General features: G+C 66.0%; 56 protein-coding genes, 1 tRNA gene and 1 riboswitch (1 of these 58 running past the window's edge). Of the genes, 31 read left to right on the top strand and 26 right to left on the bottom strand.

What is annotated here, in order from left to right:
* Positions 1 to 913, bottom strand: the 5' portion of a protein-coding gene (locus tag ACY48M_RS00525) for an ABC transporter permease (protein ID WP_462818289.1). Its footprint begins 389 nt before the window's first position; 913 of the gene's 1302 nt are visible here — the first part of the coding sequence; the start codon lies at positions 911 to 913; its stop codon lies off the left edge, out of view.
* Positions 910 to 1608, bottom strand: coding sequence for an ABC transporter ATP-binding protein (locus tag ACY48M_RS00530; RefSeq protein WP_462818290.1), 699 nt, complete (start codon positions 1606 to 1608; stop codon positions 910 to 912). Before ACY48M_RS00530 ends, ACY48M_RS00525 begins: the two co-directional genes overlap by 4 nt.
* A 188-nt stretch (positions 1609 to 1796) precedes the next feature.
* On the opposite strand from ACY48M_RS00530, the gene ACY48M_RS00535 reads away from it, so the two are divergent.
* The 5 genes from ACY48M_RS00535 (at position 1797) to ACY48M_RS00555 (ending at position 4863) form a co-directional block, all read left to right on the top strand.
* Positions 1797 to 2996 (top strand): sensor histidine kinase, encoded by a 1200-nt coding sequence (locus ACY48M_RS00535; protein WP_462818291.1) that lies wholly within the window; start codon positions 1797 to 1799, stop codon positions 2994 to 2996.
* Positions 2993 to 3658, top strand: a complete 666-nt coding sequence (locus ACY48M_RS00540) for a response regulator (protein WP_462818292.1) — start codon at positions 2993 to 2995, stop codon at positions 3656 to 3658. Before ACY48M_RS00535 ends, ACY48M_RS00540 begins: the two co-directional genes overlap by 4 nt.
* A 175-nt stretch (positions 3659 to 3833) precedes the next feature.
* Positions 3834 to 4145 (top strand): DUF4244 domain-containing protein, encoded by a 312-nt coding sequence (locus ACY48M_RS00545; RefSeq protein ID WP_462818293.1) that lies wholly within the window; start codon positions 3834 to 3836, stop codon positions 4143 to 4145.
* Complete coding sequence (locus tag ACY48M_RS00550; protein WP_462818294.1) at positions 4142 to 4480, top strand: TadE family type IV pilus minor pilin; 339 nt, start codon at positions 4142 to 4144, stop codon at positions 4478 to 4480. Before ACY48M_RS00545 ends, ACY48M_RS00550 begins: the two co-directional genes overlap by 4 nt.
* Positions 4477 to 4863 carry an Rv3654c family TadE-like protein gene (locus ACY48M_RS00555; RefSeq protein WP_462818295.1) on the top strand — a complete coding sequence of 129 codons (387 nt, stop codon included), beginning with the start codon at positions 4477 to 4479 and terminating at the stop codon, positions 4861 to 4863. The genes ACY48M_RS00550 and ACY48M_RS00555 overlap by 4 nt, the downstream gene beginning before the upstream one ends.
* 39 nt (positions 4864 to 4902) lie before the next feature.
* Here ACY48M_RS00555 and ACY48M_RS00560 read toward each other — a convergent pair whose 3' ends face one another.
* Positions 4903 to 6087, bottom strand: a complete 1185-nt coding sequence (locus tag ACY48M_RS00560; RefSeq protein WP_462818296.1) for a diguanylate cyclase — start codon at positions 6085 to 6087, stop codon at positions 4903 to 4905.
* The gene (locus tag ACY48M_RS00565) at positions 6084 to 6923 is read right to left on the bottom strand and encodes an alpha/beta fold hydrolase (protein ID WP_462818297.1); all 840 of its coding nucleotides are present in this window, start codon (positions 6921 to 6923) and stop codon (positions 6084 to 6086) included. The genes ACY48M_RS00560 and ACY48M_RS00565 overlap by 4 nt, the downstream gene beginning before the upstream one ends.
* 204 nt (positions 6924 to 7127) lie before the next feature.
* On the opposite strand from ACY48M_RS00565, the gene topA reads away from it, so the two are divergent.
* From topA to ACY48M_RS00600, 7 genes are all read left to right on the top strand, one after another.
* Positions 7128 to 9971, top strand: a complete 2844-nt coding sequence (gene topA, locus ACY48M_RS00570; RefSeq protein ID WP_462818298.1) for a type I DNA topoisomerase — start codon at positions 7128 to 7130, stop codon at positions 9969 to 9971.
* On the top strand, positions 9968 to 10585 hold the full coding sequence (gene tmk, locus ACY48M_RS00575; protein WP_462818299.1) for a dTMP kinase: 618 nt from the start codon (positions 9968 to 9970) through the stop codon (positions 10583 to 10585). Before topA ends, tmk begins: the two co-directional genes overlap by 4 nt.
* 51 nt (positions 10586 to 10636) lie before the next feature.
* Positions 10637 to 11797 (top strand): DNA polymerase III subunit delta', encoded by a 1161-nt coding sequence (locus ACY48M_RS00580; protein WP_462818300.1) that lies wholly within the window; start codon positions 10637 to 10639, stop codon positions 11795 to 11797.
* A complete protein-coding gene (locus tag ACY48M_RS00585) occupies positions 11794 to 13323 on the top strand; it encodes an alpha/beta hydrolase (protein WP_462818301.1) in 1530 nt (509 codons plus the stop codon). The genes ACY48M_RS00580 and ACY48M_RS00585 overlap by 4 nt, the downstream gene beginning before the upstream one ends.
* Positions 13324 to 13393: 70 nt before the next feature.
* The gene (locus tag ACY48M_RS00590) at positions 13394 to 14032 is read left to right on the top strand and encodes a TetR family transcriptional regulator (protein ID WP_462818302.1); all 639 of its coding nucleotides are present in this window, start codon (positions 13394 to 13396) and stop codon (positions 14030 to 14032) included.
* 54 nt (positions 14033 to 14086) lie between these two features.
* Positions 14087 to 14162, top strand: a tRNA-Thr gene (locus tag ACY48M_RS00595).
* A gap of 282 nt (positions 14163 to 14444) precedes the next feature.
* On the top strand, positions 14445 to 15254 hold the full coding sequence (locus tag ACY48M_RS00600; RefSeq protein ID WP_462818303.1) for a hypothetical protein: 810 nt from the start codon (positions 14445 to 14447) through the stop codon (positions 15252 to 15254).
* Positions 15255 to 15362: 108 nt separating this feature from the next.
* Here the strand turns inward: ACY48M_RS00600 and ACY48M_RS00605 are convergent, their stop codons facing one another.
* Both ACY48M_RS00605 and ACY48M_RS00610 read right to left on the bottom strand, forming a co-directional pair.
* Positions 15363 to 15731 (bottom strand): hypothetical protein, encoded by a 369-nt coding sequence (locus ACY48M_RS00605; RefSeq protein WP_462818304.1) that lies wholly within the window; start codon positions 15729 to 15731, stop codon positions 15363 to 15365.
* Positions 15732 to 15941: 210 nt separating this feature from the next.
* Positions 15942 to 16100 (bottom strand): hypothetical protein, encoded by a 159-nt coding sequence (locus tag ACY48M_RS00610; RefSeq protein WP_462818305.1) that lies wholly within the window; start codon positions 16098 to 16100, stop codon positions 15942 to 15944.
* A 223-nt stretch (positions 16101 to 16323) separates the two neighbouring features.
* Here ACY48M_RS00610 and ACY48M_RS00615 point away from each other — a divergent pair, with 223 nt between their 5' ends.
* Together ACY48M_RS00615 and ACY48M_RS00620 are read left to right on the top strand one after the other, a co-directional pair.
* Positions 16324 to 16827 (top strand): hypothetical protein, encoded by a 504-nt coding sequence (locus ACY48M_RS00615; RefSeq protein ID WP_462818306.1) that lies wholly within the window; start codon positions 16324 to 16326, stop codon positions 16825 to 16827.
* Positions 16828 to 17180: 353 nt separating this feature from the next.
* Entirely contained in the window at positions 17181 to 17972 is a 792-nt protein-coding gene (locus tag ACY48M_RS00620) for an SDR family oxidoreductase (RefSeq protein WP_462818307.1), read from the top strand.
* 24 nt (positions 17973 to 17996) lie between these two features.
* On the opposite strand, the gene ACY48M_RS00625 is transcribed toward ACY48M_RS00620, so the two are convergent.
* Positions 17997 to 18662, bottom strand: coding sequence for an SAM-dependent methyltransferase (locus ACY48M_RS00625; RefSeq protein WP_462818308.1), 666 nt, complete (start codon positions 18660 to 18662; stop codon positions 17997 to 17999).
* Positions 18659 to 19666 (bottom strand): NAD(P)/FAD-dependent oxidoreductase, encoded by a 1008-nt coding sequence (locus ACY48M_RS00630; protein ID WP_462818309.1) that lies wholly within the window; start codon positions 19664 to 19666, stop codon positions 18659 to 18661. The genes ACY48M_RS00625 and ACY48M_RS00630 overlap by 4 nt, the downstream gene beginning before the upstream one ends.
* A gap of 41 nt (positions 19667 to 19707) precedes the next feature.
* On the opposite strand from ACY48M_RS00630, the gene ACY48M_RS00635 reads away from it, so the two are divergent.
* From ACY48M_RS00635 to ACY48M_RS00680, 10 genes are all read left to right on the top strand, one after another.
* Complete coding sequence (locus ACY48M_RS00635) at positions 19708 to 20316, top strand: helix-turn-helix domain-containing protein (RefSeq protein WP_462818310.1); 609 nt, start codon at positions 19708 to 19710, stop codon at positions 20314 to 20316.
* Between the two features lie 136 nt (positions 20317 to 20452).
* A complete protein-coding gene (locus tag ACY48M_RS00640) occupies positions 20453 to 24067 on the top strand; it encodes a beta strand repeat-containing protein (RefSeq protein WP_462818311.1) in 3615 nt (1204 codons plus the stop codon).
* A 252-nt stretch (positions 24068 to 24319) separates the two neighbouring features.
* On the top strand, positions 24320 to 25150 hold the full coding sequence (locus tag ACY48M_RS00645) for a hypothetical protein (RefSeq protein ID WP_462818312.1): 831 nt from the start codon (positions 24320 to 24322) through the stop codon (positions 25148 to 25150).
* 52 nt (positions 25151 to 25202) lie between these two features.
* Entirely contained in the window at positions 25203 to 26207 is a 1005-nt protein-coding gene (locus ACY48M_RS00650) for a Gfo/Idh/MocA family protein (protein WP_462818313.1), read from the top strand.
* Between the two features lie 43 nt (positions 26208 to 26250).
* Entirely contained in the window at positions 26251 to 27855 is a 1605-nt protein-coding gene (locus ACY48M_RS00655; protein WP_462818314.1) for a D-alanyl-D-alanine carboxypeptidase, read from the top strand.
* Positions 27856 to 27905: 50 nt separating this feature from the next.
* On the top strand, positions 27906 to 28487 hold the full coding sequence (locus ACY48M_RS00660; protein ID WP_462818315.1) for an isochorismatase family protein: 582 nt from the start codon (positions 27906 to 27908) through the stop codon (positions 28485 to 28487).
* Between the two features lie 50 nt (positions 28488 to 28537).
* Positions 28538 to 29320 carry a CoA transferase subunit A gene (locus ACY48M_RS00665; RefSeq protein ID WP_462818316.1) on the top strand — a complete coding sequence of 261 codons (783 nt, stop codon included), beginning with the start codon at positions 28538 to 28540 and terminating at the stop codon, positions 29318 to 29320.
* A 1-nt stretch (position 29321) separates the two neighbouring features.
* Positions 29322 to 29993 carry a CoA transferase subunit B gene (locus ACY48M_RS00670; protein WP_462818317.1) on the top strand — a complete coding sequence of 224 codons (672 nt, stop codon included), beginning with the start codon at positions 29322 to 29324 and terminating at the stop codon, positions 29991 to 29993.
* Between the two features lie 55 nt (positions 29994 to 30048).
* Positions 30049 to 30816 (top strand): VOC family protein, encoded by a 768-nt coding sequence (locus ACY48M_RS00675; RefSeq protein ID WP_462818318.1) that lies wholly within the window; start codon positions 30049 to 30051, stop codon positions 30814 to 30816.
* A 105-nt stretch (positions 30817 to 30921) separates the two neighbouring features.
* The gene (locus tag ACY48M_RS00680; RefSeq protein ID WP_462818319.1) at positions 30922 to 31755 is read left to right on the top strand and encodes a TrmH family RNA methyltransferase; all 834 of its coding nucleotides are present in this window, start codon (positions 30922 to 30924) and stop codon (positions 31753 to 31755) included.
* A gap of 124 nt (positions 31756 to 31879) precedes the next feature.
* Here ACY48M_RS00680 and ACY48M_RS00685 read toward each other — a convergent pair whose 3' ends face one another.
* The 14 genes from ACY48M_RS00685 to ACY48M_RS00750 form a co-directional block, all read right to left on the bottom strand.
* A complete protein-coding gene (locus tag ACY48M_RS00685; protein ID WP_462818320.1) occupies positions 31880 to 32473 on the bottom strand; it encodes a PadR family transcriptional regulator in 594 nt (197 codons plus the stop codon).
* Positions 32474 to 32718: 245 nt separating this feature from the next.
* Positions 32719 to 34614, bottom strand: coding sequence for an ABC transporter ATP-binding protein (locus tag ACY48M_RS00690; RefSeq protein ID WP_462818321.1), 1896 nt, complete (start codon positions 34612 to 34614; stop codon positions 32719 to 32721).
* Positions 34615 to 34631: 17 nt separating this feature from the next.
* Positions 34632 to 34841: a hypothetical protein gene (locus ACY48M_RS00695; RefSeq protein WP_462818322.1), complete on the bottom strand. Its 210-nt coding sequence runs from the start codon at positions 34839 to 34841 to the stop codon at positions 34632 to 34634.
* A 65-nt stretch (positions 34842 to 34906) separates the two neighbouring features.
* A complete protein-coding gene (locus ACY48M_RS00700) occupies positions 34907 to 35029 on the bottom strand; it encodes a hypothetical protein (RefSeq protein ID WP_462818323.1) in 123 nt (40 codons plus the stop codon).
* A 64-nt stretch (positions 35030 to 35093) separates the two neighbouring features.
* Positions 35094 to 35564 carry a 6,7-dimethyl-8-ribityllumazine synthase gene (ribH, locus tag ACY48M_RS00705; protein ID WP_462818324.1) on the bottom strand — a complete coding sequence of 157 codons (471 nt, stop codon included), beginning with the start codon at positions 35562 to 35564 and terminating at the stop codon, positions 35094 to 35096.
* On the bottom strand, positions 35561 to 36862 hold the full coding sequence (gene ribA / locus ACY48M_RS00710) for a GTP cyclohydrolase II (RefSeq protein ID WP_462818325.1): 1302 nt from the start codon (positions 36860 to 36862) through the stop codon (positions 35561 to 35563). Before ribA ends, ribH begins: the two co-directional genes overlap by 4 nt.
* Positions 36859 to 37482 carry a riboflavin synthase gene (locus ACY48M_RS00715; protein ID WP_462818326.1) on the bottom strand — a complete coding sequence of 208 codons (624 nt, stop codon included), beginning with the start codon at positions 37480 to 37482 and terminating at the stop codon, positions 36859 to 36861. The genes ribA and ACY48M_RS00715 overlap by 4 nt, the downstream gene beginning before the upstream one ends.
* Entirely contained in the window at positions 37482 to 38528 is a 1047-nt protein-coding gene (gene ribD / locus ACY48M_RS00720) for a bifunctional diaminohydroxyphosphoribosylaminopyrimidine deaminase/5-amino-6-(5-phosphoribosylamino)uracil reductase RibD (protein WP_462818327.1), read from the bottom strand. The genes ACY48M_RS00715 and ribD overlap by 1 nt, the downstream gene beginning before the upstream one ends.
* 72 nt (positions 38529 to 38600) lie before the next feature.
* A riboswitch (FMN riboswitch) is annotated at positions 38601 to 38760 on the bottom strand.
* A gap of 69 nt (positions 38761 to 38829) precedes the next feature.
* Entirely contained in the window at positions 38830 to 39399 is a 570-nt protein-coding gene (locus ACY48M_RS00725; protein WP_462818328.1) for a GNAT family N-acetyltransferase, read from the bottom strand.
* Between the two features lie 52 nt (positions 39400 to 39451).
* Positions 39452 to 40459 (bottom strand): tryptophan--tRNA ligase, encoded by a 1008-nt coding sequence (gene trpS, locus ACY48M_RS00730; RefSeq protein ID WP_462818329.1) that lies wholly within the window; start codon positions 40457 to 40459, stop codon positions 39452 to 39454.
* A 55-nt stretch (positions 40460 to 40514) separates the two neighbouring features.
* On the bottom strand, positions 40515 to 41378 hold the full coding sequence (locus ACY48M_RS00735) for an exodeoxyribonuclease III (RefSeq protein WP_462818330.1): 864 nt from the start codon (positions 41376 to 41378) through the stop codon (positions 40515 to 40517).
* A gap of 63 nt (positions 41379 to 41441) precedes the next feature.
* Entirely contained in the window at positions 41442 to 42470 is a 1029-nt protein-coding gene (locus ACY48M_RS00740) for a YihY/virulence factor BrkB family protein (protein ID WP_462818331.1), read from the bottom strand.
* Positions 42471 to 42543: 73 nt separating this feature from the next.
* Complete coding sequence (locus ACY48M_RS00745) at positions 42544 to 42819, bottom strand: HPr family phosphocarrier protein (RefSeq protein ID WP_462818332.1); 276 nt, start codon at positions 42817 to 42819, stop codon at positions 42544 to 42546.
* Between the two features lie 26 nt (positions 42820 to 42845).
* Positions 42846 to 43634, bottom strand: a complete 789-nt coding sequence (locus ACY48M_RS00750) for a DeoR/GlpR family DNA-binding transcription regulator (RefSeq protein WP_462818333.1) — start codon at positions 43632 to 43634, stop codon at positions 42846 to 42848.
* Positions 43635 to 43797: 163 nt separating this feature from the next.
* Here ACY48M_RS00750 and ptsP point away from each other — a divergent pair, with 163 nt between their 5' ends.
* From ptsP to ACY48M_RS00770, 4 genes are all read left to right on the top strand, one after another.
* The gene (ptsP, locus tag ACY48M_RS00755) at positions 43798 to 45456 is read left to right on the top strand and encodes a phosphoenolpyruvate--protein phosphotransferase (RefSeq protein WP_462818334.1); all 1659 of its coding nucleotides are present in this window, start codon (positions 43798 to 43800) and stop codon (positions 45454 to 45456) included.
* Between the two features lie 81 nt (positions 45457 to 45537).
* Positions 45538 to 47082 (top strand): PTS mannitol transporter subunit IICB, encoded by a 1545-nt coding sequence (locus ACY48M_RS00760; protein ID WP_462818335.1) that lies wholly within the window; start codon positions 45538 to 45540, stop codon positions 47080 to 47082.
* 44 nt (positions 47083 to 47126) lie between these two features.
* The gene (locus tag ACY48M_RS00765; RefSeq protein ID WP_462818336.1) at positions 47127 to 47564 is read left to right on the top strand and encodes a PTS sugar transporter subunit IIA; all 438 of its coding nucleotides are present in this window, start codon (positions 47127 to 47129) and stop codon (positions 47562 to 47564) included.
* Positions 47564 to 48718, top strand: coding sequence for a mannitol-1-phosphate 5-dehydrogenase (locus tag ACY48M_RS00770; RefSeq protein ID WP_462818337.1), 1155 nt, complete (start codon positions 47564 to 47566; stop codon positions 48716 to 48718). Before ACY48M_RS00765 ends, ACY48M_RS00770 begins: the two co-directional genes overlap by 1 nt.
* 118 nt (positions 48719 to 48836) lie before the next feature.
* Here the strand turns inward: ACY48M_RS00770 and ACY48M_RS00775 are convergent, their stop codons facing one another.
* The 4 genes from ACY48M_RS00775 to sdhC are packed head-to-tail and all read right to left on the bottom strand — an operon-like array spanning position 48837 to position 52298.
* Positions 48837 to 49598, bottom strand: coding sequence for a succinate dehydrogenase iron-sulfur subunit (locus ACY48M_RS00775; RefSeq protein ID WP_462818338.1), 762 nt, complete (start codon positions 49596 to 49598; stop codon positions 48837 to 48839).
* Complete coding sequence (gene sdhA / locus ACY48M_RS00780; RefSeq protein ID WP_462819225.1) at positions 49598 to 51424, bottom strand: succinate dehydrogenase flavoprotein subunit; 1827 nt, start codon at positions 51422 to 51424, stop codon at positions 49598 to 49600. The genes ACY48M_RS00775 and sdhA overlap by 1 nt, the downstream gene beginning before the upstream one ends.
* 11 nt (positions 51425 to 51435) lie before the next feature.
* Entirely contained in the window at positions 51436 to 51879 is a 444-nt protein-coding gene (locus ACY48M_RS00785) for a succinate dehydrogenase hydrophobic membrane anchor subunit (protein ID WP_462818339.1), read from the bottom strand.
* 2 nt (positions 51880 to 51881) lie between these two features.
* Entirely contained in the window at positions 51882 to 52298 is a 417-nt protein-coding gene (sdhC, locus tag ACY48M_RS00790; RefSeq protein WP_462819226.1) for a succinate dehydrogenase, cytochrome b556 subunit, read from the bottom strand.
* Positions 52299 to 52492: 194 nt separating this feature from the next.
* Between sdhC and ACY48M_RS00795 the strand changes: the two genes are divergently transcribed.
* The 3 genes from ACY48M_RS00795 to ACY48M_RS00805 all read left to right on the top strand — a co-directional run bounded on the left by ACY48M_RS00795 (position 52493) and on the right by ACY48M_RS00805 (position 56001).
* On the top strand, positions 52493 to 53611 hold the full coding sequence (locus ACY48M_RS00795) for a mannose-1-phosphate guanylyltransferase (protein ID WP_462818340.1): 1119 nt from the start codon (positions 52493 to 52495) through the stop codon (positions 53609 to 53611).
* A gap of 48 nt (positions 53612 to 53659) precedes the next feature.
* Complete coding sequence (locus ACY48M_RS00800; RefSeq protein WP_462818341.1) at positions 53660 to 54745, top strand: BMP family lipoprotein; 1086 nt, start codon at positions 53660 to 53662, stop codon at positions 54743 to 54745.
* A 161-nt stretch (positions 54746 to 54906) separates the two neighbouring features.
* The gene (locus ACY48M_RS00805) at positions 54907 to 56001 is read left to right on the top strand and encodes a BMP family lipoprotein (protein ID WP_462818342.1); all 1095 of its coding nucleotides are present in this window, start codon (positions 54907 to 54909) and stop codon (positions 55999 to 56001) included.
* Positions 56002 to 56130: the final 129 nt, after the last annotated feature.

Here is a 56130-nt window from a genome sequence, read left to right on the forward strand (position 1 = left end):
CGAAGGCATTGAGCACGAGCACGATTCCGTCGATCACTGAGGTGACCATGCCCAACTGATCGGCGGTCGTCGTGCCGGTGAACCCGGCATCTGCAAGCCGCTCCTTCAGCGCGCTGACCGCTTCGTCGTCTGCATCGGCAGCGAACCAGACGTTCGCTGAGGCATACCTGTCGGCCTCCTCGGCAGGGATCCCCGTGGATTGCGCATCGAACAGGGCGTCATTCAGCGCAGTGTTGACGAGCACGCTCGAGCCGGTCGTCGACGCGAGCGCCTCCTCCGTGACTCCCACGACAGTCGCCTCGACGAGATGCTCGGTGCGGAGTGCATCCGAGATGCCGATCGTGACCGTCTGTCCGATGGCATCGGCGTCGCTGTCGAACCCGAGGGGCTCGACGTAAGACTGCGGCAGGGCGACCTCGAACTCTGCAGCGTCGTTGTCAGGGTCGTCGCCCTCGGCGAGGACGGTGGTCTGGCCCTCTGCAAGGCTGTCGACGCTCGCCGTGTACTGCGTGCCATCGTCGAGCTGGATGAAGTCGGGGGTGATGGTGCGCTCCGGGTCGACCCGCTCCACCCCGTCGATGTCGCTGATGGTCTCGATGTCGTCGGGGGTGAGGGTCGTGACGCTCACGCCAGGAACGCCGGTCGAGACCGAGTCGGGGTCATATTCTGCCGGCCCGCTGTCGCCAGCGAACGCGTCGGCGGTAGTCTCACTCGCCTTCGTGACGGTCATGGTGTCGGAAGCACCGATGCCGGAGACGGTCGTGTCGATGTAGTTGTTGATGCCGGTGCCGAGGCCGCTGGTGATCGCCAGCGTGAAGGCGCCGATAAAGATCGACGCGATGGTCAGCGCGGTGCGCGTCTTCGAGCGGAACGTGTTGGCGATCGCCGACGAGACAAGATCGGTGGTTCTCATGCCGCCACCCCCCGTGTGTCCTCGATGAGGAGTCCGTCGCTGATGCGGAGTTGCCGGTCGCAGCGTGACGCGAGGTCTTCATCGTGCGTAACGATGATGAGCGTGATGCCGTGCTCGCGGTTGAGGGCGAAAAGGATGTCTTCGACCACGGCGCCGGTCTTCGAGTCGAGGTTTCCCGTGGGTTCGTCGGCGAAAATGATGCTCGGGTTGTTGACGAGGGCGCGGGCAATCACGGCACGCTGCTTCTGGCCACCCGAAAGGTTGACGGCTTTGTTTTTCGCCTTGTCGGCGAGTTCGAGCTGCTCCAGCGTCGCGAGCCCGCGGCGCCGACGTTCGGCGGCGCGGACACCGGCGATCTTCAGCGGCAACGTCACGTTGTCGAGCACGGAGGCGTTCGGGATGAGAAAGAACTGTTGAAACACGAACCCGAATGTCTTGTTTCTCGTGCGGTTCAGTCTCCGGCCCTTCAGCGTGCGGGTGTCGACATCTTCGAGCGTGATGCGACCGCTGGAGGGTGCGTCGAGGAGGGCGAGGATGTGCATAAGCGTGGACTTGCCAGAACCCGACTTGCCGAGAATCGCGATCGACTCGCCTTTCGTGATCGTGAAGCTCACCCCTCTGAGGGCGTCGAACTTGGTGTGGCCTCGGCCGTACGATTTCTGCACGTCCACCGCCGTGATGATCGGGGTGCTCATGTGGGTGCTCCTGGATGCTCGGGAGATGGATGCTCGGGACGGCGATCGTTCGGGGTGACTTCACTCTTCCCGTCACGCCCTTGCCCCGCGTCCCGCAGGCGCGGTCACTCGTGTACTGCGCCTGCGGTATCTCTTGATCCCGCGGGAAGGCGACTCGTGAACGGGCGGATGCGCGGCAGACTGTGAGGATGAGCCGCGACGGGAGCCGAGCAGACTCGGTCGTCGACGTGCCGTCGCCGCCGCATCAGGTCATGCCGCCGTGGATTGGCGACCTTCTCGCGGCGACGCTGATCGTGGCGTTCGCGTTGGCGCCGTTTCCGCTCGATGAGCTTCGTCCAGATGGGTGGGCGACAACGATTCTGGTGATTGCGCCAGCAGTGGCCCTTCCGCTGCGCCGGCGATGGCCCGTCGGGGTGCTCGCGGTGTGCCTGACGTTGTTCGGTGTGGGTGCGTGGCTCGGGCTGCTGTCACCAGGGATCGCGCTCGCGGTGACGATCGCCATGTTCGGGGTCGCGAACCGCACGACGCGCCGCCGCACACTGATCATCGGTGGGATCTCGGTCGTGGTTGTGTTCGTGGCGATCCTCCCTTCGGCAGTGCAGGGCGTCTCCGATCCCCGGGTTGTGCAGGTCGTCTTCGCGGTCGCCTTCGCGGCGGCCGCTGGGGATGGCGCGCGGTCACGCCGGGCATACATTGCGGCGATCACCGAGCGTGCCGAGCGTGCCGAGCAGACCCGCGACGCGGAGGCGCGTCGCCGGGTGACGGAGGAACGACTCCGACTTGCTCGCGACCTCCACGATGCGGTCGCGCACCAGATCGCGGTGATCAGCCTCAACGCCGGGGTGGCGTCATCGGCGCTCGACGACAATCCAGAGCGGGCAAAGGAGGCGCTCGGCACCATCCGGCAGGCCGCCCGCACCGTGCTTGGCGAGATTGGCAACCTGCTGTCGATGCTTCGCGCCGACGATGCCGATGGTGCGGTTATGCCTCCGCAGTACGGGCTCGATCAGCTCGACGAACTCGCTGACGGGTTCCGCGCGAGCGGGCTCGAGGTGACCGTCCGCATCGAGGGTGAGCTGGGCGAGGTTTCGGGGGCGGTCGGGCTCGTGGCGTATCGGGTTATTCAGGAGGCGCTGACGAACGCGCACAAGCATGGCGTCGAACACCGCGCACGTGTGCTCGTCACCGTCACGGCGGAGGCGGTGCAGATTGTCGTGACCAACCCGGTCGCCGAGTTCTCGGGCGGCGGTGCGCCAGTCTCAGGGGTCGGATTGATCGGGCTTCGTGAGCGCGTCAGCTCTGTTCGCGGGGTGGTGCAGGCGGGTCCGGCGCCAGGCGGATGGAAGACGAGCGCCACGCTGCCGCTGAACGAGGCGGATCCGCGATGACCCGAGTGTTAATCGTCGATGACCAGGCGCTGATCCGCCAAGCCGTGCACGACATCCTCAGCGGTCAGGATGGCGTCACGGTCGTCGGCGTCGCTGTCGATGGAGCGGATGCCGTCGCTCAGGCAGAGGCCGTGCATCCGGATGTGATCATCATGGACATCAGGATGCCCGGAGTCGACGGCATCGCAGCCACCGAGATCATCCGCGCAAACCCTGATCTCGCCGATTCGCGGGTGCTGATCTTGACCACGTTCGAAGAGGATGAGCATCTGCTGGCGGCGCTCCGTGCTGGGGCAAGCGGTTTCATCGGCAAGGGCGCGGAACCCGATGAGATTGTGCGGGCGGTGCGCGCGGTGCATGCTGGCGACGCGCTGCTCTCGCCGAACGCCACCCGCAGTCTCATTACGCGCTACCTCAACGTTCCGGCGCAGCCACCCCGTGAGGAGATTCCGGAGTTGGCCGAGCTGACCGAGCGGGAACGCGAAGTGCTGCTGCTTGTGGCGCGGGGCCGATCGAATCAGCAGATTGCTGACGAGCTGTTCATCTCGCCGCACACCGCGAAGACGCATGTGAATCGGGTGATGACGAAGCTGCACGCGCACGATCGCGCCCAGCTGGTGATCATCGCGTACGAAACAGGGCTGCTCGCGCCGGGAGGGTAGCCCGCGCCTCTCGTTTGTGGCCCGTGTTCGTGGCCGTCGGCTCGTCCACAGGCCGCACGGCTGAACCCTCTGCACCGTTCGGCGGTCGAGGCCGCCGCACCGGACCCGAACCGGCGAGGGTGGGAGTCGCGCAGCTCGCGCAACACGCGACGCCTTCGGGCCTGAGAGGAATGCCATGAACGAGATCATCAGCATCACCGGCCGCACGGCGGGGCTTCGGTCGGCGAAAGAGAATGCCGCCGGGCCCCCTCACGATGCGGATGCTGCGGCGCCACCCGCGCGCACCGCGCGCCGCCGACACCTGCGCCAACGCCTTCGCCGCCGCTGGTGGGCCGCACGCGAATGCGGCGCCGCGACGGCTGAGTATGCAATTGTGATTATGGCGGCGGTGGGGTTTGCCGGCCTGCTCGTCGTGATCATGCGGAGCGACGAGGTGAGGAGCATTCTCACGAACCTCGTGCAGAGCGCCCTCACCTCGGGCGGGTGATGCTCCGCGGGCGCGAACGGGGCAGCGTCACCGCTGAGCTCGTCGTGGCGTTGCCCGCCGTCATCGTCGTGCTCGCCGCGTGCCTTGGCGGCGTGCGGGTCGGCATGCAGGCAATGCTCGCGCACGATGCGGCGGCGGTCGCAGCGCGATCCGCTGCACGCGGGGATGGCGAAGCGGTCGCCGCGGCACGGGCCTCGGCGGTGGCGGCGGGGGTCAGCGTGAGCTTCAGCCGGCGCGATGGACTCGTCTGCGCGAGCGCGGTCATCGAGGGGAGTGTCGCAGCGATCCCGTTCACCGTGAGCGGTGCTGCCTGTGCGCTCGAGGGACCTGCATGAACGCGCAAGCGAGAGAGAGGACGCACGGCCGGGTGTCGAGCGCCGCGCAATCCGAGCGGGGTGCCGGTTCGATCCTCGTCGTCGGGATCATCGCCGCCGTCATGATGCTTGCGCTGCTCTCGGCACCGCTCGCAGCGGCCCACCTCGACCGCCGGCGTGCGGCATCCGCAGCGGATGCCGCGGCGCTCGCCGCAGCCGACACTGTGATCGGCATCATTCCCGGTGAGGCATGCGCCAATGCGGCACAGACCGCCGAGGCGAACGCGGCAGCGCTGACGGGCTGCACCATCGATGATCTCGTGGTGACCGTCAGCGTGAGCCGCCCGAGCGGGTTCTCCAGCGTCACGGCCGTCGCGACAGCTGGTCCGCCCGGTGCGCAATGAGTGGGGACCGAGTGAGTGGGATCGAGAGAGCGCCTCGCGCTATGCCTGGCGGGTGCGGATGCCGTGGCGCCCGCGCTTCGCCTCATACATCGCCGTGTCGGCGAGCTGCACGAGCTGCTCTGCCGTGAACGGTTCGGGAGCATCCGCTCGGGGCTGCCCGGTGACCACGCCGATGCTCGCCGAGATTGCCGAGTTCGCGAGTTCACCCGGCAGCGGGTCGGCCGCCGCCTCGCAAAGACGGGTCGCAACCGCCATCGCGGCGTCGGCATCCGTCTGCTCGCACAGCACCACGAACTCGTCGCCACCGAGTCGCCCGACGACGTCCTCTGTGCGCACCGCGGCGGTGAAGCGTTCGGCGACGACCTGCAGCGTGGTGTCGCCGGCCGGATGCCCCAGCGTGTCGTTGATCGCCTTGAACCCGTCGAGGTCGAGAAACAGCACCGACAGGGGAGTCCCGTGACGATGTGCCGACGAGACGGCCTCGGCGAGTCGCGTCATGAGATGCACCCGGTTCGGCAGCCCCGTGAGTTCGTCGTGCATCGCCTGATGCTCGATGCGCTCGAGCAGGCGCACGCGATCGAGCACGAGGGCCGCCTGCTGGCGAAGCGCCGTGAGCAGCGCATCGAGGTGCTCATCGATCTCGATGGCGCCCTCGAATTCCCAGGACACCAAATGTTCTGGGTCTGGGCCGAGATGCGCAGTCGCGGCAACCCCGGTGGCGCTCGATGCAGCGTGGGCGAGCGCCGATTCGATCGCATCCGTCGTCGTCGCCGAAGTGAGCGCCGACGCTGCGCGCTCAAGCACGGTCACCCGGCGGAGCGACTCCTCGGCTTCGCGGCGTGCATCGCGCAGGTCACGCTCATACTCGACGCGCGTTGTCGCATCGAAGACGGCGGTCCGGATGATCGGCACTTCGCCAGAACGATCCATCGCCGCGGTCACGAGCACTGGTTGCGGTTCGAGCCCCGGCCTGGCAAGATGCAGCACCGCTTCGTTGACCTCGCCGTTGAGTCGCAGCAGCGGCTCGAAGTGGGCCTCATAGTAGAGGCGCGAACCACGCGTGAGCAGTCGCACGAAATACTCGCCGACGACATCGGATTCTTCGCGGCCGGTGCGCTGCACGAACCTCGCATTCGCGGCGAGCACGATGCCGTCGTTCGTCATGGCGAGCAGGCCGCACGGCGCGGATCGAGCGAGATCATCCACGATCCAGTCGTCGGTCACTCGGTGAACTCCAGAAGGTGCGCCTCGATCTCGCTCGGATTTGCAAGATGCGCATAGTGGCCGGCCGTGTTGAGCCACACGCGACGGCTGCCGGGGATGTGCGCCGCGAGATAGTCGCCGACCTCCTGCGGTGCGACGGCATCATCGACCGAGTGGAGGATCAGGCTCGGCACTGTGACCTCGCCGAGCCGGTCACGGACATCCGAACGGAAGGTCACCTTCGCGAAATGCTTCGCGATCGCCGGGTCGGCCCGCGTGAAGCTCTCGGTGAGCTCCGTGACGATCTCCGGATGCTCAGGGTCGCCCACGAAGGTCGGCGCCATCGCCACGGCCCACCCCAAATAGTTCGCCTCGATCGCCTCGAGCAGGGCATCCACATCGGCGGCATCGAACCCGCCGACATAGTCGCCGTCATTGATGTATCGCGGCGATGCGCCGAGCAGCACAAGGCGCGAGATCGCTTCGGGGTCGCGCCCGGACGCAAGCACGCCGATCATGGCGCTCACCGAATGCCCGACATAGGTGACGTCGCGCAGGCCGAGCGCCCCGATGATCTCCAGCAGGTCGCTCGCGTAGCCATCGAGCGAGTCGTAGCGCTCGGTCGAATAGGAGGAGACGTCCGACTGGCCGGAGCCCACATGGTCGAAGAGCACGACGCGGTGGCGGTCGGCGAAGGCGGGGGCGACAAGGCGCCACATCTGCTGGCTCGTGCCGTAGCCGTGTGCGAATACGATCGCCGGGGCATCCGGGTCTCCATACTCGGTGATCGCGTGTCGCCGCGAGACTACGGATGCTGCCGGAGTGATGTCGTGCACAGTGGTGTTGACGTCGCTCATAATGCTGCGGGCCCGCCGCAAAGCAATGGCGGCCCGTGCCTCCTCCCCATTCATATCGACCCTATCGGTGCCACTGTTGCATGCTGCGGATAACGGATGCCAAGGATTCTCTGTGTATGGTGTCGGTTGTCGGCCCATGACTGTGGCCGGAGACCGGTGCGCAGCGACAGCTGCCCGGGTGTTGCGAATCGTGCGAGGAGTCCGGTGTCCGGAACCAAGAAGCTTGTCATCGTCGAGTCCCCGGCGAAGGCGAAGACCATTGCCCAGTATTTGGGTGATGGATATGAGGTCCAGGCCTCGGTTGGGCACATCCGTGACCTCGTCGAGCCCCGCAATCTTCCGCCCGAGCTGAAGAAGGGTTCCCTCGGCAAATTCTCCATCGACGTCGAGAATGACTTCCTCCCCTATTACGTCGTCTCCGACCAGAAGAAGAAGACGGTCGCCGACCTCAAGCGCGCACTGAAGAACGCCGACGAGCTCTACCTCGCAACTGATGAGGACCGCGAAGGGGAGGCTATCGCGTGGCACCTGCTCGAGGTGCTCAACCCCAAGGTGCCCGTCAAGCGCATGGTGTTCCACGAGATCACGAAGGAGGCGATCCAGCGTGCGCAGGAGAGCCCCCGTGACCTCGACACCGCGCTTGTTGACGCGCAGGAGACCCGCCGCATCCTCGACCGCCTCTACGGCTACGAAATCTCCCCGGTGCTCTGGCGCAAGGTCGGGCCGGGGCTCTCCGCCGGCCGCGTGCAGTCTGCCGCGACCCGACTCGTCGTCGACCGCGAGCGCGAACGTCTCGCCTTCGTCGCCGCCACCTATTGGGACCTCACCGCGCAGCTTGCCCCGCAGAGCGAAGGCCAGATGTTCGAGTCCCGCCTCGTGCGCATCAACGGCGAACGCATCGCGACCGGCCGCGACTTCGACGACCGTGGTGTCGCGAAGGCCGGAGTGCGCACCCTCGACGAGGCGTCGGCCACCACCCTGGCCGACGCGCTGCGGAGCGCCGAAGCATCCGTCGTTGTGAGCTCGCTTGAGTCGAAGCCGTACACGCGGCGACCGGCCGCCCCGTTCAGCACGTCGACGCTGCAGCAGGAGGCGGCGCGCAAGCTGCGTTTCTCGGCCCGCCAGACCATGAGCGTGGCGCAGGGGCTGTATGAAAACGGCTACATCACCTATATGCGCACCGACTCGCTCAACCTTTCGCAGCAGGCGGTGGCGGCGGCGCGCTCGCAGGCGAAGGCCCTCTACGGTGCCGACACGGTGCCCGAGAAGCCGCGCACCTATGCGAGCAAGAGCAAGAACGCGCAGGAGGCGCACGAGGCGATCCGCCCGTCGGGTGACACCTTCCGCACACCGTCGGAGCTTGAGGGTGTGCTCCGCGGCAACGACTGGAAGCTCTACGACCTCATCTGGAAGCGCACGGTTGCCTCGCAAATGGCCGACGCGAAGGGTGTGACGGCGTCAGTCTCGATCACGGCGACGGTGGCGGATGGCACGGTCGCCGAGTTTGCCGCATCCGGCACGGTCATCACCTTCCGTGGCTTCATGCAGGCGTATGAGGAGAGCCGCGACGAAGATCGCAACGCGAGCGCCGATGCGAAGGAGGCGAAGCTTCCGCCGCTGACCGAGGGTCAGGCGCTCACGGTGGTCGAGGCGGAGCCGAAGGGCCACGAGACGAGCCCGCCACCGCGCTACACCGAGGCGAGCCTCGTGAAGACGCTCGAAGAGCTCGGTATCGGTCGCCCATCGACGTATGCCGCGATCATCTCAACCATCGTCGACCGTGGCTATGTCACGCCCCGCGGCACGGCGCTCGTGCCGAGTTGGATCGCCTTCTCCGTCGTTCGACTGCTTGAGCAGTACTTCGGCGACCTCGTTGAATACGATTTCACCGCGGAGATGGAGAACGACCTCGACCGCATTGCCGACGGCGAGCAGAACCGGGTCGAATGGCTCAAGGGCTTCTACTTCGGCAATGACGAACACCGGGGTCTTCGCACCGTCATCGACAACCTCGGTGAGATCGATGCGCGCGAGATCAACTCGATCGTCATCACCGACGGCATCACACTCCGCATCGGCAAGTACGGGCCATACCTCGAGGTGCCGGGTGAAACGCCGGAGACCCCGCGACGGGTGAACCTGCCGCAGGATCTCGCCCCCGATGAGCTCACGCCGGGCAAAGCGCAGGAGCTCATCGACGCCCCTGTCGCGGTCGACCGTGTCATCGGCGTCAACCCCGACAACGGCAAACACATCGTCGCGAAGGACGGCCGCTTCGGCCCCTACGTCACCGAGCTCGAGCCAGAGCCCGAGGCGGAGGTCGTGGTCGACACCGCGACGGGCGAAGTGACGGATGCTGCATCCGAGACGAAGAAGCCAGCCAAGAAGCCGGCAAAGAAGGCCGCGCCGAAGCCCCGCACGGCGTCGCTCTTCAAGTCGATGGACCTCGCAGCGATCGACCTCGAGACGGCGCTGCGTCTGCTCGACCTGCCGCGCGTGGTGGGCCTCGACCCCGAGTCGGGCGAAGAGATCACCGCGCAGAATGGTCGCTACGGGCCATACCTCAAGAAGGGCACCGACACCCGAACGCTGCCGAGCGAAGACCAGATCTTCGACATCGACCTGGCCGGTGCCATCGAGCTCTATGCGCAGCCGAAGTACGGTGCCCGCAAGGCGTCGAGCGCGCTGAAGGAGTTTGATGCTGACCCCGAGAGCGGCAAGCCGATCAAGGTCAAGGACGGCCGTTTCGGCCCGTATGTGACCGACGGCGTGACGAATGCGACCATCCCGCGCGGCGAGACGGTCGAAGAGGTCGACTTTGAGCGCGCAGTGCAGCTGCTCGCCGACAAGCGGGCGAAGGGGCCGGCCAAGAAACCGGCGAAGAAACCTGCCGCGAAGAAGGCGCCGGCAAAGAAAGCACCCGCGAAGAAGGCACCCGCCAAGAAGCCGGCGGCGGCGAAAGCGACGGGCACGACGACCGTGAAGAAGGCGGCTTCGCGCCGCCCCGCGCCCAAGACGGGGCTGCCGTCGGAGTCGACGGAGTCGTGACCGGTTGCTTCATCACCTTCGAGGGTGGCGACGGGTCCGGCAAGTCGACGCAGGCTGAGCTGCTCGCGGCGTGGCTCGAAGGCGAGGGTCGCACGGTCGTGCGCTCACGCGAACCCGGCGGCACCGATCTCGGCCTCGAGCTGCGCGAGATCGTGTTGCACCGTCGCGGACACATCGCCCCGCGCGCTGAGGCCCTCATCTATGCGGCCGACCGCGCGCACAATATTGCGACGAAGGTGCGGCCGGCCGTCGACGCCGGGCAGGTCGTCATCCAGGATCGCTACCTCGACAGTTCGGTCGCATACCAGGGTGCCGGGCGGGTGCTCGACGGTGCTGAAGTCCGCGGCATCTCGCTCTGGGCAACCGAAGGCTTCTTGCCGCACCTCACGATCCTCCTCGACCTCGATGAGACCGTCGGCAGGTCCCGGCTCGATGAGGCGCGCACCCGCTTCGACCGGCTCGAGGCCGAAAAGGCAGACTTCCACGCCAGAGTGCGGGCCGGCTATCTTGCGCTCGCGGAGGCCGAACCCGAACGCTTCCTCGTGCTCGACGCGACGCGCCCCGTCGACGAGCTGGCCGCTGCGGTGCGCGAGCGCGTCGCTGCGCTGCTCTGACGGCTGATGGATGCGGGAGCCGGGTCGGCGGGTCACCGTAGGCTTGAGCCCATGAGCGTGTGGGACGAGCTGACCGGCCAATCGGAGGCCATCGAGGTCTTTCGGGCCGCCGCGGCATCCGCTGCCGACTCCGGCACCACCGACAATGCCATGACCCACTCGTGGCTCATCACGGGCCCGCCAGGCAGTGGTCGCTCCAATCTCGCGTACGCCTTCGCGGCGGCGCTGCTCAGCACCAACCCCGACGGCGATGAGGTGACTCGGCGGCAGGTCGACGCCCGCACGCATCCAGATCTCGCGGTGCTCACGACTGAGCGCGTCATCATCACGATCGACGAGGTGCGCACGCTCGTTGCGAGCTCCCAGTTCTCGCCGTCGGTCGCGCGCTACCGCGTCATGGTGATCGAAGACGCCGACCGCATGACGGAGCGCACCTCCAACCTGCTGCTCAAGTCGCTTGAGGAGCCGCCGCCGCGCACCGTGTGGCTGCTCTGTGCGCCGAGTGAGGCAGATCTCATTCCCACGATTCGGTCGCGCGTGCGCTCGGTGCGGCTGCGTGTGCCCGCCGTTGCTGAGGTTGCGCGGCTCATCGAACGCCGCGACGGGGTCAGCGCCGACCGTGCGCTGCAGGCCGCACGCGAAGCGCAGAGCCACATTGGCATGGCCCACCGGCTTGCCACCAACGACGACGCTCGTCGGCGACGTGAGGTGACGCTGCGCACAGCCCTCGGCATCCGCTCGGTGGGCGAGGCGGTGCTCGCTGCCGCAACACTGCTCGAGCTCGCGGGCGAGGATGCGAAAGCGATCACAGAGGAGCGCGACGCCGAAGAGCGCGAGAGTGCGCTTCGCTCGCTCGGGATCGAGCCGGGTGGCACCATCCCTCCGGCGCTGCGGTCGCAGCTCAAGTCGCTTGAGGAGGATCAGAAGCGCCGGGCGACGAGGAGCCTCCGTGACGGTATCGACCGCATCATGGTCGACCTGCAGTCGCTGTTCCGCGACGTGCTGCTCCTGCAACTCGGTGCATCGATCGACCTCGTGAACGTGAGCATCCACGATGAGCTGCGACGCGCAGCCGATGCCGCGCGACCGGAGCAAACGCTCGCGGTGCTCGACGCGATCGCCACCGCTCGCCGTCGCATCGAATCCAATGTGGCTCCGGCACTCGCCCTTGAGGCGATGCTCGTTGCCGTCACCCGAAAGGACCCTTCGTGACACCGTTTCGCACTGTCATCGTGTCGATCATTGCGGCATCGTCGCTGCTGCTCTCGGGGTGTTTTCTCGCCTCCGGATCGCCGACCAAGCGCGAGTCGACCCCGACGGGTGAGCAGGTGGCGCCGGAGCTGCAGGAGTTCTACGACCAGGTGCTCGTGTGGGAGTCGTGCGGTGACAGCTTCGAGTGCGCCACGGCGAAAGCACCGCTCGATTGGGAAGACCCGGAGCGCGAATCGATCGATCTTGCCCTGATCCGCCTGTCAACGGATGGCGACGCACTGGGGTCGCTGCTCCTTAACCCGGGCGGCCCCGGCGCGTCTGGTGTCGAGTTCGTGCGGAGCAGTGCCGCCTCTGCCACCTCAGGCCAGGTGCGTGAGAACTACGACCTGGTGGGCTTCGACCCCCGTGGTGTTGGTGCATCCTCGGCGGTGGACTGCTACGACGACCCCGATGAGCTCACGGACTACATCTACGAGCTTTCTCCGAACGAGACGGGCAGCGAGGCCTGGATCGATGACCTTGAGCGCAGCAGTGCAGAGTTCGGTGCGGCCTGCCTCGAGCACACGGGGGAGCTGCTCGGCTATGTCGACACTGTGAGCGCTGCGCGCGACCTCGACATGCTGCGCGCGGTGCTCGGTGACACGACCCTCAATTACCTCGGCTACTCCTACGGCACGCTGCTCGGCGCGACCTATGCAGACCTCTACCCGGAGAAGGTGGGCCGCATGGTGCTTGATGGCGCCATCGACCCGGCGACGACCGATTTTGAGGTGACGGCGACGCAGGCGCAGGGGTTCGAGAGCGCCATGCGTGCCTATCTCGCAGACTGCCTCACCTCCTCAGAGTGCCCCTTCTCCGGCGATACGGTCGATGAGGGAATGGACGAGCTTGCGAGCATCTTCGAGCGGCTCGATGAGAGCCCGCTGCGTGCAGACGACGGACGGATGCTGGGCAGCAGCGCCATGTTCACCGCGGTCATTCTGCCGCTCTACAGCGCCGAGACGTGGAGCTACCTCGGTGAGCTCATCGCCGACGTCAATTCGGGCAGCGCCGAGGTCGCGTTCTTTCTCGCCGACGCGTACTACGCGCGCAACGCTGATGGCACGTTCTCCGACAATTCGACCGAGGCGTTTATCGCCATCAACTGCCTCGACTACACGTCGACGAGCACGCGGGAGACGCTCGCGGCCGAGGCGGCGGAACTCGCCGAACTGGCCCCAGTGTTCGGGCCGCAGATGTCGTACGGCGGCACGTCGTGCGACGACTGGCCGTTCGAGCCGACCCGCGACCGGCAGCCGATCACCGCCGAGGGTGCTGACCCGATCTTGGTGGTCGGCACAACGAATGACCCGGCGACCCCATACAAATGGGCGGTGGCGCTCGCAGATCAGCTTGAGAGCGGGCAGTTGGTCACCTACGACGGTGAGGGGCACACGGCGTACAACAAGTCGAACTCGTGTGTGAACGATGCGGTCGACGGCTACCTGATCGATGGCGTTGTGCCAGCATCCGACCCCCTGTGCTGAACCGTGCTCGTGCTGAACCTGCGCATCCGCGGAGTTTGCTGCACTTTTGCATTGCTGCAACAATGTGCGCATGACTGCGGAGACTGAGCCCGGCCTGCGGGAGCGCAAGCGTCGCGCCACGAGGATCGCGATCCAGCGCGCCGCGCTGCAGCTTGTTCTCGAGCGGGGGAGTGGAGTCACCGTCGAGGAGATCAGCCATCGCGCGGAGGTGTCGGCGCGCACGTTCTTCAACTATTTTCCGACGAAAGAGGATGCTCTGCTCGGTTCGGTGCCGTCGCTCCCGGCCGGCGAGGCCCGAGAGCGGTTCGTCACCGCGGGGCCCGGCGCGGACCTGGTCGACGGGCTTGCCACGATGCTTGCGACGATGACCGACGATGTGCCGGCCGACAGTGACGTGTACCGCCTCCGTCGGGAGCTCACGAGTCGCGACCCTGAACTCGCCGCACGGCGGCTGCTCTCGACACGCACGCTCGAGTATGAGCTTCTCGCGATCGTCGAAGAGCGACTGACAGCGGATGCATCGCCCCCCGTTGATGGGGACGTCGATGCCGACGAGATCAGGTCGCACGCACGCCTCGTGACCTTCGCCGCATTCGGGGTGGTGCGCAGCGCCTGGATGCGCTGGGTGGACCTCGACGGTGCGACATCCATGAGTGAGTGCATCCACTCGGCATTCACGGATGCGCGGGCGCTCTTTGGGCAGAAGTAGGGGCGCGCATCGGCTAAGCTTTCATGCTGTGCGCACGAGCTTGCTCGGGCCCACGCCGCCTTAGCTCAGTCGGTAGAGCATCTCACTCGTAATGAGAAGGTCGTCAGTTCGATTCTGACAGGCGGCTCCACTTTGGAAGCCCGCAACTGCAGCAATTTTGGCCGTCGAGCATTCCCGTCTTTCTAATCATGCATCGAAATCCGTCTCCAATCGGTACCCACCGCAGCCTCTCCAACTTGAGGTCTCGCCCCGGATAGTCCCTGCGGTCGCGAATTTGGCACCGCATTCGAACTTAACGTACTTCTCGTCAATACGCGGGGTCCCCCTTTCTGCCGACTAGACGGATTGGAGCGCACAAGCCAGCCTGAGGAAACAAAGACTTCTTGGGGGAAAATTGAACAAGTTGCGAACAATGTCGACGGCCATTTTGAGCGTCCTTGCGCTCATGTTGGTTGAAGGGGCAGAACCGGCTCGCGCTGACCCAACCCAGGCAGTCGAACAGGCATGTGCTGACAGAGCAGCCGAGATGATCCCGGACTACAGAATGGAACACTCTCTGAGCTCCTCTGAGCGCGTGTTTGCGCTCTGCTTCAATGACATGGCTTCCGTGATTGCTTACACGTCAGACGGGTCGGCGTACCCGTCGAAGACCGAGGTTAAATCTGAGGAGGGGGAGTTGAGGTCCTTCGACACGGCTGATGACCCTCCCCAGACCGGGTGTGACATTGTTAGCCACATCGAGGTCTTCTGTTCCTGGCGGCTTCAATACTCCAAAATGAACGGCGAAACTGGAGAGCGGGAGTGGACTCGCTACGTGACCACGAACTACACCGCATATCTTCAGTCGACAACGGCGTCCGTCCAGGCTCAGATCGTCCATGACGACTACATTCACATTGGCGGGCGAGGCCTGGTTCGTTTCTGGCAGATGCAGGGGATATTGCCGCCAACATCTAGCGGCCGCGGCCATGTTTGGTACAAAGTCAACAACAACTCGTCGGTGATAAATTTCAACCTCACGACAAGCCGAGCACACTGGCATGAGGCAAAATTTGCTCTTGAGTTCGGAGTTGGCATGATTCACGATGGAGACGAAGGCGTCGACATTCCTGTCATTGGCGGCGAAATGAGTCCGCGTTTCCAGTGCTACAACGTGGCTTGGCCATCCGGAATCGGTGACCAATGCGAGTTCCCAAATGGGGAAGAAGCCGGGATCTTCTAAATGGCAAACGCGCGAATGTCCCATGATTCGTCTCGCTTGGTCCGAGAGATTCTCGAGTCCAGCGGTCCCGAACGATTTCATGCCAGAGTCACGCATCAAGCTGGCGGCTCATTGGAAGAATTTCACGTTGAGGTCGATCGGATCGCGAGCGCTTGGTTCATGCATCGGCTTGGAAGTGACCTCGTCGTTGAGCACATGGGTGGCCAAACCTTTCTCCCGGAAGGACCGCAGCCGTATCCGTTCGAGCAGCCAGCCCCTTGGCCAATGCACTTCGCATTCCCCAAGGTTCTGACGCATTGGGGCCGCCCTGGCGACGAGTTTGAGCCAGTCCTCGCCGACGAGCTTGGAAATCATTCGATCCTCGTAACGGTCCAGCACCTCAGCGATCCTGCCGTGCGTGGGACCCTCGTATTTGACCGGACGTACAACCTTATTCGGAAGGTGATCACTCCGTTTGGGATAACCCAGATTGATCACGTTGAAGACGGAATAGGACTTGCTCGGGACAAATCGCGAAGTCCGTCCAATGCGGGGTATGTCCCTCCGGAATACTGACCTTCGGCGTTGCGCCTACTTCTCCAGCCATGCTGGAGGGTCCGCCGCTGAGAATGCGATTCATTCGAGCGACGCCTGCGGAGTCTGCATCGCTGGGGACTGCTGAAGGTCTTGGTGACTCTTTGACCTGCCCTATGGGTTAGTTACCACTTTCGCTGTGGTGATCAGTGCCTGAACCCTCAGCAGCCCCTGCATAGCTGACGTGAAGTTGTCGATCCGTAACGGATAAGGCAAGACTAAGTCGGTGTTCAGCTTCGACTGGTCGATGGCAGCCTTCTTGATTTCTGGCATTCTGACTCTCCCCAAGAGATGCGCTCGATGCCCCCCCCCGGACACCATGCCGAGAACATTTCACGGATATGTAGCGCCGGCCCGTTTCTGCTCCAACCCGCCAGCAGATTCTCCGTACCCTGCCGCCGAACCAGTGTGGCCGCGATAACTTCGGCCACAGTTGTCGCTGCAGCTAGGGCTTCTGGATTCAAGGCTTGAACACTATCTGGATAGGCTCGGCCCCGTGGAGATCGGTGATGTGACGACGAGCGAGTGGATTGCAGTGGGTGCTGTCGCTGCTTCTGTATGGGCTGCGCTTGCGGCATGGCGAGCCAATTCGCACTCCAAGCGCGCTGTGATGATCTCAGCTGATGCCAACGAGATCGCTACCGCGGCGCACAACCTCGCAGAAAAGATAGACGGTCGTGCCACTGAGATTCATGACGTCGAGTGGGAGTCGAACGTGCTCCCCAGCGGAGTCGAGATACTCATTTCGAACGTCGGCGTCGACACCGCCAAGTCGGTTCGCTGGCGGCTGGTCTTGGAGGGAGGACACCTCGGCATAGTCACTGGCACCGAGGCGGAGGTTCCTTCGTTAGGCCAGTTCCGGATCAACGTCTTCGAAGAGGTGAAGAACTCTGGGCGAGTTGGAGGCGGGCTCGGCTACTCGCTGATCTTGTACTGGCAGTCCCCGGCAGGCGTGGTGCAGAAGTCAGAACTCAGCGAGCGAGGAATGCAGGTCTTCTAGCAGGAGAGGGGCGCTGGCATTCGCCCCCCATCCGCCCCCCTAGCCGGAAACCGGAGCCTTCACGCGGTGCCTCGAGCACCGGAAACGCGGGCCTGCAACCATAGAAAAATAAGTGCCTAAGCGCTCCGGTTCACTCGTAATGAGAAGGTCGTCAGTTCGATTCTGACAGGCGGCTCCACTTCAGGCCCCTCTCTCCGCGAGTTCGGTGACGTGCGTCAAATGGCCCCCGGATAGCTCCACACGGGGCTACTTGCCGCAACTCAGCAACCCGCAATGCCCAAGTTGCTGAATGCGCCCGCATAGTGTGCACTCGACTACGGGTGTGCGGGCGACCGCACGGAGAGAGGTGAACTGTGAGCACAAGCGAACGTGTCGTCATCGTCACTGGTGGCGCATCCGGAATCGGGTACGGGATCGCGAAGGCGTATCTCGAAACCGGTGCGAATGTGGTCATCGCCGATGTCGAAGAGCCGGCGCTCACGCAGGTCGCCGAGGAGCTCGGGGTGATGGCCGTCAGGGTGGACGTGTCAAAGCTTGAGGACATTGAGAATCTCGCCGAGCGGGTGCTGGAACGCTATGGCCGAGTCGATGTCCTGTGCAACAACGCGGGGGTCGGCAGCCTCAACTCGTTCGACAATCTCACGCTCGACGAGTTCCGCTGGGTGATGGATGTCAATGGCTGGGGTGTCGTCTACGGCATGAAGGTGTTCTTGCCGATCATTGAACGCACGTCGCCGAATGGTCGCATCCTCAACACTGCGTCGATCGGTGCACTCATCAATGCGCCCGGCATGGCGGCATACGCCTTCTCAAAGGCGGCTGTGCTCGGGCTGACTGAGGCGGTCGCCGGTGATCTTGCCGCGCGGGATTCGAGCGTCAAAGTGTCGGTCCTGCTGCCAGCGCAGGTGCGGAGCAATCTCGCTGAGAGCGCGCGGAACAAGCCAGACGGTGCTGTCGTGTCGCGGCTGCGCACCGAGCACCTTCCCCCTGGTGAATCGCTTGAGCCGATCGATGTTGGTCGTTCGGTGGTTGCCGCTGTCGACCGGGGTGATCTGCACATCCTCACCCACGGTCACCTCCTCGGCGCGGTCAAGGACCGTCACCGTCGAATCGAGGACGCGTTCGCCGCTGACCACGTGGTCTGAGTTCGGGCCGAGTCGGCCGAGCGATCAGGTGGCGAGTTCGCGCCGCACGCGCACGACGGTGTCGCTCAGCGTCACCGTCGTCCCGTCATGCCAGACGGCCGACCGTTCGACGACACCGTTCGTCTCAACAACCCAGCCCTCGGGCAGTTCGAGCGATTGGAGCACCTCGTCGGCCGTTGGCAGCGGCACGGCGTCGTGGTCGTGTTCGCCGCCAACCCCTGGCGGGAATCCGCCGTGCCCGACGATGAGGAGTCGCCCGCCGGGGGTCACGGCGGTGGCCGCGCGCCGCAGAATTTCTTCGCGTGGGAGCTCGACGGGGGAGTGAAGAAACGCGGCCGTCACGAGGTCGAACGTCGCTGACGGCCGCCACTCGGCGAGGTCGGCCCGCACCCAGCTGATCCGATGGGCGAGCCCGCGCAGCGTCGCCTTCTCGGCGGCGACCGCGAGTGCGTTCGCCGAGATGTCGATCGCCGTGACTGTCCAGCCGTGTGAGGCGAGCCACATCGCATCGCCGCCCTCGCCGCATCCGAGCTCGAGGGCGCTGCCGGGGGTCAGGCCGGCGACCTCGTGTTCGACCGCAGCGTTGACCCGCCCGCTCCACACCTGACCGCTGTCACCCCGGTTCGCGATGTAGCGCGCCTCCCAGAATTCCGCAGGGTCGGTGATCGGGGCATCCGCCGGGCGCGTCATGACGTGCCTTCTGCGTCGAGCACGCGAGCGGATGCCGCGGCGACCTCGTCGGCAACAAACTCCCCGTTGATGGCGAGGGCGGCGGTGGCACCGGCCCCCGCTGCGATGGGAACGAGCGCCCCAGGGTTTGCGGAGTTTCCGACCGCCCAGACGCCGTCGACGCTCGTCTTGCCGAAGGCGTCGACGGCGGTCCACTCGCCGAAGGGTGTCTCGGTGCGGTCGACGCCGAGCTGCCGCAGCGGCGCGTCGAGGGCGACGGGTATCGGCTCGGCGAACACGACGTCGACTGGGGCGACGGTGCCGTCGGCGAGGCCCAGCCCGGTGAGGGTGTCGCCGTCAACGACAACATGGGTAACGGGGCGGTCGTCCAGCCGGATTCCGCGGGCTTCAAGCACGAGCCGCTCGGGCTTAGGGATGGGGCCCGTGAGCGCGGTGAACACGGTCACGTTGGCCGAGTATGACCGCAGCATGTGCGCCTTGTGCAGCCCCATCACTGACCCCGCGAGCACAGCGATCGCTCGCCCGGCCGCTTCATATCCGTCGCAGTAGGGGCACGCGACGACGCCGCGGCCCCACTGCTCGGCGAGCCCTGGGATGTCTGGCAGGTCGTCGCGGGTGCCGGTTGCGACGATGAGTCGGCGCGCGGTGGCGCGAGCACCGCTGTCGGTCACGACCTCGAACCCATCCGCCGTCGCGCGGGCTTCGGTGACGCGCGCGTGCTCGATCACGCCATCGACGGCGCGCACCTCACGGTAGCCGTCGGCGACGAGATCAAGCGGCGAGTAACCGTCGCGGCTCAGCACGCCGTGCATGTGCGGGGCGAAGCGGTTGCGTGGCTGCTGCGCATCGAGCACGAGCACGCGGCGGCGGGCGCGCGCAAGAATGAGGGCGGCGCTGAGCCCGGCGGCACCACCGCCGATGATGATGACATCCCAGAGCTCGTCGGAGCGAGCCGGGTCGAGTGCTGGGGCGGATGCTGCGGTGCGAGGCGCTTCGTTCGTCATGCCTCCAGCGTGCCCAACTGCTACGCTGATAGCAACTATCAATGCCGAATTGGCAAGATCGGAGCCCCATGCACGACGACAGTCTCGCCCTCATCGGCCCGCGGCTGAAGAGCTGGCGCGAGAAGCGGAGCATGACGCTCGCTGAGCTTTCGCGGACGACCGGTATTTCGTCGAGCACACTTTCGCGTCTCGAGGCCGGCAAGCGGGCGCCGAACCTCGAACTCGTCGTGCCGATCGCGCGAGCGCTGCGACTTGAGCTTGACGACATCGTGCCCAGGGCGGCGCCCGATCCGCGGGTGGCGCGCACCACGAAGCGCATAGGGGAGACCCAGTACGAGACGCTCTCTCCGGAGTCGAGCCCGGTGCAGACCTACAAGGTCACGTTTCCGGCGAACCCTGGAGGCGCGACCGTCGTCCCCGAGCTCAAGGTGCATGACGGGCAGGAGTGGCTCTACATTCTCTCCGGCCGCCTGCGGCTTGTGATCGGCGAGCAGGAGGTGACGCTCGGGCCCGGCGAGGCCGCCGAATTCGACACTCGCCTCCCGCACTGGCTGTCGGCGACCGGCGCTGAGCCCGTCGAGATGCTGTCGATCTTTAGCAAGGAGGGCAAGCGCATCCACCTCCGGGCGCGCCCCGCTGGCCGTGACTAGCCCAGTGCATCTCCGGCCGAGCGACACCGGGCCGGCGCCACCCCCGTCCGGGGGCAAGCGCCGGTGAGTCCGATTTCGATACCGTAGACACGGTCCGTATCCCGACGGATCATCCCGAACACCCGAGGCTTACCCTTTGCATTCACGCACGCCCGAAATCGTCTTGTCGCGCCCGAACGACAGTGCCCGCATCCGTCATCCGCGTCGCGTCCTTGCCGCAGTGGTGTCGTTGGCGCTCGTCGCCTCTGGCCTGCTGCTCGCGCCAGTGTCGGCTGCGGCCGTTGTCACCGCCGGCCAGCCCGTCATCATTGATGGGTTCGACGGCACCCGGCACGGCACCCGCACGGTGTCGACCCTCCCGGCTGCTGGCACCTCAACCACAGCGCGCGGAACGTTCACCGAGTCGAACGGCGCCGCGTTCATCACGGCGGGCGGCAACGGCAACGCCGCGGCGGGCGTGCGGCTGGCCTACACGTTCGCGTCGAGTGACCTCACCGCTGGCGGCAACAACACCCAGCTCTTCTTCGAGTTCGACGACATCGCACGCACCCCCGTGCAGATGCTCGGTGAGACGGCGATGTCGGTGACGGCGACGATCACCGATGCGAACGGAGTCACCGGAACCTACAACACGGGCATCTCCAACACCGGCGCGTTCAACATTGTGCTGAACTTCCGTTGCGTCGACGGGCCGCCCTGCTTCAGCCCCCAGCCCGACTTCACCAGGGTCACCGCGCTCACCGTGAGCATCATGTACCCGAGCAACTACGACTCGGTGGCATCCCTTGCGACGACCCTCAAAGTCATCCGCACGACGCCGACGGGTGGTGCGGCCCCCGCAGCGCCCACGCCCGCGATCTCGACCGCGACGACGAACATCCTCACCGCTGGCACGCCCAGCGTCGACTACGTGATCGGGTTCTACGCCGACGGGCGCCAACTCGCGCCGAGCGGCTTCGACGCGAGTGACATCACGCTCGATGGCAGCACGGCGGGCGGCGCGACCGTCACCGGCTTCGTGCAAGAAGGGTCGAACTACCGTGTCACGGTCGGCCCGCTCACCTCGACGGGCACCGTGAACCTCGGCGTTGTCGCCGGGGTGTACCTCGACAGCTGGGGCCAGTCTTCGCTCGCCCGCACCGCCCCGGTCGTGAACTTCACGAAGGCGGTGCCGCCCGTCATCACGGCACTTCCGGATGCCACGTTCCATGTCGGCACGGCGGCATCGACTTCGGCGGCCGCAACGGGCGTGCCGACTCCGACGCTGTCGGCGACGGGTCTGCCGCAGGGGCTCACGATGTCGGGTACCGGTGTCGTTTCGGGCACGCCGGCGGCGGGGAGTGGAGGCATCCACCAGGCCACTGTCACGGCGACGAATATTGCCGGTTCTGACAGCGAGCCGCTCACCGTGACCGTGACGGAGGCCGCGACCGTGTCGGCTCCGGCCGGCGCGGCGTTCACGATCGGCAGTGCCGGCAGTGCGGCACTCACCCTCGGCGGATACCCAATACCGACCGTCGCGGTCAGTGACGGTGAACTCCCGACCGGTCTCAGCCTTTCGACAGCGGGTGTGCTCTCCGGAACTCCGAGCGATGGTGCCGGTCTGCATACCGTCGTGGTGACCGCAACGAACGCCCATGGCTCCGCGAGCGCGACTCTGAGTTTCACGGTGACGCTCGCACCGTCGATCACGAGCGCCGACGACCTCACGCTTCAAGTCGGAGAGGCCAGTACCTTCGAGGTGACGGCCGCCGGCTATCCGGCCCCCACCTTCTCGGTTGTCGGCGCACTCCCAGAGGGGCTCACCCTCTCTTCTGCCGGTGTGCTCAGCGGGAGTCCAGCGGCTGGCACTGGCGGCGAACACAGTGTCCGTGTCCGCGCCGAGAATAGTGTCGGCTCCACGGAACAGGTCATCGCGCTTGTCATCGACGAAGCACCGACCGTCTCCGCTGCGCCAACGATCAACAGCCGCGAAGGCGTCGCGCTTGCTCCGGTGACCATCACGGCGGCGGGTCACCCAGTGCCGAGCCTGGCGCTCCAGTCGGGATCGACCCTGCCGAGCGGGCTCGTCTTCACAGACCTCGGCGACGGCAGCGCGACGATCACAGGAACGCCCGCGGCCGGCACGGGCGGCGTGCACGACGTGGTCGTCGTCGCCACGAGTCCCGACAGCGCACTCGGCTCGCACACGGCGTCCATCTCGATTGTCGTCGGCGCGTCGCCGCAGATCACGTCACCCGGCGCCCAGACGTGGCAACTCGGCACGCCCGTCGACCTGCAGCTCGTGGCATCCGGCTATCCAGCGCCGACCTTCACCGCCGGCACCATCGTGCCCGGCGTGACGATCGACTCTGCCGGCCACATCACGGGCACCCCGACAACACTCGGGTCGAGCGCCGCGAGCGTGCTCGCGATGAACACGTGGGGGGCGTCGAGTGGTTCCTTTGCTGTTTCGGTCACGGATGCCCCGGCCTTCACCAGCACGTCGAGCGCGACCTTCGCGGCCGGCGAGGCCGGGTCGGCGTCGATCGTGGCGAGCGGATTCCCCGCGCCATCCATCACCGTGAGCGACGCGTTGCCCGCCGGGGTGACCCTCATCGATGCCGGCGACGGCACCGCGGCACTCTCCGGCACCCCCGAGGCGGGCACCGGTGGCACCTACGAGATCGAGCTCATCGCAACGAACGCGCTCGGATCATCCACGCAGGCGTTCACCGTGACGGTGACCGAAGCGCCGGTGATCGATGCGCCGACCTCCGGTCCGCTTCGGCTCACGGTCGATGAGTCCGGCTCGCTCTCCCTTGCCGGTGGAGGATTCCCCGCGCCGGTGTTCACTGTTGTCAGCGGTGATCTGCCGGACGGTGTGACGCTCGCGGCTGACGGTCGTCTCCTCGGCGCTCCTGCACCGGGCACCGGTGGTGTTTATCAGCTCACGGTGTCCGCGAGCAACGGCTCGGGCACACAGTCGCTTCAGGTGGAGCTCGTTGTGAACGAAGAGGCATCGTTCACCTCTCCGACCGTCGATCAGGTCACCGCCGGCGCCCCCGTCTCCATCACCATCACCACATTCGGCTACCCGGTACCGATCCTTGAGATCGTGGGCGGCGCGCTGCCGGAGGGGCTGACGCTCGTCGACAATGGTGACGGCACCGCAACCATCTCGGGCACAGCGAAGCGGGGGAGCGGTGGCGTGTACACCGTGCTCCTCGGCGCGAGTCAGACGGTGCCGGTCGCGCTCAGTGGCACAGCGTTCTCAGCGCTCGCGAGTGCGGGGTCCGTCGCGAATGCCGCGACGCAGCATTCCCTGACCCTCACGGTCGAGGAGGCGGCAGCGGTCGACGCCGCCCCACGGCAGCAGGCCACGGTCGGCGATGCGGTGTCGTTCGAGGTCGAAGCGCTCGGGTTCCCGCGTCCGACGATCACCGTGACGGGGCTGCCCGACGGTCTTCGCTTCTCCGACAACGGTGACGGCACTGGCACCGTGTCGGGCACGCCGACATCGGCCGGTTCGTTCACGCTTCAGGTCGCAGCCGCGAACAGTCTCGGCAGTGCGGACGGGACGATCGCGCTCACCGTGGCTGCGGCTGAAGCCGTGCCCACCGTTCCTGGCTCCGGGGTCGCCGCGGGTGCTGGGGGTGCAAATGCGCTGCAGCTGACTGGCTCGGATGCGACGCCGTTCGCCCTCGCTGGGCTCGGTTTGCTCCTGCTCGGGTTGATGGCACGCGGCGCGGCCCGACTCCGCCGTTCGTAGCCGCGCCTCGTAGCGACGGCTCGCGATGGCGCGCATCGCCGCGGCATGCATTTCGGGGTACGAATCCTCGGCGCCTCATAGCCCCATTCTTTGGTAATATTTCACATTTGTCCCCCAATTACGCCCCAGTACGGGGCACAATCCGCCAATTTGTACCCCGAATCGCTTGAGCATGTACCCCCCGCGGACTTAGAGTCAACGCACGCCGAACGACAGGTTTGGGGTACATGCAGGGGTGCGGGGGGAGCTGACATGAAGCGATCAGCCACACTCGTCGCCGCCTTCAGCGTCGTGCTCACGATCGCCCTCCCCTTCGTCGGTGGCAGCGGCCCCTCGCTTTTCGGCTCCGAACGGGCCGAAGCGGGCATCGTCTCCGTCCCCACCTTCGCCAGCAACCCCACCGCAGCCAGCACCGCAACCGCCGCAGACACCGCCGCCGCGCCCGCCGAGGTGCAGGCGCCACGGGATGCCGCGGTGCTTACCGCCGACTCCGAGCACCTTGCGCAGCGTCCGGTCCCGGCGAGCACCGCACCTGACGCCGTCGAACGGCGCGACGCCGTCGCATCCGCAGGTCTCGCCTGCCCGACGGCGCTGAGCGGTGTCACCGGCACGGCGCCCGCTCGCACCGCAGGGGGTGGCGTCATTACCGGCACCACGACCTCCGACCTCGCCTCGTTCGCCGACCAGTACAACGCGATTCGGGTCGCGAACTGCATGCAGCCGGTGCCGCTCGAGAATTTCCGCTACGACGAGTGCATGGAAGACCGCCTCATCTGGATGGCAGAAGACCCGAGCGACGACCCCCTCAGCGCGTGGGGCCACCTCGGCTCGGTGCGCAGTGACGGGCAGCCGAGCGTCGGATGCGACGGCAACCTCGCTGGCGGAAGCGGCGACACCGGAGCATCCGTCGCCGACAAGTGGTGGGAGTCCGACTCGCACCGAGCCTCGCTCTTCAAGCCCGACTACGCGGGTGCTGTCGCCGGCATCTGCATCTACTTCGCCGCGACACACGGCGGGGTCGGCACGACCTTCAACGAAGCACCAGACTTCACCAGGGCATCGGCGCGCTGGGCGAGCTGCTGAGCGGCTACCCTTTCTTGAGACCCCAACGCCGGGGCAGGAGAGGACACGCATCATGACACTTCGCTGGGGAATCCTTGGGCCAGGTCGCATCGCCCGCGCACAGACGAATGACCTCCTCGCGAATGGGTTCACGGTGACCGCGGTGGGGTCTCGCACGCTCGCCACCGCAGAGGCCTTCGCGTCGGAATTCGGCATTGCGAAGGCGCATGGTTCGTATGAATCACTTGTCGCAGATCCCAATGTCGATGTCATCTACGTCGCGACGCCACACCCGTTCCATGTGACCGCTGCGAAGCTTGCGCTGGAGGCCGGCAAGCACGTCCTCCTCGAGAAGCCATTCACTCTGAATGCTCGTGATGCTCGCCTCCTCGTCGACCTCGCGCGCGATCGGGGGCTCATTGTGCTCGAGGCCATGTGGACCCGCTTCTTGCCGCACATGGTGCGCATCCGCGAGAGCATCGCGGCTGGAGACCTTGGCGAGGTCAGGACCCTCCTCGTCGACCACACCCAGCTTCTGCCATCCGATCCCACGAATCGTCTCTACGACCCCGCACTTGGCGGCGGCGCGCTGCTCGACCTCGGCATCTATCCCATCTCGTTCGCGCACGATCTCTTCGGCGCGCCGACAGCGATTCACGCCTCCGCGGTCTTCACCTCGACGGGGGTCGACCGGCAAACCTCCGCAATCCTTGAGTTCGAGGGAGACCGCCGAGCTGTGCTTCACGCCGCACTCGACACACGGGGCCCCAACGTGGCGTCGGTGATCGGCACCCTCGGCCGCATCGACATCGACCCGGTGTGGTACACGCCCACCTCATTCACCCGCTACGACAGCGCCGGCGCGGTCGCAGAGCGGCACGAGATCGACACCGACGACCGCTCGGCACCCGGCAGCCGCGGCATGCAGTGGCAGGCGTGGGAGCTTGAGCGGCTCGCCGCGGAAGGCCAAGTCGTCTCCGAAATCCTGCCAGGCGACGAAACCGTGACCATCATGCAGACGCTCGACACCATTCGTGAGCAGATCGGCCTCGTATATCCGGGCGAGACCGCGCAATAACCCCCCATTTTGGTGCCACGAAGCGCGCGGCTACGATGAGCGGGTGATCGAGCAGGAGACACCCCCGAGTCGCCGCGACAGCGCCAGGCAGCATGCTGCCACGGCGCCCGGCATTGTCGACCGTGTCTCGGCGTGGTTCTCGCGACACCCGCGCGCCATGCTCGCGGCCGGTGCCGGCGTGATCGTCGTCGCCCTTGGCGCCGGTGCGGTCGCGGCTGGTGCCGCCGCGAATCGTGGGCCAGTAGCATCCGTCGCGATCGACGAAGAAGAGACCGAAGCCCGCACGGTGCCCGAGCTCGCCGCATCACCCGTGCGCGCCCGCACCTGCGCTGTCGATACGACAGACCCGGCGTTCGCAACCCTGTCGGCCTCCGTGGTCAACGCGGTCACGGGTGAGCAGCTGTACTCGCGTGCCGCCGACGAGCCGGTGGCGTCGCTCTCGCTGCACAAGGTGCTCACTGCCGCGGTCGCGCTGCACGTGCTCGGCCCCGATACCCGCATCGCCACGCGGGTCTACGAGGGCAGCGTCAAGGGCAGCATTGTGATCGTTGGGGGTGGGGATGCCACGCTCAGCGCGCTCCCCGCTGGCACCGAGAGTGTCTACACGGGTGCGCCGAAGGTCAGCGATCTCGCGGCGCAAACGACGGCCTCGCTCGATCGGCTGTACCCGAGCACGCAATCGGGGCCGGATGACGACGACGACGACCGCGACGACGACCGCGGCGATGACGACCGCGGCGACGACCGCGAAGCAGACGAGCGACCCGGCTCCGACGACGAGCGTGCCGCGTCGTCGTGGGAGGTCACCGAGATTGTCGTCGATGCCGGGCTGTGGAGTTCCGGTGACATGTGGGATGTCGGCTGGGCGTCGAGCGAGCTGAGCACGGGCACGCAGGCGAACATCACCCCCCTCATGGTCGATGGTGACCGAGAAGACCCGACGTCGGCGACGAGCCCGCGCGGTAGCGACCCCATCGCTTCGGCGACGAGCGCATTCGTCTCGAGCCTTGACCTGTCGTCGACACCGAAAATCACCTACGGTTCTGCCCTCACCGATCGGCCCCTCCTTGCGGAGGTGTATTCGCAGCCTGTCTCGGTGCTCGTCGAGCAGATGCTCCACCTCAACGATCACACGCTTGCCGACACGCTCGCCCGGCTCTCATCGAAGGCCGTTGGGAGCGACGGGTCCGCGGCATCCCTCGACCAGCTGTACCGCTCTGTGCTCACCGAATATGGCGTGTCGACCGAAGGGCTCGTTGTCAAGGACGGCTCGGGGCTCAACCCAGAGACGGCGGCGAACCCCGACTATGTCGCCCGGCTATTCTCGATCATCGTCTCGGGTGAACCGACACTCCACCGCATCCAGGCGGCCCTGCCCGTCGCAGGCGTCTCGGGACCGCTCATGCATCGCTTCAGCGGTGAGCTTTCGACCGTGCACACCACCTTCATTGGCACGGGCTCGGCCACCGACGACGCGACGGCGCTCGGTGGGCTCATGACGGCCGCCGACGGCTCCATCATCGCCATGGCGCTGCAGTCGACCGGGTCGGTGACGAGCGCCACCAGTCTCGCGCTTGAGTCACTCGTCGCCGAGATTCATACGTGCGGCGACAACCTCGCAAACGCCGACGCGCCACCCGGCGACTGAGGCTGCCCGGGCCGGGCGGCGTGCCCCCCGCCCTCCAATAGGATGGGGGCATGGCTCGCGCACTGTTCATCATCGACGTGCAGAACGACTTCACCGAGGGTGGGGCGCTCGGCGTTGATGGGGGCGCAGCCGTCGCGGCCGGCATCACGCGATATCTGGCGCAGCATCCCGGCCGCTATGACGAAGTGTTTGCTTCGCGCGACTGGCATGACGGTGCGGGCGACAATGGCGGCCACTTCGCGACGGATGCCGCACCAGACTTCGTCACGACGTGGCCGGTGCACTGCGTTGCCGGCACAGACGGTGCCGAGTATCACAGCGCCCTCGACACCGCTCCCGTCACGGTGCACGTGCGCAAAGGGCAGGGGGTGCCCGCGTATTCGATCTTCGAGGGCACGACCGAGACGGGGCAGCCGGTGCCAGAAGTGCTCGCCGCCCGTGCCATCTCCGAAATCGATGTTGTTGGCATCGCGACCGACTACTGCGTGCTCGCTTCGGCGCGCGACGCGCTCGACGCCGGCTACACCGTCAGTGTGTTGCACGACCTGGTGGCGGGTGTTGCGCCCGAGTCGAGCGCTGCCGCGCTCGCCGTGCTCGCCCAGTCGGGTGCCGCCGTGCACGCGTCTGCGTGAGTGATGCAGTACCCACCACCACAACCGTTGTCAGAAAGGAACCATCACTGATGGACAAAACCTGCGCATCCGCAGCGGAGGCCGTGAGCCGCATCCCCGAGGGGTCATCCCTTGCTGTGGGCGGCTTCGGGCTCAGCGGTGTCCCCATGGCCCTCATCACCGCCCTGCGCGACCAGGGCACCGGCAGCCTCGAGGTGGTCTCGAACAACTGCGGCGTCGATGGGTGGGGTCTTGGCGAGCTGCTGAGCAACAAGCGCATCCGTCGTGTGATCGCCTCGTACATCGGTGAAAACAAGGAGTTCGGCCGACAATATCTCGCTGGCGAGATCGAGGTCGAGCTCACGCCGCAGGGCACGCTCGCCGAGCGTCTTCGCGCGGGCGGCGCCGGCATCCCGGCGTTCTACACCGCCACCGGTGTCGGCACGGCCGTCTCCGAGGGCGGGCTTCCGTGGCGTTATGACGCGGAGGGCAACGTCGTCAAGCACTCGCCCGTCAAGGAGACGAGGGTGCTCGGCTCGCTCGGCACCGAGCGTGAGTATGTGCTTGAGGAGGGCATCCGCACTGACTTCGCGCTGGTGCGCGCAGCGAAGGGCGACCGCCACGGCAACCTCGTCTTCGAGAAAGCCACCCGCAACTTCAATCCGCTTGCGGCGATGGCCGGCCGCGTCACGATTGCCGAGGTCGACGAGCTTGTTGAGCCGGGAGAAATCGACCCGGATGATGTGCACCTCTCCGGCATCTTTGTCGACCTGATCGTTGCGCTGACGCCAGAACAGGCAAATGACCTTCCCATCGAGAAGGTCACCGTGCGTGACCGCCAGGAGGAGAACTGACATGGCCCACCCCAATGCGCTGACCCGTGACCAGATGGCATTCCGGGCGTCACTCGAGCTTGAGGATGGCTCCTACGTCAACCTGGGTATCGGCTTGCCCACCATGATTCCGAACCACATTCCCGCCGACAAGACGATCGTGCTCCACTCGGAGAACGGCATCCTGGGTGTCGGGCCGTATCCATGGCGCGGTGAAGAAGACCCCAAGCTCATCAACGCGGGCAAAGAGACGGTCACGACCCTGCCGGGCGCCTCGTTCTTCGATTCCGCGCAGAGCTTCGCCATGATCCGCGGCGGCGCGATTGCCGCAGCAGTGCTCGGCGCAATGCAGGTCTCCGAAAAGGGCGACATCGCGAACTGGGCGGTGCCGGGCAAGATGGTCAAGGGCATGGGCGGGGCGATGGACCTCGTCAACGGGGCCGACCGCGTGATTGTGCTCATGGAGCACGTCGCCAAAGATGGCAGCGCCAAGGTGGTCCGCGAGTGCACCCTTCCGCTCACGGGCAAGGGCTCAGTCGAGCGCATCATCACCGACCTCGCCGTCATCGATGTCACCGACGACGGGCTCGTGCTGCGCGAGCTCGCCCCCGGTGTGAGTGTTGACGATGTCGTTGCGGCGACGGATGCCCCGCTCGCCGTGCCAGAGGCCCCGAGCGAGATGCGGGTGTCCTAGCTCGCACAGCGCTCGATTAGGCTTGAACGCGCAGCGGAGCACTTCGGGGGAGAACATGGCAGACAACGCTCCGCGCCATCACGGCGCGGTCGCCTGGGCAGAACTGGTGACGCCAGACTCCTCGAGCGTACGCGAGTTCTATTCTTCCGTGCTGTCGTGGGATTTCGATTCGAGCGCCGAGCTCGGCGCTGTCACCGTCGCGCTGGCCGGCGATTCTCCCGTGGCGTCGATTCGTCAGGGCGTTGAAGGCCTTGAGTTCTCCGCCGTGTGGAACGCCTATTTCGCGGTTAGTGACCTCGTCGGCAGTGTCGCCAGGGCGCGGGCGAACGGCGCGGTCGTGATCGTTGAGCCCTTCCAGGTCGATGGTGCCGAGGATTCGATCGGCACGTTCGCGTTTCTCATGGACCCGAACGGTGCCGGCTTCTGCCTCTGGGAGGCGCCGCGCGGCGTCGCACCGGCCGCGCGCGCCGAGGCGGGCTTCATTACCTGGACGGTGCTCTACGCCGACGACACCATCGCGGGCTCGAGCTTCTATGCCGACACCCTCGGATGGCAGCTTGACGAACCGAGCCCGGTCGACGGGTATCGGCTCGCGAGGCTCGCCGACGGCTCCCGCGTCGCGGCGGTCCGACGACTCCCCGAGGGCAGTCTGCCCGGCTGGCGCACCTACTTCTGCGTCGCAGACCTGGATGCGGCGGTTGCGGCGACCCGCGCAGGCGGTGGGTCCCTCATTGACGCCCCCACCCGCATCGGGAACGGCCGCCCGTTTGCGATCGTCGCCGATCCGCTCGGGGCACGCTTCGGAATCGTGCAGGCCGACTAACAGCGGCCCCGTCGGTTGAGCCTGTTGAAGCCCGGCCCGCGCGACCCCGCTGGTTGAGCCTGTCGAAGCCAGCCCCGCACAATCCAGCTCTGAGAGAATCGTCGGATGCCGGTTATCCACGTCGACTCGCTCGACGACCCCCGCCTCAGCGACTTCGCCCATCGCACTGATGTGGCGCTCCGCAAGGCCGGGCACAATGGCGACCCGAGCGGTGAACTCGGGCTCTATATCGCCGAGTCCGCGCTCGTGCTCGAGCGGGCGCTCCGTGCCGGGCACTGCCCGCGCGCAGTGCTCGCCCTTGGGGGCGCGGCGGTCGATGAGGCGGTCGCGCTCGTCGGCCCCGACATCGACGTATTCACGGCGCCGGGCAAACTCCTCACACAGCTCACCGGGTACGTCCTCCACCGCGGACTCATCGCCTCGATGGAACGCCCGCCGCTGCCCGCAGTAAGCGACCTGCTAGCGGAGACCCGGCGCATCGTCATCATCGAGAACGTCGTCGACCCCACCAATGTCGGGGCAATCTTTCGCTCAGTCGCCGGAATCGGCGCCGACGCCGTGCTCATCACCCCCCGCTCCTCCGACCCGCTCTACCGGCGCGCGATCCGCGTGAGCATGGGCACGGTGCTGCAGGTGCCGTGGACCCGGCTGCCCGGCAGCGGGGGCGTTGGCGACTGGGCGGCGATACGCTCGGTGCTCGTGGCGTCCGGGTTCCATATCGCGGCGCTCGCCCTCAGCGACGATGCCGTGCCGCTGCGCGCGTTTGCGGCGGACGCGCCCGAGCGCGTCGCCCTCGTGCTCGGAGCGGAGGGGGAGGGGCTCACGGCGGAGGCGATTGCGGCCGCCGACACGGTCGTGCAAATCCCCATGCGGCACGGCATCGACAGCCTCAACGTGGCGGCAGCGGCTGCGGTCGCGATGTACGCGCTCGCGCTGTAGCGGCTCGAGCGTCAGGCACACTCTCACCTCACCTCGCCTCGGCTTCTCTCGCCTCACCTCGCGCGAATGACGCGGTTTCGGCGGATTGACGGCGCCGCGGCAGCGTCATCCCGCCGAAAACCCGTCATTCGCCGCGCGACACCTTCGGCGGCCGCCCACGTTTCGGCGGCTCGGTGTCGAAGGGCACGGCGAGCGTCTCCCCAGCGGCTCGCGCGGCACGGATGCGCTGGGCGACGTGGTCGAGCCAGCGCACCTCCGTCTCGGCTTCGAACACGATGGCGTCAGCGGCAAGCTGCGGGCCGAGGCCGGCCGTCGACGCCGGGGTGGCGCGCGTGAGGTGCTGCAGGCGTTCGATCGCCGCCTGACGCTGCACCACGAGGATACGATCGACATCGATGCCGGGCAGCGTCGAGGCGATGGCAACCTTCACCGCGAGGTCGCTCCTCGTCGGTGATTCCGGGCGCTCGGCGGTGGCGAGCCAGCGCTCCACGGCGGCGCGACCGGCGTCGGATGCTTCGTAGAAGACGTGCCCGTCAGCATCCGTCTGGGCGCTGCGTGTGGCGAGGCCGTCGCGTTCGAGCGTTTCGAGCACCTTGTAGACCTGGCCGACGTTGAGGGGCTTGGGAGCTCCCGTGCGGCGGTCGAACTCGGCGCGCAGCAGATACCCGTAGCTCGGCTGCTGTGCCAGCATCGCGAGGATGCTCATCCGCACCGACATGGCGACCCCCTATGTATGCCGTGTATATGAATACCGACCATACAGATATGACGATGCGGCGTCAACGGAAATTCAGGAGATTTGCCGCCCACTCCCGCATATGGGTGCGAGGGAGGGGTTGTGGCGCCGAATCTCCTGAATTTCCGCGCGCGGGAGGTGCGCGGTGTCCGCGTGGACAGCGGGCGCGGTGCGCACAACCATGCGCGCGGCGTTGTCTGTAGCCGAGCAGCCGCCCAGCCGGCCCCCTACACGAGCAGCTGGTGCTTCGCGAGGTCGCGGTAGAGCGGTGTCGAGACGATCAGTTCCGAATGCGTGCCCTCGCCGATGACCCGCCCGTTCTCGAGCACGACAATGCGGTCACTATCGACGACCGTCGAGAGGCGGTGCGCGATCACGATGAGGGTGCGATCCTGTGCGACCGCATCGATTGCCTCCCGCAGCAGCTGCTCGTTGAGACCGTCGAGTGACGACGTCGACTCGTCGAGCAGCAGGATGGGCGGGGCGGCGAGCAGGGCGCGGGCGATCGCGAGCCGCTGACGTTCGCCGCCGGAGAGCATGACGCCGTCTTCGCCGACTTGCGCACCCAGTCCGGCAGGGTCGCGCTCAAGCACGCTGCTGAGGTTGACGGATGCGAGCACCTCGACACATTCGGCATCTGTCGCATCCGGGGCGCCGAGGGTGAGGTTGTCGCGCAGGCTGCCGGCGAGCACGGGTGCATCTTGCTCGACGTAGCCGATGCGGGAGCGCAGCTCATCACGGTCGATCGATCGGATGTCACGCCCGCCCATGCGCACGACGCCAGCCGTCGGGTCGTAGAACCGCTCGACGAGGGCGAGGATGGTGGACTTGCCGGCGCCGGACGGGCCGACGAGGGCGATGCGCTGCCCGCGCGGCACCGCGAAGTTCACATCGACGAGCACGGTGCGGTCGTGGGCGCCTGGCACGCCCTCGCTGACGGCAGCCTCGCCGAGTTCGGCCGCGAGGAGCTTTTCGGCTTCGGTCTTGTGGGCGGCTTCGGGGTAGGTGAAGTGCACGCCCTCGAAGGCGATGGCATCATCACCGGCCGAGACGCCGTCGAGGGCGGGTGCGGCGGTGATTGCGACATCCTCTTCGAGTTCGCTGGGAATCCGGATGATCTCCTGGATGCGGCCGAGCGCGCCGAGTGCCTGGTTGACCGAGGTGACGGCGCCGAATGCCACACCGAGCGGGCTGATGAGCATGAACAAGAAGATGATGAACGTCACGAGCGAAGCGATGGTGATGTCGCCGGCGGCAACACGGTAGCCTCCGACGCCGAGCACCGTCAGCAGTGACACCTGCAGCGCGATGCCAGCGACGGGCACGACGAGCGCCGACACTTTGGCGACGTCGAGGCCGCGGAGGTAGGCCCCGTGAGACTGCTCGTCGATGACGTCATTCTCGCGCTCGGTCGCGTTCGCGGCACGCACGGTGCGGATGGCGCCGAGCACGCGTTCGACGGAAGCTGCGACATCACCCACCTTCTCTTGTTGCGCCAAGCTTGCGCGACGGATGCGGCCGGAGAGGAGGCCGACGATCACCACCGAAATCGTGATGACGAGCATGGTGAGGCCCAGCAAGACGGGGTCGATGATGAGCATCGCGATGATCGAACCGACGAAGATGAACGCGCCGCCGATCGCGTCGATGAGTCCCTGTGTCAGGACGGCGTAGAGGAGGGTGGTGTCGGAGCCGACACGTGAGACCAGGTCGCCGGTGCGGCGGGTGTCGTATTCGCGAATGGGGAGCCGAAGCATCCGCGAGACGAGCCGTTTGCGGGCCGAGAAGACGACGCCGGTGCCGGTGCGCTGCAGCAGATAGTGCTGGAAGCCGTTGAGCAGGGCCGCCACCACGACGAGGGTGACGAGGATGGCGACGAGCGGGCCGAGCGCGTCTCCTGTCTCGACCGCAACGATGACCTGGTTGACGAGGAGGGGCTGCGCGAGGGATGCGGCCGCGCCGAAGATGCTGAGCACGACCACCCACCCGAGCACACGTTTGTGCTCAAGGAGGTAGGGGAAGAGTTCGGAGAACTTCGCCTTCGGGCCGTCGTATTTGGGTTTGCGGCCTGGGCGCGGTGGGGTGGCGTCGGGGGCGGGCGTGGTCGGGTTGGTGGTGCTCATGGGATGCTCTGCTCCGGTCATCTACGGCCGTACTTCTTGTGTACGGCCTGCTTGCTCACATCGAGCGCGAGGGCGATGAGCTGCCAGGAGTGGTTCGCGTTGCGTGCACGACGGACAGCTGCCGCCTCGGCGCGATCAAGCTCCTGTCGTAGTCTACGGATCGCGCGGAGTGCCGTGTACGGGTCGTCGGACTCTGCCTCGCCCGCAAGCGTGTGGAGATCGCTCATGCGTCAACGCTAGTTGACGGATGCACCATCGTCAACCAACGTTGACGCGGCGATCGTTCGACAGCTTAGAGAAAGATCGACCCGACGAAGACGGTGTAGACCCAGGCTGCGAAGAGCCCAGTGGCAACGATGACGACGGTCCACGACCAGAAGGTGACGGCGCCGCGGGCACCATTGCGAGTAGTCATGCTCTCATCCTACCGACGCTCGTGGGTGGCAACGTCACGCGCGCTGCCCACCAGCCGCGCCGTGTCAGCCGCGCAACTCCCGCAGCACGACGGCTGTCGCGAGCGCCGCCTCGGCCGCCTCGGCGCCCTTGTCTTCTTTCGACCCCGGCAGCCCGGCCCGATCGAGGCCCTGCTGTTCGTCATCGAGCGTGAGGAGGCCGAACCCGACCGGCTTGCCCGTGTCGAGCGCGACCCGTGTGAGGCCGTCGGTCGCCGCGGCAGACACGTACTCGAAGTGAGGGGTGCCGCCCCTGATGATCACGCCGAGGGCGACGACAGCATCCGCACCGCTCTCAAGCGCTGCTTTCGAGGCGACGGGCAACTCGAAGCTGCCTGGCACCCGCACCTCGGTCACGCTGGCACCGGATGCTGCGAGCACACGCCGCGCGCCATCGAGCAGTCCGTCCGTGATGATCTCGTGCCACCGCCCGGCAACAATCGTCACCGACAGGCCGCGGCCATCGACCTCAACGTTTGGCGATCCTTCTCCGCTCACAGGGCCTGCTCCTTCCGGCTCTGACGAACCATTTCATCCGCGTCGACTTCGAATTCACCGAGTTGCTGCGGCAGCAGATGCCCCATCCGGTCCCGTTTTGTCTCGAGGTACTGTTCGTTGAAGTTGCCGACCCCCACCACAATCGGCACCTGCTCGGTCACGGTGATGCCGCGATCGGTGAGCTGATTGACCTTGTCTGGGTTGTTCGTGATCACCCGCACCGAGCAGATGCCGAGATCCTCGAGGATTGCCACCGCGGCACCATAATCGCGACCGTCGGCTGGCAGGCCGAGCGCGACATTCGCATCGACCGTGTCGAGGCCGTCGTCTTGCAGGCGGTAGGCCTTGAGCTTGTTGACGAGGCCAATACCGCGGCCCTCATGCCCGCGCATGTAGATGACCACACCCCCTTCGGCCTGAATGAGGCGGAGTGCCGCCTCGAGCTGGGGCCCGCACTCGCACTTGAGCGAACCGAAGACCTCGCCGGTGAGGCATTCCGAGTGCACGCGCACGAGGCATCCATCGACCGGTTCGCCCGCGATGATCGCGACGTGGTCTGCCCCGCTCATCCGGTCACGATAGGCGCGGACCGTGAGCGCACCGTGCGTCGTTGGCAGCAGGGTCTCGACCTCGAACAGCACGCGCGAGGTTTGCGGAATCTGCACGCCGAGCGGCGCGGCCACATCGTCATCGAGATCGTTGAGGTAGTCGATGAGCGCCTCGATCGTGATCGTCACAATGCCGTGGGCGCGACCGAGCTCGAGCAGCCCAGGCAGGCGCATCATCTCGCCCGAATCCTCCACGATCTCCGCAATCGCACCGACCGGCTCAAGGCCAGCGAGCTTCATGAGATCGACCGTCGCCTCGGTGTGCCCAGCACGCTCCCGCACACCGCCCTCAACGGCCCGCAGCGGCAGCACATGCCCAGGGCGAATCACGCTCGCTGGCGTTGCCGTCGGATCGGCGAGCACCCGGAGGGTGGTCGCACGGTCCGAAGCGCTGATGCCCGTCGTCACGCCCTCGGCCGCGTCGACCGAAACGGTGTAGGCCGTGCCCCGCGGGTCTTCGTTGTTGAGCACCATCGGCGGAAGATCGAGCCGGTCGGCAATCTCACGCGACATGGGAGCGCACACATAGCCAGAGGTGTAGCGCACCATCCAACCAATCCACTCGCGGCTGGCGAGCTGCGCCGAGATCACGACATCACCCTCGTTTTCGCGACCCTCGTCATCGACAACGATGACGGGTTTGCCGGCGCGGAGTTCCGCGACGGCGGTGGGGATGTCGGCGAGGCTCATGGCTCGCTCCTCTCGGTGGTGGCTGCGGCCGACGTGAAGCGCAGCATCCGCTGCACGTGGCGAGCCACAATGTCGGTTTCGATGTTGACGTGGTCGCCGAGCGCCCGGCGACCGAGGGTTGTTGCCGTGAGCGTCTCGGGGATGAGTGACACCTCGAACCAGTCGTCACCCACCGCAGAGACGGTGAGCGAGACACCGTCGACCGCGATGGAGCCCTTATCGACGACGAGCGGCGCAAGCTCTGGCGACAGGCTGAACCGCAACACCCGCCAGCTCTCACCGGGGGTGATGCTCAGCAGTTCGCTCGTGCCGTCGATGTGTCCCTGCACGATGTGGCCGCCAAGACGACCGTGCACTGGCGCGGCACGCTCAAGGTTCACGGGCTCACCCGACGTCGGGTGCGTGAAGGTGCTCATCGCGATCGTCTGCGCCATGACATCGGCGGTGAACCAGTCCTCGCCCTGATCGACGACGGTCAGGCACACGCCATTGACCGAAATGGAGTCACCATGACCCGCGTCGGAGACCGCCTTCGGGGCGCGCACGGTGAGGCGCGCGGCATCCGTCGTTGGTTGCCAGGCGAGCACTTCGCCGATCTCCTCGATAATTCCGGTGAACATCAGCGGGGTCCTTCCTGTGCTGGTCGCGCGACGACGAAGAGGTCGCTGCCGAGAAGCTCGGCACTGTGAATCTCAAGCCGCTTGGCGTCGCCGATCGTGTCGACGCCGATGCCGTCGATCGCGGTGCAGCCCGCCCCGAGCAGTTTCGCCCCGAGGTAGATCGCGTACTCGTCGACGAGGTTCGCGGCAACGAAGGCGCTTGCGAGCGTTGGCCCTCCCTCAACGAAGAGGCGACGGATGCCCCGGGCAAACAGTTCAGCGAGCGCTGCGTCGAGGTCGTGGCTGGTGATGATGATGGCGGGTCGCGGGTGGTGGAGCACGCGCGATGAACGTGGCACGAGGGTTTCGCCGATGATGACGGGCACCGGCTGGTGCTCCATGAGCTCACCGGCGTCACCGCGAGCCGTGAGCGACGGGTCGTCGCTGAGCACAGTGCCGGTGCCGACCGCGATCGCATCGCTCGTTGCCCGCAGTTCGTGCACATGCTGGCGTGCCGCCGCGCCGGTGATCCACTGGCTTGTGTTGTCGCTGGCGGCGACCCTGCCGTCGAGCGTCGACGCCCATTTGACGGTGACCCAGGGTCGGGAGCGGCGCACAGCGACAAGCCACGGTTCGATGGCGGCCTCGACTTCGTCAGCCAGAACGCCGGTGATGACCTCAATGCCGGCAGCGTGGAGCTGCTCTGCCCCGCCGCCGGATATGACCCCTGGGTCGTCGACGGCGTAGACGACGCGGGAGACGCCAGCGGCGATAAGCGCCTCGCTGCAGGGGCCGGTGACCCCCGTGTGGTTGCAGGGTTCGAGGGTGACGACGGCGGTGAGCCCTTCGGCGCTTCGGCTCCCGAGGTTGGCGAGCGCATCGGCTTCAGCGTGGGCGGTGCCGGAGCCGCGGTGCCACCCTTCGGCGACCGGTGTTCCTTCAGCGTCGAGAAGCACGCATCCGACCTGCGGATTGATGCCCCACGACGGCCCGCGAGTCGCGAGCGAAAGGGCGTGACGCATGGCGCGGACGAGATGCTCGTCTGTGGGTCGCGCGGTGCTGGTCATTCGTTCCTCGGTTCGACGGTGGTCGACTCCGAGGCATGCCGCGCGGTGGCGGCCGTGGTCAACGCGGACCACGTGTGCTTCCTCTCATCCGGACTGAGAACTCGCAATATTCTGCAAACTCATTACCGTCGGTGCCGGAATTTCACCGGCTCAACCGCCTTCCTGCTTTCGCAGATCAGCGGGTCGCGGACTATCACCGCCGGTTCGGATTTTCACCGACCCCGGAGCACGTACTTTTCACAGTCTATCAACCTGCCGCACCCGCAGTTATTCCTGGCGTCATACTCGACACGAATGCCGGCTATACCCCGTCTGGCCAGCCCGGCTTCAGGTCGCGGGAGTCGCCGATGTGGAGATGCCCTCGCCACGATCGCGGGCGCACTCCGTCGGCAGCTACCCTTCGACTCTCGCCGAGCCCGTCAAATGTGAAGCCGGTCTTGCGCGCCACCGACGCCGACGCCGTGTTGCCGACGAGGCACTCCCAGCCGACCGACGCCACCCGCAGCGGGTTCGCCTCGGCAAACGCCCAGTCGAGCACGGCACCGACCGCCTCCGGCATGATGCCCCGACCCCGGTGCCGGGCACCAAGCCAAAACCCGATGTCGTCGGCCGTCACCCGCCGCAGCGAGACCACCCCAAGCAGCCCTTCGCCGGGTGCGCGGATGCCCCAGGTGAGTTCGTGCCCAGAAGCCCAGCCATCGTCGGCAAAGGTAACGAACTCCCGGGCATGCTCGAGCGTGTACGGCTGGCTGATCGCTGGGATGTAGCGGCTCAGCACGGGGTCTTGGCAGTGCTCGACAAGTGCCTCGGCGTCTGCCGTCGTCGGCGCCGAAAGTGTGAGCCGAGGTGTCAAAAGTTCGAATGGTCGCATGGGCTGTGGCTCGGTGCCGGGGCGCGCGGTGTCCGTGTGGGGTCGGTCGGGCTCAGCGGCGGGGGAGCATGCCCATGCGGTCGTAGACGCGGGTGAGCGTGGCATCCGCTATCGCGGCTGCCCGGTCGGCGTTGCCGGCGAGAATCCGGTCGAGCTCGGCGGGGTCGTCGAGCAGCTCCAGCACGCGCGCACGGATGGGGGAGAAGGTTTCGGTGACGACCTCGGCGAGGTCTTTCTTGAAGTCGCCGTAGCCGCGGCCCGCATACTGCTCCTCGAGCGCGGGAATGATGGTCCCCGTGAGGGCGGAGTAGATCGTCAGCAGGTTGGAGATGCCAGGCTTCTCGGTGACGTCGAAGCGCACGGTGCCGTCACTGTCGGTCGTCGCCGACTTGATCTTCTTCGCCGTGGCGGTGGGCTCGTCGAGCATCCAGACGACACCCTTCTCGCTCGATGCCGACTTGCTCATCTTGTTGCTCGGGTCTTGCAGGTCGTAGATCTTGGCAGATGCCTTCTGGATCTGCGCCTCTGGCACAACGAAGGTCTCGCCGAACCGCGAGTTGAAGCGCTCCGCCAGGTTGCGAGTGAGTTCGATGTGCTGACGCTGGTCTTCGCCGACCGGCACCACCTCGGCGTCATAGAGCAGGATGTCGGCGGCCATGAGCACGGGGTAGGCGAAGAGACCGACGGTCGTGGCATCCGCCCCCTGCCGCGCCGACTTGTCCTTGAACTGGGTCATGCGGCTCGCCTCGCCGTAACCCGTGATCGTGTTGAGTGCCCACGCGAGCTGCGGATGCGCCGCCACATGCGACTGCACAAACAGCGTCGAGATTTCGGGGTCGATGCCGGCTGCGATGTACTGGGCCGCCGTGCGGCGAGTGGCCTCCCGGAGCTGCGCCGGGTCTTGCGCGACCGTGATCGCGTGCAAGTCGACGACGCAAAACACGGCGTCGTGCGTCTGCTGCATTTGCCGCCACTGCAGGAGCGCCCCGATGTAGTTGCCGATCTGGAGCGAGTCGGCCGAGGGCTGCATGCCGGAGAAAAGGCGGGGCTTTGCGGTCATCCGACCATTCTCCCAGCTTTCGCACCGCCCGCGCGCCCTGGCAGCCGCGCGCGCACTACACGTCGTAGTCGACGACGACGGGCGCGTGGTCAGACCAGCGCTCCTCGTAGGAGGGGTAGCGGTCGACCGCATAGGCGGCGACCGTCTCGGCGAGGGCTGGGGTGACGAGCTGGTAGTCGATGCGCCAGCCGACGTCGTTGGGGAACGCCTGGCCGCGGTTCGACCACCAGGTGTAGGGGCCCTCGACCTCGCCGGCATGGCGGCGGCCGACGTCGACCCATCCGAGACCGGTGCCGCTTGTGCCGTCTTGACACTCGACCTCCTCGCCCTGAGCCCCGAGAAAGCGGTCGAAGTAGGCGCGTTCCGTGGGCAGGAACCCCGCCTTCTTCACGTTGCCCTTCCAGTTCTTGATGTCGAGCTTGGTGTGCCCCACGTTGAGGTCGCCAAGCACAACAACATATTTCGAATGCTTCGCGAGCTCCGGCAAGCGCTGCTGCATGGCGTCGAGGAACTTGTACTTCTCGACCTGCTTCGGCGTGCCGTCTTCGCCCGAGTGCACGTACGTACTCACGACCGTGACTATCTCATCGCCAACCTCGTAGTCGGCCTCAAGCCAGCGCCCCGCGCTGTCGAAATCGGATGCCCCGAGCTCGACCCGATGGATTGTCGCTCCGCGGCGCCCACGATCACCGGCACGGCTCGCGATGGCGACGCCGGCCCGACCCTTCGCGGTCGCTGGATCGTGCAGCACGTCCCATTCGTCGCCGAGCAAGTCGGTGATGTGCTCGGTGTCGGCGCGGACCTCTTGCAGCGCAAGGATATCGACGTCGCGCGCAGCGAGCCAGTCGCCCATTCCTTTGCGGTAGGCGGCACGGATGCCGTTGACGTTGACGGAGGCGATTCGGAGCGGCTTCGGCATGATTCGACCCTAGCGGGGGCCACCGTCACACAGCTGCCAAGGGTCGGCCAGCATCCGTCACCGTCAGTGCTGCGGGCGTCGCCCGAACAGCCATCCCCAGCGTTTGGTTCGACGAACGCGACCGAGCCGTCGCTCGGCCTCTTGGCGCACTGCAGCTTCACGTGCCGCCGCAAGCTCACGCTCTTTGCGGCGCTCCGCCTCGATGCGCGGGTCGGCGGCGAGGCCCCGGTCGAACATCCCGACGGCGATCCACGCGGCCGAAAGCAGAATCACCTGGCAGAGAAGGTTGAACCAGATGAGCAGGCCAATGATGACGGCAAAGGATGCGAGGAGGGGGTTGCTTGAGGCGCCGCCAAGGAGTGATGAGCCGAGCACTTTGAGTACTCCGAGGCCCGCCGCGCCGATGAGCGATCCGACAACGAGTGGTCGGAATGGGACGCGCAGGCCCGCGAGGAAACGGAAGAGCGCAGCGAGGGTCACAGTGTCGATGATGAACATGAGCAGCAGTCCGATCGCGCCTCCGACGATCTCCGCCGCGGCCGCTTCGGCGTTGATGCCGATAACGCCGAGCACGGTATCGACGAGGTGTGTGCTGAAAAGGAGCAGGCCAGCAGAGACGAGGAGGGCAACGCCGAAGGCGAGGCCAAGACCGGCGTCTTTGAGCTTGAGCAGCACGGGGTTGAGTCGTTCCGGCGGCAGGTTGAAGAGAAGCCGCACGGAGTCGCGACTCGATGCGAGCCACCCAAGCGCGGTGAAGAGGAGTCCGACGAGGGCGATGGCGCCGGTCCATCCGAAAATGCCGGCCTCGGTGAGGTCGGCGGGGTCGATCGCGCCATTGCCATCGCCCGTGTCGATGAGGCCGGGTACGGAGGTGCTGATGACGTTGAAGAACGACTGCATAAGCTCGGCGTTGCCCGTGATGATGAGCCCGGCGACCGAGAAGGCGACCCAGATGGCGGCGAAGACGGCGAAGATCGCCTGGTACGAGAGCCCTGACGCGAGAATCGGGCCGCGACTCTCCCCATAGTGCTGCAAAACGCGCACGGGTCGCGACGCCACGATCTTCGCGATGAGGTTTTTGAGCAGTGCCACCCGTCCACCCTAGGTCGGGATGTTGCCCAGCGGGAGGGGCGAGCTGCCCGGTGCTGAGCTGCCCAGTGCTGAGCTACTCCGTGTCGAGCTCCGAGGCGATGAGCCCTGCAAGCTCGTCGGCCTTCGCTTCGGCATCGTCGCCGCTCACGGTGAGGGTGAGTTCATCGCCCTTGCTCACGCCCATCGCCAGCAGCAGCAGCACGCTTGCCGCATTGGCCTTCTTGCCTTCGGTCGACTCAAGGGTCACAGTGTGGCCGCTCTCGGCTGCCGCTTTTGCGATGGTCGATGCGGGTCTTGCGTGTAGCCCGACGGCTGACCCGAATGCGACGGTGCGCTGTGCTTCTGCCATGTCGTGTTCCTCCCGTGGTGGTGTGGTCATGCTACTGCTGCGGCCCCTGCAGATCCGGCGAGAATCACGTCGGGGCCGGAGGCTTCAACCTCGTGGACGAGCTCCGCGTTGGCGCCGACGTCGGTGATGATGGTGTCGATGGCCGCGAGCGGGGCGACGCGGCCGAACTCCTCGCGGCCGAACTTGCTGTGATCGGCAAGCACGATGCTGCGCCGACTCGCCTTGATGATGGCGGACTTGACGGCCGCTTCGGCGATGTTGTGGGTCGTAAGGCCGCGCTCCGGTGTGATGCCGTTGATGCTGATGAAGGCGACATCGACGCTCACCATGCTCACCATTTGGTGGGTCCAGGTACCAACGGTCGCGCGGGAGGAGGAGCGGACGAGCCCGCCGAGCATGTGGAGCTCAATGTTGTCGCGGCCCGCGAGGGCGATGGCGACGGGGAGCGAGTGGGTGAGCACCGTGAGGGCACGGTCGGTCGGCAGCAGCTCGGCGAGCTTGATGGTGGTCGTGCCGGCGTCGATGATGATGGATCCGCCGTCGGGCAGTTCGTCGATTGCCGCGGTGGCGATGGCGAGCTTTTCGGCGATGAGCACTTCGTTGCGGTCGGCGACGGCCGGGCCTCCGAGGGTACGTTCGACGGGGATGGCGCCGCCGTGTGCACGTCGCACGAGGCCGCGTCGTTCGAGGCTCGTGAGGTCGCGCCGGATGGTCTCTGGTGTCACGGCGAGCAGTTCGGCAAGCTCTCGCACTTCGACCCGACCGTTGGCGCGCGCCTGCTCGAGGATGGCCTGGTGGCGTTCCGGTGCGTACATACGTGACTCCGTCGTTCACAAAGCGCTGTGGCATCCACAGTAAAAAACATCACAAACAAATGTCTGCTTCGGTATTTTTATCTTTGATTTCGTTTGTTTGTCAATCGAGTTCAGGGTACTCTCTGACACACGTCACCACCGCCACACGTCAAGGGAGTCTGTGATGCGAGAGCTTCGAGGAGTCGGCGTCGGCCGCGGAATCGCCGCAGGGCCCGTACTTCGGATGCCCGATCCACTCCCCGAACCGGTCGCAAGCAAGCGCACGGGCGACGCCGAACACGAGAAGCAGACAGTGACGGATGCGCTCGCCGCCGTCGCATCCGAGCTCACCGAGCGCGGGCAGAAGGCCGGCGGTGACGCCCAGGCGGTGCTCGACGCGCAGGCGATGATGGCGCAGGACCCGGGCCTTGTCGATGACGTCAACGCCCGCATCGATGGTGGCAGCACGGGCGAGCGTGCCGTGTTTGAGGCCTTCGCGGCGTTCCAAGAGCTGCTCGCCGGCATGGGCGGATACATGGCGGAGCGCGCTGCCGACCTCGGGGACGTGTCGCAGCGCATCATCGCGCGACTTCGCGGGGTCCCGGCCCCGGGAGTCCCCACCTCCGACTCGCCGTTCGTGCTCGTGGCGCACGATCTCGCGCCAGCCGACACGGTGCTCCTCGACCTCGAGAAGGTGCTCGCGCTCGTGACCCGCGATGGCGGACCAACCTCGCACACGGCGATCCTTGCCCGGTCGAAGTCGATCACGGCGATCGTCGGCGTTGCGGGCGCTGAAGAGCTGAACAACGGCACCATGGTGCTCATCGATTCGGCGGCCGGCACGGTCACGGTCGACCCGAGCTCCGCGCAGCTCGCCGATGCCGAAACCCGCACGGCCGAACTCAGGGCCATCGTCAACGCGCCCATCACCGACGGTGCCCTCTCCGACGGCACCAAGATTCCGCTGCTGGCCAACCTCGGCAGCCCCAACGATGCCGCGGCCGCCGTCGAACTCGGCGCCGAAGGTGTCGGGCTCTTTCGCACCGAGTTCCTGTTTCTCGACGCCACCGAGGCGCCGACGGTCGAGCAGCAGGAGGCCGACTACACGGCCGTGCTTGCCGCGTTCCCCGGCAAGAAGGTCGTCGTGCGCTGCCTCGATGCCGGCGCCGACAAACCCCTCAGCTTCTTGAATGACGCGAAGGAGGAGAACCCCGCCCTCGGGCTGCGCGGGCTCCGCTCGCTCCGCGCCAACGAGCAGATCCTTCGCGAGCAGCTCACCGCCCTTGCTCGGGCCCAGAAGGCAAGCGATGCCGAACTCTGGGTCATGGCCCCCATGGTCGCCGATGTCGAGGAGACCGAATATTTTGTGTCCCTTGCGCGAGAGCTCGGCATCACGGTGGCGGGTGTCATGGCGGAGATTCCATCACTCGCCCTCATGGCAGACCAGGTGGCGCTCGCGAGCGACTTCGTCAGCATCGGCACCAACGACCTCACCCAGTACACCCTCGCTGCTGACCGCATGCTCGGCTCCGTCGCCGCCTACCAAGACCCGTGGCATCCGGCAGTGCTTCGCCTTGTCAAGATGCTCGGTGATGCCGGCCGCGAGGCGGGCAAGCCGGTCGGCGTGTGTGGCGAGGCTGCGGCCGACCCGCTGCTCGCGGTCGTGCTCGTCGGGCTCGGGGTCACGTCGCTCTCGATGACCCCTGCTGCGTTCGCCGACGTGCGCGCCGAGCTGCTGAACCACACGGCAGCGGATGCCGCGGCGCTCGCCGAGGTGGCGCTCGCGTCACACGGTGCCGCTGCTGCGCGTGACGCGGTTCGCACCGCTGTCGCCCATCGCTGAGAGAACACAACTTCATAGACCGAAGCGTCAGAGAACCACCCGCCTGAAACACCCCAACCACTCGAACGAAGGAAGAGAACGATGACAACGGAGTCAACTGCACCTCCCGCAGCTGCAGGCGCCAAGGGAGGAGCGAGAGTCGGAGTCCAACGCTTCGGCACGTTCCTCAGCGGCATGATCATGCCCAACATTGGTGCCTTCATTGCCTGGGGCCTCATCACGGCCCTGTTTATCGAGACCGGCTGGACGCCGGTTCCGGCCCTCGGTGGATTTGGCGAGGATGCCGATGGCAATGCCTATACCGGCCTTGTCGGACCCATGATCAACTACATGCTGCCGCTGCTCATCGCCTATACGGGCGGCAAGCTCATTTACGGCACCCGCGGCGGCGTCGTCGGTGCGATCGCCGTGATGGGTGTCATCGTCGGCACCGACATTCCGATGTTCCTTGGCGCGATGATTATGGGGCCGCTCACGGCATGGCTCATGAAGCTGGTCGACGGACTCTGGGCTGGCAAGATCAAGCCCGGCTTCGAGATGCTCGTGGACAACTTCTCCGCCGGCATCCTTGCGGCGATTATGGCGATTGCGGGGTTCTTCGCCTTCGCACCGGTCGTCACCGCGATCAGCAATGCACTTGAGGCCGCGGTCGACTGGCTGGTCGGGCTCGGTCTTCTGCCGCTCCTGAGCATCGTCGTCGAGCCGGGCAAGATCTTGTTCCTCAACAACGCCATCAACCACGGCGTATTCACGCCAATCGGCACGCAGCAGGCGACCGGTGAAGCGGGCAAGTCGATCCTGTTCCTCGTCGAAGCGAACCCCGGCCCAGGGCTCGGGCTGCTCCTCGCCTTCGCTGTGTTCGGCATCGGGGTGGCACGGGCGAGCGCACCTGGTGCGATCATCATCCAGTTCTTCGGTGGCATCCACGAGATCTACTTCCCCTACGTGCTCATGAAGCCGATTCTCGTGCTCGCCGTCATCGGTGGAGGCATGACCGGTGTGCTCACCAACGTGATCTTCGATAGCGGCCTCCGAGCCCCGGCGTCACCCGGCAGCATCTTTGCCGTGCTGCTGCAGACCGCGAATGACAGCTACCTGGGAGTCATCCTCTCGGTGGTGCTCTCGGCTGCCGTTTCGTTCACGATCGCTGCGATCATCCTCCGTGCCAGTCGCAAGAAGGACCTCGCCAATGGCGGTGGCGACCTCGATTCCGCTGTGGCCCAGACTGAGTCGAACAAGGGCAAGTCGTCGAGCGTGCTCGGCGGGCTCGCGGGCGGTGCCGCTGCTGCGTCGACCGCGGGCACTCCAGCGACTGCGACTGCGACTGCGACCAAGCCCATCCACACTGTGGTGTTCGCCTGCGACGCCGGCATGGGTTCGAGCGCGATGGGTGCTTCGGTCTTGCGCAACAAGGTGAAGAAGGCTGGAATTGAGGGAGTGACGGTCGTCAATAAGTCGATCGCCAACCTGGACGGCACTGAGGATCTGGTCATCACGCACCAGGACCTCACCGAACGGGCCTCGCAGAAGACGCCGAACGCCACACACCTGTCGGTCGACAACTTCATGAACAGCCCCAAGTATGACGAGGTCGTCGACCTGCTCAAGCGGCAGTCCGGCAGCTGACCCTCACCTCTACCGGTCGACAACGAAAGGCACGGGAGTTCCCCATGACGTCACAGGTTCTTCAGCTCAGCCAGATCCGCACCGATGGTGAGGCCACCACCAAGCTCGAGGCGATGCGGGAGGCCCACGACATCCTGGTCGAGGCGGGCGCCGTGACGGCCGCCTACCTGCCGGCGATGCTGGAGCGTGAAGAGTCAGTCTCGACGTATATGGGGAACTTTCTCGCCATTCCGCACGGCACGAACGAGAGCAAAGACGCGATCCTGTCGTCCGCGCTCTCGTTCGTGCGGTACGCCCAGCCGATTGACTGGGACGGCAACCCCGTGCACTTCGTCGTCGGCATTGCTGGTGTTGAGAACCAGCATCTCGACATCCTGTCGAAGATCGCGATCGTCTTCTCTGACGAGGATGAGGTCGACGCGCTGCTCAAGGCGGGTGGGCCTGAGGAGATTCTCGACATCCTCTCGGAGGTCAACAACTGATGAAGGCAGTCCACTTCGGGGCCGGCAATATTGGTCGCGGATTCGTGGGGCTGCTGCTGCATAAGGCCGGCTACGAGGTCGTGTTTGTCGATATTGCAGCCGAGCTCATCGACAGCCTCGCCACCGCCGACCGGTACACCGTCCATGAGGTGGGTGCCGGCGCGAACGATCACGAGGTCACGTTCTTTCGCGCCCTCAACAGTGCGGATGCGCCTGATGCCGTCATCGAGGAGCTTGCCGCGGCCGAGATTGTCACGACCGCCGTCGGCCCCAATGTGCTGAAGTTCGTGGCGCCGCTCATCGCGAAGGCGCTCCTCCGCCGCAATGTTGCCGCACCGATCGCAATCATGGCGTGCGAGAACGCCATCAACGCCACTGATCTGCTCCGGCAGTCGATCGAAGAGGCTCTTGCCGATAATGCCGAAGCTCCGGATGTCGCGGCCGCCCTTGGACAGGCCGTCTTCGCCAATACCGCGGTCGACCGCATCGTGCCGGGTCAGGCGCCGGATGCCGGCCTCGATGTCACTGTCGAGGCCTACTACGAGTGGGCAATCGATCGCACGCCGTTCGGGGGAGCGGAACCGAGCATTCCAGGCGTCACCTGGGTCGATGACCTCGCTCCGTACATCGAACGCAAACTTTTCACGGTCAATACGGGCCATGCCACGATCGCGTACTACGGCTTCGTCGCCGGCGCGCATGGCATCGCCGATGCTCTCGGGAGGCCAGAAGTCGAGACGGCGGTGCGTGCCGTGCTTGACGAGACCAAGCGGCTGCTCGTGGACAAGCATGGTCTCGACGCTGGCGAACAGCAGACCTACATCGACAAGATCCTCGCGCGATTCGCGAACCCACACCTGCCCGACACGGTCGAGCGTGTGGGCCGCCAGCCTCTGCGCAAACTCAGCAGGCACGAACGCTTCATCGCGCCAGCCGCCGAACTCGCCGAGCGGGGGGTCACCCCGTCTGCGCTGATCGACGCCGTCGCGACCGCACTGCGTTTCGACGTGCCAGACGACGAACAGTCGGTAGCGTTGCGCGAGAAGCTCGCGACCCTCACCCCTGAGGAGTTCGTGCAGGAGGTCTGCGGCATCGCGCCGGGGCATCCGCTCTTCGACGGACTCGTCGAGGTCGTTCCGACCCCCGCCGGTTGAGCAGCCCCGCCGATTGACGATACCGCCGGTTGAGTAGGCCCCTCAGGGCCGTATCGAAACCAGAACCTCTCGGCCCGGTTTCGATACGCTCCTTCGTCGCTACTCAATCAACGTGGGTTTAGGGCTTGCCTCGCATGATGGCCTGCTTGACCTCGGCGATGGCCTGCGTGACCTGGATGCCGCGGGGGCATGCCTCGGTGCAGTTGAAGGTGGTGCGGCAGCGCCACACGCCTTCTTTGTCGTTGAGGATGTCGAGTCGCGTCTCCGAGCCTTCGTCGCGCGAGTCGAAGATGAAGCGGTGCGCGTTGACGATCGCGGCGGGGCCGAAGTACTGGCCGTCGGTCCAGAAGATCGGGCACGATGAGGTGCACGCGGCGCAGAGGATGCACTTGGTGGTGTCATCGAAGCGCGCGCGCTCGGCGACGGACTGCGGGCGCTCCTTGCCCTTCTCTGGCGCGCTGCCAGAGATGAGGAACGGCTGCACATCTTTGAAGGAGTCGAAGAACGGCTCCATATCGACGATAAGGTCCTTCTCCAGCGGCAGGCCCTTGATGGCCTCGATGTAGATGGGCTTCGTGATGTCGAGGTCTTTGATGAGGGTCTTGCAGGCGAGACGGTTGCGGCCGTTGATGCGCATGGCGTCGGAGCCGCAGATGCCGTGGGCGCACGAGCGACGGAACGTGAGCGAGCCGTCCTGCTCCCACTTGACCTTGTGGAGGGCATCGAGCACGCGGTCGGTCGCGAACAGTTCGACGTCGAAGTCCTGCCAGCGCGGCTCGTCGTCGACCTCGGGGTCGAAGCGGCGGATGATCACGGTGACCGTGAACGACTCGATCGTCTCGGGGGCGGCTGGGGCGCCTTCAAGTGTTGCCGTGGACATCAGTACTTCCTCTCCATGGGCTGGTAGTTCGTGATGACGACGGGCTTCCAGTCGAGTCGGATGTGGTCGGCGGCGTCGGCCGACAGCGGGTCGCCCGAGAGGTACGCCATGGTGTGCTTCATGTAGTTCTCATCGTCGCGATCTGGGTAGTCGTCGCGCATGTGGCCGCCGCGGCTCTCTTTGCGGTTGCGGGCGGAGAAGACGACGACTTCGGCCAGGTCGAGCAAGAACCCGAGCTCGATGGCTTCGAGCAGGTCGGTGTTGAAGCGCTTGCCCTTGTCCTGCACGGCGATGTTGCGGTAGCGGCCGCGAAGCCCGTGAATGGTGTGGGTCACCTTCTCGAGCGACTCGTCGGTGCGGAAGACCTGGGCGTTGCGGTCCATCTCCTCCTGCAGCTCTTTGCGGATCGCGGCGATGTTCTCGGTGCCGGTCGATGCCTGGAGCATCTCGATGAGTCCGCGGATCTCGGCGGTCGGGTCTTCGGGAAGGGGAGGGAACTCAGCGGTCTTGGCGTAGGCCGCAGCGTTGGTTCCCGCGCGCTTGCCGAAGACGTTGATGTCGAGCAGCGAGTTGGTGCCGAGACGGTTTGAGCCGTGCACCGAGACGCACGCGCATTCGCCGGCGGCGTAGAGCCCCGGCACGACCGTGGTGTTGTCCGAGAGCACCTCGGCGTTGGTATTGGTGGGGATGCCGCCCATCGCGTAGTGCGCGGTCGGCATGACGGGGACGGGCTCGAAGACGGGGTCGACGCCGAGGTAGGTGCGCGCGAACTCCGTGATGTCGGGGAGCTTGGTTTCGAGCACCTCGGCACCGAGGTGCGTGCAGTCAAGGTAGACGTAGTCCTTGTTCGGCCCGGCGCCGCGGCCTTCGGCCACCTCCTGCACCATGCAGCGCGCGACGATGTCACGCGGTGCAAGGTCTTTGATGGTGGGGGCGTAGCGCTCCATGAAGCGTTCACCTGAGGCGTTGCGCAGGATCGCGCCCTCGCCGCGGGCACCTTCGGTGAGGAGGATGCCGAGGCCAGCGAGGCCGGTCGGGTGGAACTGGAAGAACTCCATGTCTTCGAGGGGGAGTCCCTTGCGCCACACGATGCCGACGCCATCACCCGTGAGGGTGTGGGCGTTGGAGGTGGTCTTGTAGACCTTGCCGAAGCCGCCGGTCGCGAAGACGACGGCCTTGCCGTGGAAGACGTGGAGGTCGCCGGTCGCGAGCTCGTAGGCGACGACGCCGGCCGGCTTGCGGTCGGCACCCTCACCGCTCATGACGAGATCGAGCACGTAGAACTCGTTGAAGAAGTTGATGCCGTGCTTGACGCAGTTCTGGTACAGCGTCTGGAGAATCATGTGACCGGTGCGGTCTGCTGCGTAGCACGCGCGGCGCACCGGTGCCTTGCCGTGGTCACGCGTGTGCCCGCCGAAGCGACGCTGGTCGATCTTGCCCTCTGGCGTTCGGTTGAAGGGCAGGCCCATGTTCTCGAGGTCGATGACCGCGTCGATGGCCTCCTTCGCGAGGATCTCGGCCGCGTCTTGGTCGACGAGGTAGTCGCCCCCCTTGACGGTGTCGAAGGTGTGCCACTCCCAGTTGTCGTCCTCGACGTTCGCCAGGGCGGCGGCCATGCCGCCCTGGGCCGCGCCCGTGTGGGAGCGAGTCGGGTACAGCTTGGAGATCACTGCCGTGCTGACATTCGGGCCAGCCTCGATGGCGGCACGCATGCCAGCCCCGCCGGCGCCGACAATGAGCACGTCGTACTGGTGGTAGTGCACCCCATCACGGAGGGTGGTCTCGCCTACGGCGGGCTTGGCGTCGGCGAAGAGGGATCCCCCGATGTTGCGTTCGTTCAATTGATGTCTCCACAGAAGTCGGGCAGGAGGTCGGCGTAGTCGCCGACGGGGCACGGGTCGAAGGTGTAGATCACGAGCGTGCCGAGAATGAGCAGGACGACCGTCGCGCCGAGGAGCGAGAACGTGAGGATGCGACGGAGCGCCGGCTTCTGCGCGTAGTCATTGATGAGCGTGCGCATGCCGTTGGCGCCATGGATGAGGGCGAGCCAGAGCAGGAGGGTGTCCCACACGACCCAGAAGGGGTCGGCCCATTTGCCGGCGACGAAGGCAAAGTCGATTGCCTTCACGCCGTCACCGACGAGGAGGTTGACGAAGAGGTGCCCGAAGATGAGCACGACGAGCACGACGCCACTCGCGCGCATGTAAATCCAGCCCCACTTCTCCCAGTTGACGCCGCGGCGCTCGGGCAAGGTGCGGGGGGAGTCGATAGTGACAGTCATCATCAGCCTCCGAAGACGTTCATGAGGTGGCGGGGTGTAAAGCCGATCATGAGCACGAGCCACAGCACGAGCACGAGCCAGAACATGAGGCGCTGGTGCTTGGTGCCAACCGACCAGAAGTCGATGAGGATGATGCGCAAGCCATTGAGCGCATGGAACCCGATTGCGGCGACGAGGCCGACCTCGCCGAGCCCCATGATGGGCGTCTTGTAGGCACCGATGACCGCGTTGTAGGCCTCGGGGCTGAGGCGCACGAGCGCAGTGTCGAGGATGTGCACCAGGAGGAAGAAGAAAATGCTCACGCCGGTGATGCGGTGGAGCACCCACGACCACATGCCTTCGCGCCCTCGGTACAGCGTTCCCGCTGGTGGTGTGATCTTGCCGCGTGGCGTCGAGCCCTCGTGTGGGGCATCGGCCAGGGCTCCCGCCGACTTCTCTGGCACGAGCAACCCTCCTTGCGATGTGGTTGAGCCCCTGCTCGGGGCATGGGAATGTGTTGCACTGCAACAGACCTCAGTCTATTGCCCTCAGCGGAGGGTCGCCGCCAAGGCATACCTAACCATCTCGATATCGAGACATCTGCTGCGCGTTGGCCGAGACTATGGTGGTGCGCATGACCGAATCTTCCGCGCTCGAGCGCTTCTATAGCGTTATCCCGGCCGGCGGCATCGGCTCGCGGCTCTGGCCACTCTCGCGGGCAGACGCGCCAAAGTTCTTGCACGACCTCACCGGCACCGGCAAGACGCTCTTGCGCGGCACGTGGGATCGACTTGTCCCCGTCTCCGGCGCGCAGCGCATCATGGTGGTTACGGGGCGTGCGCACCGTGCTGCGGTCGAAGAACAGTTGCCAGACCTCGCCGACCACAACGTCGTGCTCGAGAGCGAGCCGAAGGATTCGACCGCCGCGATCGGGCTCGCCGCTGCGATTCTCGAACACCGTGAGCCGGGCGTCATCATCGGCTCCTTCGCAGCCGACCATGTCATCAGCGACACTCGCAGCTTTAAGCGGAGCGTTATCGAGGCGGTGGCTGCGGCCGACGCCGGGTATATCGCCACGATCGGCATCACGCCAACAGAGCCGGCAATCGGATTCGGCTATATCCATTGCGGGCAAAAGCTCGACATCCCGGGCGCGCCCAACGCGTTCGCAGTCGATTCGTTCGTCGAGAAGCCGAGCGTCGAGGTTGCTCAGGAGTACCTGGCACACGGCGGTTACCTCTGGAACGGTGGCATGTTCATTTCTCGTGCCGATGTGCTGCTGGCACAGTTGGGCGAGAGCGAACCGGAACTGCTCGAGGGTTTGCAGGAGCTCGCCGCCGCGTGGGATACGACCCGTCGCGGTGCCACCGTCGACCGGGTGTGGCCGCGGCTCCGCAAAATTGCGATTGACTACACGGTGGCGGAGCCCGCGGCAAAGGTCGGCAAGCTCGCGGTCGTCCCGGGCGACTTCGACTGGGATGATGTGGGTGATTTCGCCGCCATCGGCAAGCTGCACTCCGGTGGGCGGGCCAACAATCTTGCAATTCTCGGCGAGAATCCACTGGTACTGTCCGACGCTTCGACCGGTGTTGTCGTGAGTCACTCGAAGCGCCTCATCTCCCTTATCGGCGTGGAGGACATCGTCGTGGTTGACACCCCCGATGCCCTCCTTGTCACAACCACGGCGAACGCCCAGCGCGTCAAGTCGGTCGTTGATGCGCTGAAGCTCTCCGGTCGCGGCGACGTCTTGTAGCGGCATCCGGTGCTGTTGGCAGCGCCGCGGGTGTCTTAGGTTCGAGTCATGACAGCGATTCGAGACATGACAGCCTCACATCGTCGCCGTATCGGCCTCGCAGCGCTTGTCGGTGTGCTGGCGCTCGCCGGCTGTGCACCGGCGCCGGAAGGTGACGGCGACGCGGATGCCGGCTCCGACTATTGCGCCCGCATGGTCACAAACTCCGGTGGGCTCGAAGACCGCTCGTTCAACCAGTCGAGCTGGGAGGGGTTGCAGCTCGCGGCCGAAGAGTTCGACATCGAGGTGGATGCGATCGTCTCGACAAACGAAACCGACCTCGCCCCCAACGTTGATCAGGCGGTCGGCACGGGGTGCGATCTCGTGCTCACGGTGGGCTGGGAGCTCGCCGAAGCGACGGCAGAGCAGGCAGCAGCGAATCCCGACCTGCATTTCGCGATCGTCGATGAGGTCATCGAGGCAGACAATGTCAAGCCCATCGTCTTCGACACGGCCCAGGCTGCCTATCTTGCGGGGTATCTCGCGGCAGGTGTCTCGCAGACCGGCATCGTCGGCACGTTCGGCGGCGACGCGCAGCCTCCCGTCACCCTGTTCATGGACGGCTTCGTCGATGGGGTGGCGAAGTACAACGAAGCTCGCGGCACCACGGTGCGGGTTCTCGGGTGGAACAAGGAGACCCAAAACGGGCTCTTCACGGGCGACTATGAGAACGTGACCCTCGGCAAGACCACGACGGAAGGCCTGCTCGATCAGAACGCTGACGTCATCCTCCCTGTCGCGGGTCAGGTCGGCGAAGGCGCAGCGGCAGCGATTCTCGAACGGGGTGTCGGCTCGCTGATCTGGGTCGACAACGATGGCTATGAGACGCTCCCTGAGGAGTACGGCCCGATCGTGCTCACGAGCATCCTCAAAAACACGCAGGATGCCGTGGTTGACATCGTGCGAAACGACCTGGCGGGCGAGTTCGACTCAAGCCCCTTCATCGGCACCCTTGAGAACAGCGGAGTTGGCATCGCGCCGTTCCACGATCGCGCGTCCATGGTGAGTGACGAGTTGCAGGCGGAGCTTGACGCGCTCACGGAGGCCATCATCGCGGGGGAGATCGTCGTGGAGTCGCCGTCGAGCCCTCGCTAGCCCGCGACATCCACTGGACATTTCGCATTCATTTCCTTGCGGCCCCGACTTGGTAACTCTTCAATGACGGATGCCGGGCGAAGCGCTGGCGAAATCGGAATATTGGGTACTGTGGTGCCCACAGTCCCGGCTGACCAGTCGGGCTCGTTTTGGAGGACATCTTGAAGACCATTTCTCGCAAGGCCACGTTGAGCGGCCTCGCCCTGATCGGCACGAGCGCGCTCGTGCTCACCGGTTGTGCTTCTGCCCCGGAGGACGAAGGCGACGGCAACGCCGAAGCCATCGACTTTTTGCCATGCATGGTGTCGGACGAAGGCGGATTCGATGACCGCTCGTTCAACCAGCTCGGATTCGAGGGCATGGTTCAGGCCGCCGACGAGCTCGGTACCGACTACATCGAGGTCGAGTCGAACTCAGAGACCGACTACGCGCCGAACCTCACCAGCCTTGTTGACCAGGGCTGTGACGTCATCATCACGGTCGGCTTCGCGCTCGCCGAGGCTGCGGCCGAGTCGGCTGGGGCGAACCCGGACGTCAACTTCATCTCGATCGATGACATGGTTGATAACGACTTCGATGGCGTGACCGACCACGAGAACATCAAGCCGCTGGTGTACGACACGGCTCAGGCCGCATTCCTCGGTGGCTATGCCGCCGCGAGTGTGTCCGAGACCGGCGTCGTTGGCACCTTCGGCGGCCAGCCATACCCCACCGTCACGGTCTTTATGGACGGGTTCAAGCAGGGCGTCGAGCACTTCAATGAGGTCAACGGCACCGCAGTGTCTGTGCTCGGCTGGGATGGCGAGAACGGCTCGTTCACGGGAGGCTTCGCGGCTGGCACCGAGGCGCAGACCATCGCGCAGGGCCTCATCGACCAGAACGTCGATGTGCTGCTGCCCGTCGGCGGCCCGATCTACCAGAGCGCTGCGGCAGCGATCCGCGACTCCGGTCGCGACATTGCGCTCATCGGCGTTGACGCCGATGTGTACGAGACCGACCCGTCGGTTGGCGACCTGCTCCTCACCTCGATCCGCAAGGGCATGGATGTCTCGGTCTACGAGGCCGTGCTTGCTGCGGGCAATGGCGAGTTCTCGAACGAGGCCTACGTCGGCACGCTCGAGAACGAGGGCGTCAGCATCGCCGAGTTCCACGACTGGGAGAGCAAGGTCGACGCCGGTCTCTGGGATGAACTCGAGGCCCTCAAGGCCGAGATCATCGCCGGCGATGTCGTCGTCGAGTCGTATCTTGCGGAGTAAGTAGCACCACGTTCGGCCCGGGGAGGCCAGCTTCGGCTGGCCTCCCCGTTCCATTTCTCTCGAGGGTGCGCGTCGCTGCATTCTCTTGCTCAAATGAGCAAGGCCTCGCCCCTCTCTCAGCCCGCCCCC

It is taken from the genome of Homoserinimonas flava, assembly GCF_054969005.1.

Excerpts from the sequence above, each read along its gene's own strand:
- ACY48M_RS00700 (WP_462818323.1), bottom strand. The coding sequence starts at position 35,029 with ATGACTACTCGCAATGGTGCCCGCGGCGCCGTCACCTTCTGGTCGTGG.
- ACY48M_RS00745 (WP_462818332.1), bottom strand. The coding sequence starts at position 42,819 with ATGGCAGAAGCACAGCGCACCGTCGCATTCGGGTCAGCCGTCGGGCTA.
- ACY48M_RS00800 (WP_462818341.1), top strand. The coding sequence starts at position 53,660 with ATGACAGCGATTCGAGACATGACAGCCTCACATCGTCGCCGTATCGGC.
- ptsP (WP_462818334.1), top strand. The coding sequence starts at position 43,798 with ATGCGAGAGCTTCGAGGAGTCGGCGTCGGCCGCGGAATCGCCGCAGGG.
- ACY48M_RS00695 (WP_462818322.1), bottom strand. The coding sequence starts at position 34,841 with ATGAGCGATCTCCACACGCTTGCGGGCGAGGCAGAGTCCGACGACCCG.
- ACY48M_RS00735 (WP_462818330.1), bottom strand. The coding sequence starts at position 41,378 with ATGCCGAAGCCGCTCCGAATCGCCTCCGTCAACGTCAACGGCATCCGT.
- ACY48M_RS00610 (WP_462818305.1), bottom strand. The coding sequence starts at position 16,100 with ATGCCAGAAATCAAGAAGGCTGCCATCGACCAGTCGAAGCTGAACACC.
- ACY48M_RS00795 (WP_462818340.1), top strand. The coding sequence starts at position 52,493 with ATGACCGAATCTTCCGCGCTCGAGCGCTTCTATAGCGTTATCCCGGCC.
- ACY48M_RS00715 (WP_462818326.1), bottom strand. The coding sequence starts at position 37,482 with ATGTTCACCGGAATTATCGAGGAGATCGGCGAAGTGCTCGCCTGGCAA.
- ACY48M_RS00555 (WP_462818295.1), top strand. The coding sequence starts at position 4,477 with ATGAACGCGCAAGCGAGAGAGAGGACGCACGGCCGGGTGTCGAGCGCC.
- ACY48M_RS00775 (WP_462818338.1), bottom strand. The coding sequence starts at position 49,598 with ATGTCCACGGCAACACTTGAAGGCGCCCCAGCCGCCCCCGAGACGATC.
- trpS (WP_462818329.1), bottom strand. The coding sequence starts at position 40,459 with ATGACCGCAAAGCCCCGCCTTTTCTCCGGCATGCAGCCCTCGGCCGAC.
- ACY48M_RS00665 (WP_462818316.1), top strand. The coding sequence starts at position 28,538 with ATGGACAAAACCTGCGCATCCGCAGCGGAGGCCGTGAGCCGCATCCCC.
- ACY48M_RS00770 (WP_462818337.1), top strand. The coding sequence starts at position 47,564 with ATGAAGGCAGTCCACTTCGGGGCCGGCAATATTGGTCGCGGATTCGTG.
- ACY48M_RS00750 (WP_462818333.1), bottom strand. The coding sequence starts at position 43,634 with ATGTACGCACCGGAACGCCACCAGGCCATCCTCGAGCAGGCGCGCGCC.
- ACY48M_RS00685 (WP_462818320.1), bottom strand. The coding sequence starts at position 32,473 with ATGTCGGTGCGGATGAGCATCCTCGCGATGCTGGCACAGCAGCCGAGC.
- ACY48M_RS00635 (WP_462818310.1), top strand. The coding sequence starts at position 19,708 with ATGCCGAATTGGCAAGATCGGAGCCCCATGCACGACGACAGTCTCGCC.
- ACY48M_RS00530 (WP_462818290.1), bottom strand. The coding sequence starts at position 1,608 with ATGAGCACCCCGATCATCACGGCGGTGGACGTGCAGAAATCGTACGGC.
- ACY48M_RS00785 (WP_462818339.1), bottom strand. The coding sequence starts at position 51,879 with ATGACTGTCACTATCGACTCCCCCCGCACCTTGCCCGAGCGCCGCGGC.
- ribD (WP_462818327.1), bottom strand. The coding sequence starts at position 38,528 with ATGACCAGCACCGCGCGACCCACAGACGAGCATCTCGTCCGCGCCATG.
- ACY48M_RS00590 (WP_462818302.1), top strand. The coding sequence starts at position 13,394 with ATGACTGCGGAGACTGAGCCCGGCCTGCGGGAGCGCAAGCGTCGCGCC.
- ACY48M_RS00625 (WP_462818308.1), bottom strand. The coding sequence starts at position 18,662 with ATGACGCGCCCGGCGGATGCCCCGATCACCGACCCTGCGGAATTCTGG.
- ACY48M_RS00760 (WP_462818335.1), top strand. The coding sequence starts at position 45,538 with ATGACAACGGAGTCAACTGCACCTCCCGCAGCTGCAGGCGCCAAGGGA.
- ACY48M_RS00565 (WP_462818297.1), bottom strand. The coding sequence starts at position 6,923 with ATGAGCGACGTCAACACCACTGTGCACGACATCACTCCGGCAGCATCC.
- ACY48M_RS00540 (WP_462818292.1), top strand. The coding sequence starts at position 2,993 with ATGACCCGAGTGTTAATCGTCGATGACCAGGCGCTGATCCGCCAAGCC.
- ACY48M_RS00680 (WP_462818319.1), top strand. The coding sequence starts at position 30,922 with ATGCCGGTTATCCACGTCGACTCGCTCGACGACCCCCGCCTCAGCGAC.
- ribA (WP_462818325.1), bottom strand. The coding sequence starts at position 36,862 with ATGAGCCTCGCCGACATCCCCACCGCCGTCGCGGAACTCCGCGCCGGC.
- ACY48M_RS00630 (WP_462818309.1), bottom strand. The coding sequence starts at position 19,666 with ATGACGAACGAAGCGCCTCGCACCGCAGCATCCGCCCCAGCACTCGAC.
- ACY48M_RS00660 (WP_462818315.1), top strand. The coding sequence starts at position 27,906 with ATGGCTCGCGCACTGTTCATCATCGACGTGCAGAACGACTTCACCGAG.
- ACY48M_RS00670 (WP_462818317.1), top strand. The coding sequence starts at position 29,322 with ATGGCCCACCCCAATGCGCTGACCCGTGACCAGATGGCATTCCGGGCG.
- ACY48M_RS00765 (WP_462818336.1), top strand. The coding sequence starts at position 47,127 with ATGACGTCACAGGTTCTTCAGCTCAGCCAGATCCGCACCGATGGTGAG.
- ACY48M_RS00675 (WP_462818318.1), top strand. The coding sequence starts at position 30,049 with ATGGCAGACAACGCTCCGCGCCATCACGGCGCGGTCGCCTGGGCAGAA.
- ACY48M_RS00580 (WP_462818300.1), top strand. The coding sequence starts at position 10,637 with ATGAGCGTGTGGGACGAGCTGACCGGCCAATCGGAGGCCATCGAGGTC.
- ACY48M_RS00535 (WP_462818291.1), top strand. The coding sequence starts at position 1,797 with ATGAGCCGCGACGGGAGCCGAGCAGACTCGGTCGTCGACGTGCCGTCG.
- ACY48M_RS00725 (WP_462818328.1), bottom strand. The coding sequence starts at position 39,399 with ATGCGACCATTCGAACTTTTGACACCTCGGCTCACACTTTCGGCGCCG.
- ACY48M_RS00545 (WP_462818293.1), top strand. The coding sequence starts at position 3,834 with ATGAACGAGATCATCAGCATCACCGGCCGCACGGCGGGGCTTCGGTCG.
- ACY48M_RS00600 (WP_462818303.1), top strand. The coding sequence starts at position 14,445 with ATGTCGACGGCCATTTTGAGCGTCCTTGCGCTCATGTTGGTTGAAGGG.
- ACY48M_RS00690 (WP_462818321.1), bottom strand. The coding sequence starts at position 34,614 with ATGAGCACCACCAACCCGACCACGCCCGCCCCCGACGCCACCCCACCG.
- ACY48M_RS00650 (WP_462818313.1), top strand. The coding sequence starts at position 25,203 with ATGACACTTCGCTGGGGAATCCTTGGGCCAGGTCGCATCGCCCGCGCA.
- ACY48M_RS00645 (WP_462818312.1), top strand. The coding sequence starts at position 24,320 with ATGAAGCGATCAGCCACACTCGTCGCCGCCTTCAGCGTCGTGCTCACG.